Origin of the sequence: Hoeflea sp. IMCC20628, assembly GCF_001011155.1 — a bacterium.
In the GTDB taxonomy this organism is placed as follows: domain Bacteria; phylum Pseudomonadota; class Alphaproteobacteria; order Rhizobiales; family Rhizobiaceae; genus Hoeflea.
Genome location: NZ_CP011479.1, coordinates 4,149,851 through 4,207,521 on the forward strand (window position 1 = coordinate 4,149,851; position 57,671 = coordinate 4,207,521).

Genomic DNA, 57,671 nt, shown 5'->3' on the forward strand with positions numbered 1-57,671 from the left:
TGTTTTTACATCCGGATCTGCACTTCACCAGATCGAGACGAGATCGCCGGACTATCGGTTGGACGCTGCCCGCTCGCGAATCTCCGCCAGGGTCCAGTCGACCAGCAGTTCGCCATCCTGCCAGACCGGCTGCAGCAGGTTTTGGCGCTCGCCGATATCCTTGAGCGCTACGGCCAGCGGCCGTCCACCCTCCATCACCACCGCCTGGCGAAAACGCTTGGAGGCCTTGCCGGGATCGGTCTTGGGGTTCTTGTTGATGCCGTGCCAGGCATCATCCTTGTCCTGCCGGGCATTGGCCTTCATGGCGAAGCGCAGCGTGTCGCGATTGACCTTCTGCAGCAGGCCCGCCCCCATGCCGAAAGCGATGTTTTCCGCCGACCAGCCCTTGTCCTCGAGACGGCCGAGAATGATCTTGATCGTCTCAGGGGTGACACCGTCGCCCTGGATCACCCGAACTGCCGGATTGAGCACCTTGTAGCCCTTGGCGTTGACTGAGAAACCGAAGATCTCGCCCAACATTTGCACCGTGTCGACCGGCACCCGGGTGGCGTCGCCGGAATCGGGCCGCACCACCAGCGTGCCACCAGATGCCTCGACCTCGGCCTTGAGTTCTTCGCCCCAGATGTTCTTGACGGCGCGATACAGATCGTAGGAATCGGAGACCACGGCGACGAGCTTGCCGGGCCCGGCGAATTGCTTGAGCATGTTGCGATAGGCCTCGGTCTCGCGGTCCTCGCCCCAGCTGGTCATGGTCGAATGCTCGGCGGCGGGAATGGAGAAACCCGCCATCTGCTCGTGATAGAAGCGCCGCGCGGTGACCAGCGCGCTGACCGTGTCGGTGCCAAGGAAATTGACCAGATGGGCGACGCCGCCGATACCTGCCTGTTCAAGTGATGTGGTGCCGCGGGCGCCAAAATCATGCAGCCGGAACGGCAGCACCTCATCGGGCGTATCGCAGGTACGTTCGAGCGAGGCGGCGATGATCTGGCGAGCGCCGTGCGAGACCGTGGCGACGGTGGACGGATACCAGACAGCGCGCAAGAGTGCTGTCTCGATGAAGGTCGGCAGCCAGAAGAAATCCGGATCGGTGTTTCTGACCTGCACCAGCGGGGTGCCGGTAGGCGCCACCATGCCTTCAGGCAGCGCCTCGATCAGCAGCGGGAAATAGCCGTTGTGGCGGGTGACGATCTTCTCGAAACCCTCGCGGTGAAACGGCAGACCGTGGGCGGTGATCATCTCCTCGGCCTCGTCGACATTGGCCATGGTGATCTTGCGGGAGAGATAATCCTTGAGAAACATCTGCAGGCCGAAGAACAGCACATGGTCGTGCTTGCCGCCGGGACGCGCCTCGATATAGGCCGAAATCGCCGCGGTTTCGGGCGGATACTGGGCGAAATGCGAGTATTTGTAGCTGTCGGAATTGAGAATGGGGTTCATGATACGCATTACGCTCCGGCGCTTGATCTCATCGGCGCGCAGCATGCAATTGCAGAGACCACTTCGGCAAGAGCGCCGGAGCAATTGATCTGCCAAGACCCGGATTTTGTCGGAATCGTGACCTGATCGATTTCAACCGGTCGGAGCGGCCGGCTGATGGCCGCCCCGTTTGAACATCAACCTCGCAGCACGCCGCCCGAGGATTTTTCGACATTGGCGATGACCGCCTTGGCCAGCTTGTCGAGATCTTCATCCGTCAGCGTGCGGTCACGCGGCTGGATGGTGATCTCGATGGCCAGCGACTTCTTGCCTTCGCCCAGCGACGGGCCTTCGAACAGGTCGAAGACATTGACGCCGGTGACCAGCACCTTGTCGGCACCCTGGGCTGCGCGGACCAGCGTCGCAGCGGGCACATCGCTATCGACCACGAAGGCGAAGTCGCGGCGCACGGCCTGGAAGGTCGAGAGCGACAGAACCGGCTTGGTGCGGGCGGCCTTGCGCTTGGCTTCCGGAATGGCGTCGAGGAACACCTCGAAGCCGCACAGCGGACCGGAGACATCCAGTGCCGAAAGCGTATTGGGGTGGAATTCGCCGAAATGGCCAAGCACGGTTTTCGGACCGAGCTTGATCAGGCCCGAGCGGCCGGGGTGATACCAGTCCGGAGCACCCAGTTCGAAGGACAGCCGGTCGACCGGCGCGCCGCAGGCTTCAAGCACTGCAATCGCATCGGCCTTGGCATCAAACACGCCTACCGGCTTGGCCGCGCCATCCCAGTGACGGCCCGAACCGGTCATGCCTGCGGTGCCGCGGCGGATGCCGCCGGCAACACGGCGCTGGCCTTCGGGCGTGTCGTTTTCATAGGTGCCGGAGACTTCGAACAGCGCCACATCACCAAAACCGCGGTCGGCATTGCGCTGGGCCGCCAGCAGCAGGCCCGGCAGCAGCGACGGCCGCATGTCGGACATGTCGGCGGCAATCGGGTTGACTAGCTTCAGTGCCCGCGATCCGCCGCCAAACAGCTTGGCTTGCTCTGCCGAGATGAACGACCAGGTGACGGCCTCGAGCATGCCGCGCGACGCAAGCGCGCGCTTGGCCGACCGGGTGCGGATCTGGATCGTGGTCAGGATCTTGCCATTGACCGAGCCAGTCGGCGCCAGCGGCTCGGGGGCAATCTTGTCGACGCCGAAGACGCGCATCACCTCTTCGACCAGATCGGCCTTGCCGTCGATATCCGGACGCCAGGACGGAACAGCGACCTTGACCGTTTCGCCGCTGCCTGTGACCTCGAAGCCGAGACCGGTGAGAATCGCCCGAGATTCTTCATCGGAGACGGTCAGGCCGGTCAGCCGCTTGACTTCGGCGAAGGGGAAATCGACGATTTTCTTCTCGTGGCCGGCATAGCCGGTCACCCGGGCTTCTGCAGCGGTGCCACCGCACATGTCGAGCACCAGTTCGGTGGTGCGTTCAAGACCCGGCACCATGTACTCAGGATCAACACCGCGCTCGAAGCGGTAGCGGGCATCGGTGATGATGCCGTGGCTGCGGCCGGTCTTGGCGATGTTGATCGGATCCCAGAGCGCGGATTCGATCAGCACATTAGTGGTGTTGTCGTCGCAGCCGGAATGTTCGCCACCCATGATGCCGCCGATCGATTCGGGACCATTGTCATCGGCAATCACCACATTGGCCGGATTGAGCTTGTAGGTACGAGCGTCGAGCGCGAGGATCTCCTCGCCTTCCTGGGCGCGACGCACCACCAGTTCGCCCTTGACCTTGTCAGCATCGAAGACATGCATCGGCCGGCCCTGGTCAAAGGTCATGTAGTTGGTGACATCGACCAGCGCTGAGATCGGGCGAAGTCCGATGGCCAGCAGCCGGGCCTGCATCCATTTCGGGCTCGGGCCGTTCTTGACGCCGCGCACCAGCCGCCAGGAAAACCCGGGGCACAGGGACTCATCGTCGAGGATGATCCGCACATTCTGGGCCGTCTCGCCGTCCACCGCAAAGCTCGGGGCCTGCGGCTGCTTCAGCGTGCCAAGACCGGAAGCGGCCAGATCGCGGGCGATGCCGTAGATCGAGGTGCAATCGGGACGGTTCGGCGTCAGGTTGATCTCGATGACCGGATCATCAAGGCCGGCATACGATGCGAACGGCGTGCCGATCGGTGCATCTTCGGGCAGGTCGATAATGCCGTCATGGCTGTCGGACATGTCGAGCTCTTTTTCCGAGCACATCATGCCGTGGCTTTCGACGCCGCGGATATTGCCGACGGACAAGGTCACGTCGATGCCCGGGACATAGGTGCCCGGCTCGGCCAGCGCGCCGATCAGGCCGGCGCGGGCATTGGGCGCACCGCAGACGATCTGCACCGGCTTGCCGTCGCCCTTGTCGACCATCAGCACGCGCAGCTTGTCGGCGTTCGGATGCGGCTCGGCAGAGACGACTTTCGCGATGGTGAAGGGCCTGTAGGCCGCCTTGTCGTCGACGTCCTCGACTTCGAGACCGATGGCCGTCAGCCGCTCGACAATGGCATCCAGCGAAGCGTCGGTTTCAAGGTGATCCTTGAGCCAGGAGAGTGTGAATTTCATAGATCTGTTCTCCTTACGCGCTCAGGCCGCCGAACAAGGTCGGCATGTCGAGGGGGCGGAAACCGTAATGGCTGGTCCAGCGGACATCTGCGTTGAAAAAGTCACGCAGGTCGGGCATGCCGTATTTCAGCATGGCGATGCGGTCGAGCCCCATGCCCCAGGCAAAGCCCTGATACTCGTCGGGATCGAGCCCGCCGGCACGGAGCACATTGGGGTGCACCATGCCGCAGCCCAGAATTTCCATCCAGTCGGAGCCCTCGCCGAACTTGACGATCGGACCCGAGGTGCGGTCGCACTGGATATCGACCTCGAAAGAGGGCTCGGTGAACGGGAAGAACGACGGGCGGAAGCGCATCACCACATTGTCGACTTCGAAGAAGGTCTTGCAGAATTCTTCCAGCACCCAGCGCAGATGACCTACATTGGCGGTCTTGTCGATCACCAGCCCCTCGACCTGATGAAACATCGGCGAATGGGTGGCGTCGGAATCCTGCCGGTAGGTCTTGCCCGGAATGACGATGCGGATCGGCGGCTTTTGCGCCTCCATGGTGCGGATCTGCACCGGCGAAGTGTGGGTGCGCAGAACCTTGCGTTCGCCATTGTCATCGGGCTCAAGGAAGAACGTGTCATGCATTTCCCGGGCCGGATGGCCGTCGGGGAAATTCAGCGCGGTGAAATTGTAGTGGTCGGTCTCGATGTCCGGACCTTCGGCAATGGCAAAGCCCATGTCGGCGAAGATCGCGGTGATCTCGTCGGTGATCTGGCTGATGGGATGGATGCGGCCGCGCTCGGCAGGTGAGGACCGAACCGGCAAGCTGACATCAACTGTTTCGCGCGCCAGACGCTCGGTGATGGCTGCGTCGCGGAGCTCGCTCTTGCGGGCCGCAATGGCGTCAGCGACGCGGGCCTTGAGACCGTTGATCGCCGGACCTGCTTCCTGGCGTTCCTCGGCGGACATCTTTCCCAGACCCTTGAGCAGTTCGGAGACAGAGCCCTTCTTGCCGAGGGCCGACACCCGCACGGCCTCAATGGTCGCCTCATCGGCGCTTGCGGCGATCTCGGCCATGATGGAGGTTTCAAGTGTCTGGTACTGGCTCATGATCTTTGACTGTCCGTATCTGGCTGGGCGGTTGCCCGTGCTTAAACGAATTGGCACTTTCACGAAACAGGGGAATGCCTGATCCTGAAACGAAAAATCCCGCGCCAGCCGTGCCAGCGCGGGATCCCAAAATTCAAATTCTGCTTCGGGAAAACGCTGGCTTAGGCGACAGCGCTTTCAAATTCGTTCGGCGTGGAATCCTTGAGGTACACAAGCGCTTCCTTGGAAGCGGCGATGAGTACGCCAAAGGCTTCCGCATCATGGATCGCCATGTCGGAAAGAACCTTGCGGTCAACCTCGATGCCCGACTTGGTCAGACCATCGATGAAGCGGCCATAGGTCAGGCCGTGCTCGCGGACAGCGGCGTTGATGCGCTGGATCCAGAGAGCGCGGAAATTCCGCTTGCGGACCTTGCGGTCGCGATAGGCGTACTGCATCGACTTGTCGACGGCGGCCTTCGCTGCGCGGATGGTATTTTTGCGGCGTCCGTAAAAGCCCTTGGCTTTCTTCAGGACTTTCTTGTGCTTTGCATGGGCGGGTACGCCCCGTTTTACGCGTGCCATTTCATGATCTCCTTAAATTCGGTGGTCCCGGCGCTTATGAAAGGCCGTTGGGAAGAAACTTCTTGACGATCTTGGCGTCAGGATCCGAGAGGACCATTGTGCCGCGCGCGTCGCGAATGAACTTGTTGGACCGTTTGATCATGCCATGACGTTTGCCAGCGGCGGCAGCCATAACCTTGCCGGTTGCCGTGATCTTGAACCGCTTCTTGGCAGACGATTTCGTCTTCATCTTGGGCATTTCGCTACTCCTTATGAGGCTTTTGCGCACCGTGTCGGCGCCACGCAGCCATCTTCTTGTTGGGTGAGATGCAAAGGGAGAAGTCCCCATTTGCATCAAGCGTTGACAACCGCCTCGGCATGCCCTGCCGGCCGGTTTGAACGCGCGCTTTATAGCCATAGCCTGACAAAAGCGCAACGGGCGTTCGAGTGATTCCGTCTGATAAAAACAAAAACCGGCCCTGACAGTCACCGGGCCGGCTTCAACAGTCGGAATTTGGCGTTATTTCGGCGCCAGAACCATCATCATCTGACGGCCTTCAAGCTTCGGCTCGGCTTCAACCTTGGCAATCAAGAACGTGTCGTCCTTGACCTTCTGGAGCAATTTCATGCCGAGTTCCATATGGGCCATTTCACGGCCACGGAACCTGAGCGTGACCTTGACCTTGTCGCCTTCGTCAAAAAAGCGATTCATGGCGCGCATCTTCACATCATAATCATGTGTGTCGATGTTGGGGCGCATCTTGATTTCCTTGACCTCAACGGTCTTCTGCTTCTTGCGCGCTTCCGAGGCTTTCTTCTGCGATGCGTATTTCAGCTTGCCCAGATCAACGATCTTGCAAACGGGCACGTCACCTGCGGAATTGATCTCGACAAGATCGAGGCCAACTTCTTCAGCCATGCCCAACGCCTGTTCGGTTGGCACGACTCCGTGGTTGTGGCCTTCGGAATCAATGAGCTGGACCGTCGGGGTCCGGATATTCTGGTTTGCGCGGGGGCCTTCGTTGGCGGTTGGCGGCGCTCTGAATGGTCTGCGAATGGTTTTGGTCTCCTGATTAACTCGTCGGTTCTGCCTGTGGCGACGTGCGAGCAAACTTGTTTACGCGCAATGTCGTCATCGGCAGGCCGGTGTCAATAGCATGGCTTTGCGAAAAAATCACCACGGGTACGGTCGAACGCCCGCGAATCTTGTAAAAGGGGTCCGAACTCAGCAAACGGAGCGTGACGAACATGATGCAACCAGAGGCCACTACGCTCGATGTAGGCACCGGCAGCGAGGCACGTTCGATCGCTGCGCTGACCCGCAAGGCGACCGAGGCCGGGGCGGGTTTGCCAGGCTTCGTCTGGCTTGGCGGGTACCGCTCCGACATGACCGGTTCCAAGGCCGAAGCGCTGTGCCAACTGGCCGGAACACAGGGGCGAGCCTCGCTGCGCTTCGATTACTCGGGACATGGGGCGTCGGGCGGCAGCTTTCGCGACGGCACGATATCGCGGTGGCTGGAGGAGAGCCTTGCGGCGTTCGAGCAATGCACGTCCGGGCCGCAGATCCTTGTCGGGTCTTCGATGGGCGGATGGATTGCGCTGCGCATGGTGCAGGAACTCAGGGCCCGTGGAGAGGGTGACCGGGTGGCGGGTCTGGTGCTGATTGCGCCGGCGCCGGACTTCACGCTGGAACTGATGGAGCCGGAACTGACGGACGCGCAGCGCCAGGCGCTTGAGCGGGACGGCTTCTACGAGGAGCCGACGCCTTACGGACCTGATCCGAACATCTTTACCCGGGCGCTGTTCGATGATGGCCGCAAGAACCGGGTTCTGCAGGGCCTGATCGACACCGGCGCCCCGGTCCACATCATTCAGGGCATGGCCGATCCGGATGTGCCCTGGCGCCACGCACTCAGGCTTATCGAGCACTTGCCGTCGGAAAACGTCACATTGACGTTGATCCGTGATGGCGACCACCGGCTTTCGCGCGACGAAGACATCGCCCGCATTCTTGCGGCGGCGGACGGGATCGCAGCGCGCGCCTGACTCTACAGCAGTGTGGTTGACCAGCCGGCACCCAGGCGAAGCTTTGGGTGTGGCGCGAAAGCCGCGGCTGGTAACCATGTCGCCAGAAGAACCTGGCCTCGCAATTGACTCTTCACGCTATCGGCTCTTAACTCTTTGTTAACGAACTTTGGATGGCGTGGAGTAGACCGGCAATGTTTTTCGGCCCGGGACAAAAGAGACTGACGTTGATCGCGCTGATGGCGTTGATCGCGGTACCTGCCGGGGGCATGGCCGCGGGCCGGTCCATGGAGACTGGCAGAGTGACGTCGCAGCCCATCGGACACTATGAATTCTGCAAAAAGTTCTCATCCGAGTGCAAGCCGGTCAAGGGCTCGACCGCAGCACCCAAGGTCACCGATTACGGCTGGGATGTGGTCAATGAAATCAACAAGGCCGTCAACTTCTCGGTGATGCCGAAAACTGATTTCGAAATGTTTGGCAAGGAAGAAGTCTGGGCCTATCCGGACGTCGCCGGCGATTGCGAAGATTATGTGCTGCTCAAGCGGCATATGCTGATCGAACGCGGGTTTTCCGCCGCCGACACGCTGATTACCGTTGTGCGCAAGCCGGATGGCGAAGGTCATGCCGTGCTGACGCTGAGAACAGCCGAGGGCGATTTCGTGCTCGACAATCTGGTTGACGACGTCAAGAACTGGCGTGACACTCCGTACAGCTATCTCAAGCGTCAGGCCTCGAACAATGCAGGCCGCTGGGTCACCATCGAGAATGGCTCGGATGTGCTGGTCGGGGCGCTGAAGTAAACCTGACAAAGTCCGCACGAAACATTGCTCAGTCGGCGCTGGCACCGCCCATAAGGTCGGCCTGTGCCGCGGCCGCCCTTTTTTCAATGATCTGAAGCCCGCAAGCGGCCAGAACCCCGATGACTGCCATCAGCCCGAACAGCGTGAATGTCGCGCCGATTCCTGCATGGGTGATGGCAAGCGCGGAGCAGATGGGTGCGCCGGCCATGGCGAAAAGCCGGATCGTAGCAAGATTGCCGGTCAGCGCCCCATAGCCCACTGTGCCGAACAGACGCGCCGGCAGGATCGCCCGGGCGATGAAGTTCAAGCCCTGGCCGATTCCGAAACTGACCGCAAACACGATCACGATGAGATCTCCGTCAAACCAGAGCGCCGCCGCCAGGAAGGCAACACCCAGAAGCAGCGCAGCACTGGAGATCACACCGACGACCGATGATGAAACACGCTCCCCGGTCAACATTTCGATCATTCGGGCGGCAACCTGCATCGGACCGATGACTGCACCAGCCAGCGCCGCAAGCGCGGCCTCGCGCCCCATTTCCTGCAGGATCAGGAAGAAGGACGTGTGCACTGCGGACATCAGAAAGCTGCTGCCGGAAAAGGCAACGGCCATCAAGACGAACCCAGCGGTGCGGCCGCCGGGACGCAACAGACCGGGATCTGCTAGCACCGGCTCGGACGGAGCCAGATCAATTCCGCGGCCCGGCCGGCGTGGAATCATGGCGTGGATCGGCAAGGCGACGAGCAGATTGATCGCAGCCAGAATCAGGCAGACCCCACGCCAGTCCATGAAGCCGAGCAACCAGTGGATCAGCGGCCAGAACACGGTGGACGCAAACCCGGCAATCAAGGTGACATGGGCGATCGGCCGCCGTGCTTTCCGCCCGTGCAGGGCGGTGAGTGCGGCAAATCCAGTTTCGTATTGAACCATGCGGGCAGAAAATTCGATCAACAGCATGGCAATTGCGAAACCTGCCATCGACTGGACATGCGACAGATTGAAAAGCGTCAGCGCCGCCAGACAGGAACCGACAACCATCACCGGACGGGCACCGAACCGGTCCATCGCCCGTCCGACCAGAGACGCCGTGACGGCACTCGTCAGCAAGGCTGCGGAAAACACGCCGAAAACGAAACTGTTGCTCCATCCCTCGGCCCGGGCAATTTCCGGCCCAAGAATGGCAAAAGGATAGTACAGCGTGCCATACCCGATGGTCATCGAAATGCCGATGAGCAACGTCAGCGGCTCAACCCGGCGGGCGCGAAGGCTCACTGATCCCGCCAGCAGTCGAACACAGCCTCAGATGCCACTGTGATTTTTTGATCATGGGTTACTGGCAATCCGGTGGTCCCGAGCAAGTGAAACCAGTGACGTGTATCAGCAATTTCCTCAGTCTGTCGTGATCCTGCAAGGCGATGATCTCCTCGAGCTCATCGTACAATTGACCAAAGTCCAGACCTTCCGGATGGGGTTCGTCGGCGACGGAAATCTTTGGGTGCTGGGTCGGACTGGCCATCTCAATGGAAATCCGCAAGACCTCGTGAAGCTTTTCGCCTTTCCGCAAGCCGGTCACCTTAATGGCAATGTCGCCATCCGGATTGTCCTGATCGCTGACCGTCAGATTGGAGAGCTGGATCATTTTCAAAGCCAGGTCCTTGATCCGAACCGGCTTGCCCATATCCAGAATGAAAATGCTCCCGCGCTGCGCTTCCTGCCTGTTGCCAAAGCGCGCCATGCTGCCTGCCTGAATGACCAGTTGCGAGGCTTCAACGATCGACATGAAGTAGCGGGTGACTTCCGGGTCGGTCAGGGTAATCGGCCCCCCGCTCTTGATCTGTTGGCTGAACAAGGGAACCACCGATCCGCTGGAGCCGATGACATTACCGAAACGGACGGCGCAGAATGTTTTTTCCGGCTTGTGCTCCCTGGCCCTTGCGGCGAAATCCTGGATGACAAGTTCAGTAATCCGTTTCGAGGCGCCCATTACGCTTGACGGCCAAACCGCTTTGTCAGTGGAGATAAGCACCAGCACTTCAACGTCCGTCTCATAGGCCGCCGAGGCCACACACAGCGTGCCCAAAGCGTTGTTCCTGACGCCTTCGAATTCGTTCGCCTCGACCAGCGGAACATGTTTATAGGCTGCGGTGTGGTAGACGGTCCTGACATCGTGCTCGCGGATGACGCGCCGCACAAGATCGCGGTCGCAGACCGAACCGAGAACCGCTACTATTTCCAGATTGGACTGGCGTTCCAGTTGATTGACGATCTGATACAGCGCAAATTCGCTGGTATCGATCAAGACCAGCTTGGCGGCGCCCAACGTGGCAGTCTGGCGGCACAGTTCAGATCCGATGGATCCGCCTGCACCGGTCACCATCACCACCTTGCCGCGAATATTTGCCTCCATCAACTGCTTGTCCGGGCTGACCATCTCGCGGCCCAGAAGATCGCCGATCTCGACTTCACGCACCATATTGACGATGTGCTTGCCATCGGCGATGTCGGCAAAAGCCGGCAATATGCGAACCTTGATACCTTGCTTGCGCAGGGATTCAACCACGCTCATCCGTGCGTTGCCGCTGGCGGTGCGCAATGTGACAATTGCATCCTTGATGCCATACCGCTCGATAATACCCGGCACTTCGCGGGGAAGATGGATCGGGTTGCCGTCCATCAGCCGACCTTGCAGATTGGCATCATCGGATATGTGGAATATCGACAAGCGCGAATTGTCACTTTGCAGCGAAGCCGCAATCTGTCGCGCGGCTTCGCCGGCGCCGTAGATGAGGATATGGCGTTTCGGCGCGGGAACACTGCTCAACGACAACAGAACCGACCGGGCCAGAAATCGCAAGCTGATGAGCATCGTCAACGCAAGCAGCCAGGATATGACAAGAACGGTGCGGGGAACACCTTCGGCTCCATAGGCCCGGGTCATGAATGCAAGCAGGCTCCAGACGAGTCCGGCCAGCCCGACCGCCTTGACTGCCGACCAGATTGCGTCTTCTCCAACATAACGGATCAGTGAACGGTATAGTCCGAACCCGTAGAGAAGCGGAATCGCAATCACCGGGGCCACCAAGATCAGCAGCAACTGCGCATTGTTAGGGGTGTAGAATTCGTTGAAACGGACGCTGTAGGCAAACCAAACGGAAAAAACGACAATTGCCGTATCACAAACCATCAGGAAAAGTTGCTTTACCCTCCGGTTGCGAGCCAACATCCAACCAAGTGAATTCCGCAACATCGTCAATATTATACTTCCCACCAGTTCCGGCTGCGATGAACTCCATCGCCCGCGTCACCGCGATCATATCATTCACAATGCATCAATAAGCAAGGGTGCGCGACCGGTTTGATCGTCGAGGTTTCAATGCCGCGACGCGCGGTCACCAACGGCATGGATCTATGCTCAGAGGAAAAGCCCCTGGTGACGCTCCGACCCTGCCGGTTCAGAGCGCTCGCCGAGCTGAAACCGTGTCAGGCGTTGCCGATCAGGAGTCCTGCCGCAAACACCAATGCGCCACCCAGGACCACCTGAAAAATCGCCCTGCTCCAGGGTGTGTTCATCCAATGGTTCTGAATCCATGCGATGACCCAAAGCTCGACAAACACCACACCTATGGCGACGCTGGTGGCGACAGTGAAGTCGGGGATCAGATAGGGAAGCGCGTGACCGAGGCCGCCGATCGCGGTCATGATCCCAGAGGCCAGGCCTCGCTTGACCGGTGAACCACGGCCGGAGATGACCCCGTCATCATGCGCGGCTTCGGTGAAGCCCATCGATATGCCTGCACCGACAGACGCCGACAATCCGACCAGGAAGGTTGTCCAGGTGTCGCCGGTGGCGAAAGCCGTTGCGAAGATCGGCGCCAAGGTGGAAACCGAGCCATCCATCAAGCCCGCCAGTCCCGGCTGCACATAGGTCAGGATGAATTTGCGGCGGTCGGTTTCCGCCTCCTCTGCCTTCACGTCTTCCGGCGTGTGTTCATGACCGAGCCGGCGCGCCAGCGACTCATGACTCTTCTCCGCCAGAGCCAGGTCCCCGAGCAATTTTCGTGTGTCGGCGTCTGACGTGCGCCGCGCCGCAGCGAGATAGAAATTATGGGCCTGGGCTTCCATGTCTTCTGCGGTCTGGCGAATCTGCTCGACCGGCTGGTTCTTGACCAACCAGTCCGGTTTGCGCTCGTAATATCCGCGCACATGCTCGCGCCGTATCAGCGGAATGCGATCGCCGAAACGCTGCTTGTGGCGATCAATCAACCGGGCCCGGTGCTCGCCTTCCTCAGCAGCCATTTCCTCAAACACCTTGGCTGACTGCGGATAATCCTCCCGCAAATGATCCGCATAGGCGAGATAGATGCGCGCATCGTCCTCTTCCGAGGAGATGGCGAGCGCCAGCACCTCCTGTTCGCTCAGCGAATCAAAAGATCTGCGGTTGAAGCCTATGACGCGAGACAGCATGGGGCACCCTCGGTTAGAATAGTTCTAAACTACTCAACGGCGATTTCGTTTTCAAGTCCCGTAACCGGAAAGTTACAGACTGACGGGTTGATCCCGAAGGATGTCCGGGCCAAGTGTTACGCATGACCGAAGCACGGGAAATGACAGACACCTTACTGGATCGGCTGGGACGCTTTCTGGCGCAGCGGTTGCATTCGCCCAATCCGGGGTACGAGCCCTACACACCATCGGACCCGGAAACGCTTTCCCGCGTGCTTCGACCCGGCGACATTTTGCTGGTCGAAGGAAACCAGAAAATTTCGGCGGCAATCAAGTATCTCACACAATCCACCTGGTCCCATGCCGCACTTTATATCGGCGATGCTCTCAAGCCGGAAGATGCAGGCTCCGAGCCCTCTCCGCAGCTCATTGAAGTCAATCTCGGAGAAGGCTGTGTCGCAGTGCCGTTGTCCAAGTATCGCCGCTTCAACACCCGTATCTGCCGGCCGGTGGGACTGACGCCCGAAGACCGGGACGCAATCGTCGCCTACATGATCGAAAGGCTCGGCGTTCGTTACGATCTGAAGAACATCTTCGACATGCTGCGCTATTTCTTTCCCACGCCTCCGGTCCCGGTGCGATGGCGCCGCCGCATGATCGCGTTCGGATCGGGAGATCCGACACGCGCCATCTGTTCGTCGATGATCGCCCAGTCGTTTCAGTCTGTTCAATATCCGATACTGCCCGAAGTGACGCTCGCGCCCGGTCGTCAACACGCCGACTCGGACTATTCCCGCCGCGAAATCCTGCACATCCGGCATCATTCACTGTTCGCGCCGCGGGATTTTGATCTTTCACCCTATTTCCGCGTGGTCAAGCCGACGCTCGAGCATGGATTTGACTACAAGCGGCTTGAATGGGGGCCGAAGAAACCAGCCCAGGCTGACCCGCCGACAGAAAACCCCTTGCCGACTGATTGACTTGTGCCGTTTGCAGACCGGGAAGTATTTCCCACCTCACCTGTTCCATTCAAATGAGCCGGCATGCGAGGCTGACACGCATCGAATTGTCGGGTTCGCATCGACGCTGGATTGACGCGATGCGGCTCAAAATGCCGAAGCCCGAGCCAAAGACCCAGGCTGCAACAACATTCGAAGATAAGCGCAGCCCCGCCTTTGGCTGCTCCCCGCATCACATCCAGAAATCAGATGTGAAGGAAGCCGTCGTCAAAGCCGAGGAACTCGATATTGGTGAGCGTGTCGGTACCATCACCGCTGCCGGGGCCGATCCATTCGACCGTGGTCACACCGCCGGCAGAGGTGGAAATATTATACTGGTTCTGATTTCCCGAGTAGAACGCGTAATCATTCGGGTCGCTGCCGCCGTCGATGCGGTCATTGCCGCGTCCGCCAGTGATCAGGTCACGCCCCAGATCGCCCTTGATGTTGTCATCGCCGGAGCCGCCATTGATCCAGTCGGCGCCGGAACGGCCGACGATGGTGTTGTTGCCGGCTGTGCCGGTGATGTCGTCATCTTCAGAGGTGGCGAAGATGTTTTCGATGCCGGTAAATGTCGTCACCTGGGTGCCGTCACCAAGTCGTGCATAGCCGGCCGTGCCCCTTATGGTCAGGCCTTCCCCATAATTGCCAAACGAGACCGTATCGCTGCCATTGCCGCCATGGAATTCGTCAACGCCGCCACGGGCGTAGAAGATGTCGGCGAAGTAGCTGCCGGTGGCTTTTTCATTGCCGCTGGTGCCGATAAAGGTCATGGAGTTGCGCGGACCGATCACCGACTCGATACCCTCGAAATCGGATGAGTGGACGTTGCCGGTGGCTGTCGTCAGTTCCGCCGTGCCGGCGCCCAGATCGACCCGCCATTTGGAGTTCCCCCCCGACAGATCGACCGTGTCAAAGCCGGCGCCGCCATAATAATCGTCGATACCGCCACCGCCGATCAACATGTCATCGCCGCCGCCGCCATCAAGATCATTGCGGTAAGCCGTGCCGGTGAGCGTGTCATTGCCGTTCGAACCGATGACGTTTTCGATAGAGGTGAGTCTCTCGGTGGTGCCGCCGGTCAGTGTAACGGCGGTTCCGGCAGCGAGATCTATGTTCCAACCGGCTGCTCCAGCGAAGCTGACGGTATCTGACCCTGCCCCGCCATCATAGCTGTCGATCCCGGAGCCGCCAACCAGCGTATCGTTGCCGGAGCCGCCAATCAGGCGGTCATTTCCGCCATTGCCCCTGATCGTATCGCTGCCCCCCAATCCGTCGAGGACTTCGCTGTCATTCGTGCCGTTCAGAATGTCGGCACTCGCAGTCCCCTTTGCGAAATAGGTGAAGTCGGGGCCTGTCGCGGAGTCGCCAGCCGTTCCGGTTCCATCATTGTCACGAATAAGCACGGTTGCGTCCATCGTCATCTGCCCGTTCGCGAAAGTCGCACCAGACAGGTTAGACAAACGCAAAGCAAAGGACTCATCACCCTCGATGGCGGTGTCGCCTCTTACCGAAATACTGAACCAGGAACTTTCGGTGCCAGCAGGGAAAGTGGCGGTTCCGCTCTTCGAATAGTAGTCTTCACCCGACGTCGCAGTACCGCCAACCGTTTCATAATGCACAGTTACGGGAGCCGTGAGCGGCTGCGAGAAAAGCACGTAAACATATACAGAATTATAGCTGCTGTTTCCCTCCGCTATGCTCACATCGACGACATCCATAACCACACCTGATGTGGCCAGCGGCGCAGCAATCTGGCGGCCCGGGTCGCCGACCCCGCCGGCACCGGAAATTGGTCCTGAATCATTGTCTATAATCGTAGCCGTCGCCTCTAGGGCCGGAGCGCCGCCTTCAAACACCGCGTTCTCAATGTCGGCCAGAACAATCGTAAACTGTTCGTCGCCTTCGATCGCTGTGTCACCGTAGACCTCCGTCGAGATCCATGTGCTACTTGTTCCAGCGGCGATCGTTACCTGGCGAGAATCCTGATCGAAGTCACCCAAAGCGTCCGACGCGGTGCCATCATTGATGGAATACCAGAAACTCACAGTAGCGGTAGCAGGTCGGTCGAGGGTTACCAGAAAACGGGCATATTCGTAACTGCTGTTTCCCTCAACGACACTCACATCGTGAATGCGCAGTGTCGGAAGCGAACCGGATTCCGCTGATGCCGGCAGAACGGGCTCCGAATAGTCGCCGATACCACCCGGCGTTGGCGTTCCACCGCCATCGTCGTCAGCAATGGTCGCAGTGGCGACCAGTGCCGCGCCCTCACCTGCGAAGACCGCGTTGGACAGGCCGGTAAGCACAAGGTCGAAAGTCTCATCACCTTCATTGCCGATGTCGCCATAGACTTCGGTGGCAATCCAGGTCGTTTGTTGACCAGCAGCAAAGGAAAAGCTGCCTGAATCCGCATCGTAGTCACCCAGGGCGCTGCTCGCATTCCCATCCTGGAAATAGTAACTGCCGCTGACAGCTGCAGTTGCCGGCCGATCCAGCACGAGAAGAAAACGCGCGTATTCGTAGCTGCTGTTCCCTTCGATGACGGTGACGTCCCTTACATCGAGTGTGGGCAGTGAACCCGACTCGGAGGATGGCGCGGCAACGGCGACCGCTTCAGCACCTATGCCGGCCGTCGTGGACAAGGCGCCGCCATCGTCATCAAGTATGGTGGCGGTGGCAGTCAGGGCCGCGGCGTTGCCGCTGAAAACAGCGTTGGTTGCACTCCATAAAACGAGTTGAAAAGTCTCGTCAGCCTCAATAGCGCTGTCGCCATAAATTTCTGTCGAGATCCAGGTCGACTGCTGGCCTGCCGCAATTGTGAAACTTCCGGAATCGGAATCGTAATCGCCGCGCCTGGCCGACGCAGAGCCATCCTGAAAATAGTAGTTTATTGTCACCGTCGCCGTCGCCGGTTCATCGAGCATCACCAGAAACCGGGCATACTCGTAACTGCTGTTCCCTTCCGCCTGTACCACCCCGTAAGCGGTAATCGTAGGCAGTGACAGCGAAGCCGAGTCCGGCCCCATGATCCGGTCGGCCAGTCCGCCGACACCAGGTGCGGGATCGCCTATGCCGTCATCATTGTCATAAATCGTCGCTGTGGCGACCAAAGCTGCGGCACCATCGGGCAGAGTTGCATTTGTGCTGGCGAGAACGATCAGATCAAAGGTTTCATTTCCTTCGATTGATACATCGCCGTAGACTTCGGTTTGTATTGTGACGGACGATTGTCCCGTCGGAATTGTAATGGAACGAGCGTCAGAATCATAATCGCCAAATGTCGCGGTTGCCGATCGATCCTGACAGGCGCAGGAACAACAGACCAAGCACTGGTCGGGCATATTCAGCCGGAAGGATGCCGGAGTTGGCTCGAAGCTTCTCAGCCGTAGACCAGAGCTTGTCGGAAATCGTCTTGAGGTCGTCGGCCATTCGCGGTCTTTCCTGATCCTAGGGTGTATTGACCGGACCTTGAAGTCATCCAAGCCACCTCGTCAACCTCCGAAAGCCCGCAGCAACCTTGAAATTGTATCGATTATTTGCCGCTGACGCCTAGGTTGCCGTTCCGGGGAGGTCGGCTAGGTGCGGAGCTTGGAGAGATCCAGCCCCTTGAATTCCACCTGATTGATCATTTCTCCATAGTCCCGGACGCCGTAACTGCGGTTGCTCGTCTTGCCTTTGCCGTAGTAGTGGCCTTGTATCCAGTCCCGCTCCTCTTCGCGCACCCCGGAGGCGGAAGCTGCAGTCGTCCATGTGCCCCGGAAGTCGCGCAATGGCTTGTTGCCGCTGTCAGGTATGGCGTTGTGGTCTCGTAGGTATTGTCCCCACCAAGTCGCAAACCCGGCGTGAAGGTAGTTCCGCCTGCCCTTCGTCGTCAGCAGCGGAAACAAGGCCTCTTCCCCGGATCGCCGTAACTGATCAACGTACTCGATAAAGCCCAAGTCCAGCATTCGTTTGGCCACAGGAAGTGTGCGCCGGATCAGCGGGTTGCCATCAGCCTTCAGGTGGCGTGCCCCCTTCACGGGGTGCAGTCCTTCATCGGTGATCTTGAGGCACCACAAGCCGTCTTCCTCGCTCTGATGAATATCGCTGACCAGGAGCTGGCACATTTCCTCGGGCCGCGTTCCGTAAATCAGGAGGAGCAGAGGTATCCAGAATGCCGCCTCCCCACGGCCACCTTTAGGGCGCTCTCCCTGTGTGAAGACCGGCAGATCGAAGATCGCTTGTAGCTGCGTGGAGGTGAAGCCGGGATCCGCCTGTCGCGCGGTTTCATCCACCCTCTGTTCGCTGAACGGGTTGTCCAGTGACCGGTCGATGAAGCCGCGTTGCCGGGACCATGCCCAGATCGAATTAAGGTGGCTGACGTGCCCGTTGACGCTCTTGCCAGTCAGTCGGGGGACGTCCGGTCGGTCTTTGTAGGCTGCAACAAGATCACGCAGCGGGAGCGTCCGATGGGCCTTCTCGGGCAATCTTGGCTTCTGCTGGAGCAGGAAGATCCATTCCGCCACCTCGCGCCGGGTGATGCCGGACATTTCCCGATCCCCGTAGACGCTCTCAAAGAGCCTCAGCGCCGTCTCTGTGGCCTCCGTCGTCGCGTGGCTCTTCTTCTTCATGGCGAGCTTCTTCTCGCCCATCTCGCGGAGCCTTGAGCCTTTCACGGACGGCTCCCGGGTCGCGGCTGCTACGGGTTCGGCGGGAGCCTCGGGCGTGGCTATGGCCTTACCTCTTTGCCGCTTGAGCATCGCTTTTGTGACTTCGATCTGTAGCACGAGATAAGCCTTCGCCAGTCGGCGGAAACTTAGCCCCGCCGGATCAAGGTAATATCCATGGGACGCAGCAAGGTCCGTCACCTCTTCCCGTATAAACGGGCTGATGATGCCACGGGAGTATTCGTGCTTCCACACTTTGAGTGCCTCTTCGAGGGTTTCCTGTCGCTTATCGAACCGCAGGACTTCGTCCGGTTTAACGAATGCGCCGGGCATTGCCTCGACCTGCTTGCGTACGCTGTCAAACAGAACGTCAGCTTCATCATCGAAGCGGTCTTCCTCGTCTTCGGCTAGTAGATGGCTTCTCGCGATGGCGATGATGTGGGGAAGCTGTTGATCGGAGAGCTCATCGAAACTGCCATTGGACCGTTTCGACGCCAAAGCAAACAGTTCCTCGCACTCAGCGGACGCCTTGGCGTAAGCGCTCATGACCTCCGGACTGGTCTCAGGACCTTGACCGAGCCAGCGCACAAACTCCGTGATGGAACCGTCGATGTGGGATCTGAGCCGGACAGGAACGACTTTACGGAACTTCCAGCGACCATCGACGTGATAAAGATTACGCACCAGTGCACCCATTGCGAACATGCCTTTGTACCAAGGATTTGTACCAAGCGCAGCGCATAAGTCTCTGATTTTGCTGATTTATCAATCTATCCAAGCACTTAAGAAAGTGATGGTGCCAGAAGAGGCATCGCATACAGCTGTTATGATATTAACAAATATAGATAATAATAATGAAGATAGGAAAAGTACCAACAAAACTACCAACAATTGGAAAATTCTAGCAACCTAAATGCTCCCGAACCAATCCTTGTTGATAGTCACTTCCTCAATCATCTGGGTTTTCACGCCGAGATCATACTGCTTCAGCAGATCGCAGAGGCGGTCGCCGTCAATCAGGTCGATGGCAATAGCGCCGTCGCGGGTGGCTTCTTCGGATGCTTGGCTTGTGAATGTTCCGGTGGTGATAAAGAGACCCTTGTCAGCCCTCCCCTGTAGTGCTCCGCGAAAATCACGGATCTCCTTGGAGCCAACGCTGCCTTTCCAGCGCTTGCACTGGAAGTAGACTTGAAACGAGACAAGATTTACGCGCAGCACGCCTACGCCATCAATGCCGCCATCGCCCGTCTTGCCCCGCACTTCAACTTTGATGAAACCGGCTTCACGCAACAACCGCTGGGACAAGCGTTCAAAAGCTGACGGGTCCATACCACGCAGCGTATCGATCAGTAGGAGCTTCCAGTCCGTAGGACCGCCGTCGCCGTCCTCAGACTCAAGGTCGATCTGTTCCGGAGTATCCAGACGCTTTGCTTTGCGGACGGTTTCCTTGGCCAGCTTTTCCTTGCGCTTGGCTTTCGCCCGTTCGCGTTCTTCTTCATTCACTTGCCTGTGGATGGCCTGTGTTTGTTCAAGAGTTGAAATCTTTTCGCCATCGTCTGTCAGGGCCCATACGCCGCGAGCCGAGTTTTCTAATGCCCCACCACGCCTCAGAAAAGTGCGAGCCCAAGACAGGAAATAGGCAACGCGCGTACGTGGATCATCGCCGGGCTGAGTGTAGGACTGCTCTTCTTCAGACAGACCTTCGATCTCGATAACCTTCTCTTCCAACTCCTGAATGGAAGCAGAGCCACCAATTTGTTTCAGCGCCTCAACTGTTGCCAACATCATGCCCGGCAGATCAGGCATTCCCGTCTTCTCAATTGTAAACCGGCGTGACATTCAGTTTCCTCCCCTACGCAGCATAGCGACCATCTTCAATTAACTGGGCCTGTCCGAGAGCCGCCAAGCTGGCGAGAAGCGGTTCGACGGAAGCTGTACGAGCACGCTGGAAGCGACGGGCGACCTGTTCCGGTGTCGCCTCGCCCATCTCTTCCAGAACTTCGCGCACGGCTGCAATCTGCTCCGGCAGCGCCTTGGGCCAAGGCTCCTTGTCGACCTTGACCGCAGTGCCGACATCCAGCTCGTTTTGCTTGCCTTTTGCTTCGGCCTGCTTGCCTTCGCTGTTCTGGTAGTTCGGACGCAGCCAGCGGATATGGCCCGCCGTTTCTTCCGCCGCACGGGCCTTGTTGAGGTCCACAAGACGGAACAGTATGTCCTTGTCGGGGAGACCCAACGGCCATCCATACGCCTCGGCCACAGCGGCATCGACCCGGTCGTGAATGTCCTTCAGGATGCCGATCAGGCCCTGATCATAAATGTCTCTGTCCTTGCCCTCTATGGTCTCGCCATCCTTGAGCTTTTCCAGCACGTTGTAAACCTGCGTCAGCGTCAGCTTCGGATGCGCCTCCTGCTGGCGCTTGCGGTGGTCGTCGAGATCTTCACCAAGTTGGCGGAGATTTGATCTTTGCGCGTTGGTTAAGTCCGGGAAGGGGAACTTGTAGAAGCAATCCGCATGATTATAAGTTGGATCATTACCTACACCCAGCCAGCCGCCGGACGCTAACGACCATACGTTGTGAAATCTCGACGAAAGTATTGCGAGCTGATCACCGTCTTCACTAGCAATCGCCACAACTTTGCTTTCATGCAAAACGTCATTTTCGACAAATTGAAACAGACGGTGCTTTGCCGTTCTTGTGGTTGCAATGTAGCGGTTCAGACCTTCAAAAGCTGGCCGGAAAGTGCTGATTGTCTCTCCAAATAACCACCAATTTTTCTTTCTACTTTCTCGCTTGTTCTCTTCTCTTTCTGGCTTCACGGTATCAACAACATGTTGATACGCTTCAGGAAAATCCCGTTTAGCTTCGTCGGAAGTCAGTCCGAAGAAATCAATCACATAGCTCCCCCGGCCAGATTGAACTAAGTCCCTGCCGTTTATAAAAGGCCTGATGTGGTTCAGAGCCAATGCCGTGGCGTTTCGTGAAAACACCTCAGCTTTTTCTGGCGAAATTATGAAGCCAGCTCCGTGAAGCTTTACACCCATGCCCGCTATTTTCAGATTGGCTTTAAGCCTTACTGATCCTTGTAAGTTTGCCCCAATCTGAAGGTTTGCAAATACCTTCCCGATTTGGTGATCAAAGGTCACAATTCGTCCGTCTACATCATCCCGATCTTTGCTTTCGGTCGCCACCGTCAGGAGCTGTCCAGCACGGTTGCCCGTTGCGCCAACCGTCATGGCAATGCGCACCGCCGCACCATAAAGCGTATCGACCCAAGGATGGTCTGGGATTGCAAAAAGCAGAGAGAGCGGCTTCTTTGGATCATTCAGATGCGGCTCCAGCACCCGGCGATTAAACGTCTGGCGCAGGGAATTGGTGGTGATCAGGCCAAATCGGCGGGTGCCCTTGCCCGTCTTGGCGGACCACGTCCGTGCCGCCAGCGCCGCCTTGTCCCACCAGAACATGACCAGATCCGCGCTTTGCGGCATCTTGGGATAGGCTTTCCAGAGCGCCTCGACATAACCCTCGCCGAGGCTCTCACGCAAACGGCTGGCGCCAATGAAAGGCGGATTGCCAACGATAAACTCTGCCTCCGGCCATTTGGTAGCGTTCGGCTTGGCATAGTCATAGACTTGAACACGCGCCTCCGGGTCCGGCACTTCCTCGCCCGTCACGTTGTGGCGCATTGTGGTCACCCCATCCCAGCGGGTGACCGGCTGGCCCTGATCATCCATGCGTGGCGTGCGTTCGCTCCATTCGAGCACCGCATCCCGATTGACGATGTTTTTGAAATCCTTCAGCACCGGTTCGCTCGGGGCCGCTGTACCATGAGTGCGGAAGTGCCATTGCAGGTAGCCAATCCACAGCACAAGTTCGGCCACAGCCGCCGCCCAAGGGTTCAACTCAATTCCAAGAAACTGGTGCGGATCAACCGTGTGGCCGGAAAGACCAAGTGAGGACTGATCCTCGCCCAGCTCTTGTAGCAACGCCGTCACTTCGCCTTCCAGGCGCTTCATCATTTCCAGCGCCACATAAAGAAAGTTGCCCGAGCCGCAGGCTGGGTCCAGTACCGTCGTTCCGCAAAGTTTGCGGTGGAAATCATGCACCGCCGCGCGGGCGGCTTCTTCCTTGCCATCAGACATCAGCCGCTGCACTGCGGTCTGAACGTCTTTCCAATCAGCGCGAAGGGGCTCCATGATTGTTGGCGTAACCAGCCGCTCTACATAGGAACGCGGTGTATAGTGAGCTCCAAGCTTGTGACGTTGGCGCTTATCCAGCGCCCGCTCCAGCAATGTGCCGAAAATGGCGGGCTCCACCAGCTTCCAATCAGCAACGGCGGCCTCAATCAGAAGGCCGAGTTGAAGACGGTTGAGCGGCAGGGCGTCAGCATCTTTGAACAGGCCGCCATTGAATTTTTTCAAGTCGGTGGTCAGGACGGCGGAAAAGCCACCGGTGTTCATTGTTTCCCATAAGGCTTTGAGCGTTGGTGCAGCGTGTTCTGGATGTCCGCGCAGTTCCTTCAGCTTGTTGGTGAAGCTATCTTTCGGGATCAATTCAACGTCTTCAGCGAACATCGAGAACAGGCACCGCATCAGGAAGTTGGCAACAATTTCGCTGTCATGCCCCTGACCTTCGAAGCTCTTGCCAAGTTCCGCCAGATGAGTGGCAATATCTCGCGTGACTTTTGCCGCGACCAGAGAGGGGTCCAGTGATTGGGGTTCGGTCCAAATGCTGCGCAGAAGGATACGGGTCTCTTCCTTGCGTAGATCCTCCAGCTTGATGCGATAACGGTTACCATCCGGAAACTGGGTGTACCCCTGTCCGGCGCATGAAAAATCGGCGTAGAGCTCAATCAAATGGCCAACATCGACAATCATCAGGAAAGGTGGCCAGCCATCTTCCTTGGATACGGCGCGGGCGTAGCCATCGGCCTGATTCCGCGCCTTCAGCATGGTGTCGTCCCACTTGGCCGTACCACGCGGGCCATGACCCAGTCGCACCTTGGGCACATCGTCTTGCGTCAGAAGGGCTAGCTGGTCCTGCTCTTCAAGCTTGACCCGGTCGCCGCCCTGCTTCGCCTCCAGCACAAAACAACCGGTTTTATAGAGATCGATACGGCCACGGCTCTTCCGTCCGGTATGGGTAAAAGTGACAGGTCGCTCAAAGCGGTAATCGTTATTTTCGCCATCGCTGGTCGCAGGCTTTGGCCGATCCACACCCAGCAAGTCCGTCAACTCATTTGCAAAGCTTTGGAAGTTCGCCATTTCACTGCCGCTGGACGGTTTCCAGCGAGTGATAAAAGCTTCAACGGAATCGGACATCACCAACAAACTGCCCTATGAATAATTTGGCGAACCATGGTTCGTATAGGGGAACTATGTCGCGCGATTTTGCAAGAATGTCACTACCTTTGCGATTGTTTCGGGATCTGGCTCAGGGCCGGATGGCACTTCGACTCCGGTGCTATCGCCAATTGCCGACAAAAGTTCTCCCTGCCGCTTTGTCGCAACGGCCCCATAGCTGGTGAAGGTTGTAAGCACCTGTTCATGGCCCAGGTTCTGGCTCCAAGCCTTGAATGCTTCGGGTGTCTGACATTGGACTTCACCCAGTTGAGCAAGCGTATCCCGGAAGCTGTGAGGATTTGCATAAGGCAAGCCAGCGGCCTCAAATGCTGACTTGAAGATCCGCCTGATCGCCGTCGCGTTTTTCCAATGGCTGCGAGAGAGCCCAAGAGCTCCAAAAAGCCCACGGTTGGTAAGCCCGACCTTCGTTGCCGGAAACAGCGGATCATCCGGACCAAACAAAAGCGGTCCCTTCAGATGTTCCACCCAGTCGCGCACGATTTCCTCGACATCGTCACCGACGCGGAAAAAGAACGTGGTGAATGTCTTGCGGTTTTTCGTCCGCACGTCTCGGGCATCCTGAAACACCTGCCTGTCTGCCAGATCGATATGCTTCAGACTAAAGGAAGCGATTGCATTATCCCGCGCACCGGTCAGCAAAGTGAAGGCAATGATTGCCCGGTCGCGTTTTTCGATGTCGCTGCCGGTCGGCATTTTTGAGAGAACCAGTTTTATCTGTTCAATCGTCGGAACCTTCTTTTCCCGGCGAGCCGTGGCGATGCGGCTGTCATTGGCCGATGGATTGAAATAATCCGCATCGGCATAGGATATCCGCGATTTGTAGCCAGCCTGACCAGCGAGCCAAAGCACAAAGGCCTTGAGCGCTATAAGCCGGGAATGGATCGTCGCCTTGGAGAGCGGCTTGCCGGTTTTAGCATTCGCCGCTTTTGAAAGATGGCTCTTATAACCCTTGGCATGTTCGACGTGGAATTTCGCAAAATCGCGATAGTTTGACCAATGTTCAAAGCTGGCAATCGCCGCCGCTGCCATATCAACGCTGCTTACATCCATGCGCTTTGCCTCCTTGAGATAATCGAAATAGCGGCGCTTGATCCGCTCGTTTTTCGGGTGGTGTTTTTTCATGCCTGAAGCTCCTTGTTAAAGTGATCATTTCCACGGGGTTTGCCCGTATCGCTTAGGCATGGCTGACCTTGGGGAAATGAAACGTCCGCTTGCCGCTCCAGGAGGGGGAGTTTCGTAGCGCTGAAGGCTTTATGCATGATCGTCCCGCAATCCTCACAGATGGCGCTGATCTGGCCACTGAGAGCTGTTCGGGGGATGTAGTCGACCATTCCACCTGCCGCTGCCTTTGGCTCCTGACAGCGAAAGCAGAAGCACTGGTGAAGCTCGCATCGTTGCTTCGGCTTTGTGCGCTTACTCAAAAATTCGCGCAGGTCGTCGCCAAGGATCAGATAGGGGCGTTGGTCAGTAAGATGAGGCAAGCCGTCCTTAAGCCATCGCCGGACAGAGCCTTTGGAGACACCAAGCATCATCGCCGCCTCTTCCGAGGTGTAGCTGTAGTGCAGCTTGATCGCCCGCCTGTTCGGACGACGCCGGGCCATCTATCGGCCTCCGGTTTCAATCAGGGTCCGGATGTCTTCAACCCGCCAAGCGGTAATGCGCGGTCCAAGCTTTACCGGCTTGGGAAATCGTCCGTCCTTGATGCCAGCCCACCATGTAGATTTGCTGACTGGAATAGGTCCGTTCGGGGCGATGATTGCAGGTAATCGGACAAAGCCGGTAGTTGGCAGTTCAGTGTGGTTCGGCACGGTGTCACTCCATCCATTTGCAGATGGAGCGGTTCTAGGTCGGCCAACAACGGCATAGGCCGAACTCGGTTAAGGCCAAACCGAATTCGGTTTCGGCTATTCGGGCAATTCGCCAGGCAGCAGGTCTTTGGCTTCCTGCAGGTAAGCGCGAATCGTGTCGTCGCTTAGCTGAAGGTCCAGTCGAAGAAGGTGGTCGGATAGTTCGCGCGCCGTTGGGCTTCGGCTTGCCTTGGGATCAAAGCCGTAACCGTCCATTGCCATACCAATGACGAGCTTCAGAAGGCTTTCACGTTCACGAACGCTCAACGACTTAGGTGAAAGGTCTGTGCTTTTTTCGGCGGCCTCCTGCTCCAATCGTTGTACTTGCTCGCGCAGCTCTGCAATCGTCGCCTTCAGTGCCGCCTGCTCTTGCGTCCATTCGTCTATCTGGAACCCTCGTACGGCAAGAGCGTCCAGAAGGTCTTGAGGGATTGCCATTCCAATGTTCAGCGCCCAATGGACGTATTCGCTAGGCGCAATAATTCGCGTTTTCCAAATATGTTGAAAGCCACGCGATACAAGTTGGTAAGATTGCAAATAATGCGCGCCAATCTTGGATGCTATCCGAGTCTTCCTCACCTTCTCTCCGGAGATGTGTTTAGGGTCTCGGCCAATCAACAGGGCGGTGGCTTCGCTCATGCTCCAGTAGCGCGCTTTGCACCAATAGGAATATGTTTCAGCGGTAGCTAACGCCTCAGGCTGGTTGAAGGAAAGCGCGGCTTCAGCTGCGAGCTGTTCCGCCTCCCGCCTTTTAACAAGGATTAACTCCAGCTCTTCGTCTGAAAGCGTGTCCAAATTCTCATAAAATGCGAGGGCCTCTTCCGCTTCTCCCTTGGGAGATTCGCCCAGTCGAGGCTGAACAAAAAAGGTCCCTTCTTTCTGTTTGCTGTAAAGCCCGATACAATATGCAGGGTAGGCTTCCCCAAAAATCTCATAAATTAGCTCGCGTCGATGCGGATCTGTCATTGGCAAATCAAAACATATCGATTTCTATTTGTCGCCAATCAAAGCATGGATTTCCCCAGCCCACCATTCTGCCATTTTAACCCTATCATCCCAATAGAGCGCGCGGTGATAAGCCCGGCGCACTTCATCACCGCTGACATGTCCTAGCTCCGCTTCAATGGCATCGGCGGGCCATAGACCACTTTCATTCAGCAAAGTTGAAGCGCTGGCGCGGAAGCCGTGCGAGGTGGCTTGATCCTTGCCAAAGCCCATACGCCTTAGCGCCAAATTCATGGTGTTTTCGCTTAGCGGCCTTTCGGCAGATTGCGTTGAAGGGAAGGCCAGCCGTCTATTGCCCGTGTGCTGCTGAAGTTTGCGAAGTGCTTCGATGGCTATGCCAGACAAGGGCTTCTGGTGAGCGCGTCGCATCTTTGTGCGTTTCGCTGGGATGGTCCAGACGCCCTTATCCAGATCGAACTCCTGCCATTCCGCTTGGCGAAGTTCGCCGGGGCGGGAGTAAAGCAGCGCCATGAGCTTCAGCGCGATGCGGGTTTCGATGCTGCCGGAATAGGACCAGAGAGTTCGGATCAGTTTCGCGAAACCCTCCCAGTCCGTGAATGCGGCGCGGTGGGTAACTTTTGGTGCAGTCAAAGCGCCCTTAAGTCCGAATGTTGGATCGTTTTTTGCCTTTGCCGTGGCAATCGCATAACGGAAGACTTGGCTAATCACTGCGCGCAAACGTCTCGCGGTTTCATAGTTACCTTGCGCTTCAACCTTTCGCAAAGGAACCAGGACCTCTGAGGCCGTGATGTCCGAGATCGGCCTGTGTCCAAGATCCGGCAGGGCCAAGCTGACGAGCCAACGCTTCTTGGACATGGTCGCGGTTGATTTGCCTTCGCGTTCATTCTTGGCGAGGAATTCGTTCGCAAGCCCTTCAAACGTGTTCGCGTTGGAAGCGGCCTTCGATTGCCTTTCCAGCTTCTGCCAATGCGCAGGATCAACGTCACTCGCCAGCAGCTTCTTAGCCGCTTCGCGTTTGGCGCGCGCATCGGTCAGCCCAACTGCAGGATAGGAACCGAAAGATAGAAGCTTCTGCTTGCCATCATAGCGGTATGACAACCGCCACAACTTGCCGCCGCTTGGTGAGATATAGAGGTGCAGGCCGCCGCCATCGCTGATCTTGCGTGGCTTCTCGGCGGCTTTCAGGCTCAGGATCTGCCTGTCTGTTAGTGCCATGTGTTGGTATCCACAGCTGCAAATGTGTTGGTACTGTGCCAGATACCAACGAAAATACCAACAAATGATCTGGATGCCAGCAACCACTATCGGACGCCATAGACCGTAAAACCAACAAAAAAGCCCGCTTTCGCGGGCTTTTGAGTGTGTTTCTGGACTACATCGGACAGTCTGAAACTTGAAATTGGTGCCCAGAAGAGGACTCGAACCTCCACTCCCTTGCGAGAACTACGACCTGAACGTAGCGCGTCTACCAATTCCGCCATCTGGGCATTGGCGCGGATTTAGGGGGTCTGCGCGGCCGTGTCAACGCTTGAATGCATCGCCACCGAAATTATCCGGTCTTTGCGGGAAATTACCGGCAAGCCGATAATATTTTTGCGGATCATCGGTGGCCGAGGCCGGGCGCCAGACCGGGGGCGGCGCATCTAAGCGGAGTACTTTGGCCGTGCGGCCTGATTGCGTCTGCAAATGTCGCGTCCCCCCGCTTCTCAAAGCCAGATCCGAGGAATATGGATTCGTCATGCAATCCGAATCCGCAATCGCAGATGCAAATCCGATGTCCGCTCCACTCCCGCCGGCTGTCTCTGCAGCCGGGGATACGAAGCGCGGCATGCTGCTGGTGTTTGGCGCGGCGCTGGTCTGGAGTTTTGGCGGTGCCATCGCCCGCGGGCTCGACGTCAGCGATCCATGGACGATCATTGCCTGGCGGGCCTTTTTCGCGGTCGTGTTTCTGGTTGCATTCATGCTTTGGCGTGACGGCCTTGCGGGCACGCTCCGCCTGTTCCGGACCATGGGATTTCCGGGATTGGGCGTCGCCCTGTGCGTGGCCGCAGCAACGACCTCTTTCGTGGTGGCGCTCGGCTACACAAGCGTTGCCAACATCTTGCTGATGCAGGCGGGGGTGCCGCTGATCGCCGCCCTGCTCGGGGTGGTGTTCCTGCGTGAAGCGGTGGATCTGGTCACCTGGGCTGCGATCCTGGCGGTGATTGCCGGCATCGGCGTGATGGTGTCCGATTCCTTCGCCGCCAGCGTATCCTTCATTGGCGACGGACTGGCGCTGCTGATCGCGGTGGTGTTTGCCGCAGCCACCGTGATCACCCGGCGTTATTCAGGCGTGCGGATGACACCTGCCGCATGTCTCGGTATCATGGCCAGCGGTGCGGTGGCATGGCTGCTGTCCTCGGGCATGCGGGTCAGCGTCACCGATCTTGGGCTGCTGGTATTGTTTGGCGCCTTCACGCTGGGCTTCGGGATGGCCATGTTCGTCACCGGCGCGCGGCTGATACCATCGGCACTGGCTGCGCTGATCTCGACCATGGAGCCCGTGCTCGGGCCGATCTGGGTCTGGCTGATTCACGCCGAAGTGCCGGCGCCCAGAACGCTGATGGGCGGCGGCGTGGTGTTTCTGGCGCTGATCGGCCACATCCTCTGGCAATGGCGCCTGAGCCGCCGCACAGCGCTGCCGCTACCCAACTGAACCGGTGCAGCGTCGGCATGAGCCGGCGCTTGGCTTGTCAGTCGCCGATCTTCAGCGCTTCGATGAAGGCTTCCTGCGGAATATCGACCTTGCCGAATTGGCGCATGCGCTTCTTGCCGGCCTTCTGCTTGTCCAGCAGCTTGCGCTTACGGGTGGCGTCGCCGCCATAGCATTTGGCGGTCACGTCCTTGCGCATCGCCGAGATCGTCTCGCGCGCCACCACCTTGCCGCCAATGGCGGCCTGGATCGGAATCTTGAACATGTGCCGCGGAATCAGGTCCTTGAGCTTCTCGCACATCACCCGACCGCGTTTTTCGGCCGCCGAGCGGTGCACCAGCATCGACAGCGCATCCACAGGCTCGTCATTGACCAGGATCGACATCCTTACCAGATCGCCTTCCTCATGGCCGGTGATCTGGTAGTCGAAGCTGGCATAGCCCTTGGAGATGGATTTCAGCCGGTCGTAGAAGTCGAACACCACTTCGTTGAGCGGCAACTGATAGGTCACCATCGCCCGCTTGCCCACATAGCTGAGGTCGGTCTGGATGCCGCGGCGGTCCTGGCACAGTTTCAGGATCGCGCCGAGATATTCGTCCGGCGTCAGGATCGTCGCCTTGATCCACGGCTCCTCGATGCTCTTGATCTTGACCACGTCAGGCATGTCGGCCGGGTTGTGCAGCTCGATAACATCGCCATTTGTCATGTTGAGCCGGTAGACCACCGACGGTGCCGTGGCGATGAGGTCGAGATTGAACTCGCGCTCCAGACGCTCCTGGATGATTTCCAGATGCAGCAGTCCGAGGAAGCCGCAGCGGAAACCAAAACCGAGTGCGGCCGAGGTTTCCATTTCGAACGAGAATGACGCGTCGTTGAGCCTGAGCTTGCCCATGGCGGCGCGCAGTTCTTCAAAATCTGCCGCATCGACCGGGAACAGGCCACAGAACACCACCGGCTGCGCCGGTTTGAATCCGGGCAGTGCTTTCGCCGTCGGCCGCTTGTCCTCGGTGATGGTATCACCGACACGGGTGTCGGCCACTTCCTTGATCGAGGCGGTGATGAATCCGATCTCACCGGGTCCGAGCGAGTCCATGGCCACCAGCTTGGGGGTGATCACGCCGATCCGCTCCACCGTGTAGCGGGCGTCGGTACCCATCAGCCGGATCTGTTGACCCTTTTTCATTTCACCATCGATGACCCGCACCAGCACGACGACGCCGAGATAGGTGTCATACCAGCTGTCAACCAGCATCGCTTTCAGCGGATCCTTGACCGTGCCGCCCTTTGGTGGAGGCAGGCGCTTGACGATGGCCTCGAGCACGTCGGGTATGCCGATGCCGGACTTGGCGGAGATCATCACCGCATCGGAAGCATCAAGACCGATGACTTCTTCGATCTGTTCCTTGATCCGCTCCGGCTCGGCCGCCGGCAGATCGATCTTGTTGAGCACCGGCACGATCTCGTGGTCGGCATCGAGTGCTGCATAGACATTGGCCAGCGTCTGCGCCTCGACGCCCTGGGACGCATCAACCACCAGCAGCGAGCCTTCGCAGGCGCGCAGCGAGCGCGACACTTCATAGGCGAAATCGACATGGCCGGGCGTGTCGATCAGGTTGAGCACATACAACTCGCCGTCGTTGGCGGTGTAGTGCAGCCGCACCGTCTGCGCCTTGATGGTGATGCCCCGCTCTTTCTCGATATCCATCGAGTCGAGAACCTGCTTGCTCATCTCGCGTTCGGCCAGGCCGCCACAGGTCTGGATCAGCCTGTCAGCGAGCGTTGATTTGCCGTGGTCGATGTGCGCGACGATGGAAAAATTGCGAATGTGGGAGAGAGGCGTGTTTGTCATATCCCGCGATTTAGCAGGACCGCAGGAAAACGCAATCGCGGAAAGCAAAAGCCAGTTGTCCGAATGTGCATGAAGGCGCATGGATTTGCCGCCAGCCTGCATGAGCCCGAAAGCCCCGGCTTGCGAATGGCGACATCTGAGAACACCAGCCATCTGGAAGCTTGAGGTATTCCCCGGTGATCGTTATAATCCACTGGATGTCCAAGTGGATTCAATCGAAACCAGACATTGGTTGCTCCCGAAAAGCTGACCGTGGTTGCCGACGTGAGAGTGGATTGCAGTGACTGACCCTCAAAATGCAGATCAGTGTCAACCGGACCTTTTCCGGTTTTATGCAGTGGTCAAGAAATTCCGATGACCAGGAAAATCATAGATTTTTTATTCAAGCCCGACTTTCGGAACTATGATTGGATCAATCTGAGTTTTTATGGTGTCAACCTTTGCCTGGGGGCATTTCTCGGCAGTTTCGTATCCGTCTACGTCATCTCCACCGGCGTGTTCGCAACGCTCCATTTCGCCACCGGGAGATTGAAGTGGGCGCTTCCCCGACCCGTAAATCTTGTATTCTATGCGTTCTGCGGGTTGTTTTTGGTCGATCTTATTGCCGCGGCCTTCCACCCCTCCAAGATAGCATTGAACGAAATTGCGGAGAATCTGCCATTCCTGGGTTTCGCGGGTATCTACTCGATCACCTTTATTGATCGCGTAAAACTGCACAAGACAATGGAAACCCTGGCGGCGGCGGCCTCATTCCTGGGAGCGCTGCTCATCATACTGGATATTGGCAATATACTGGGTTTTGGCGACACGTTTCGGCCTGAGCTTGCAACCGGCAATTCGAGCGTACTCGCACTGCTCGGCGGCATTCTGTATGTCTTCAACGTCGGCGCCGCGGTTCGGCGGCGCGATTTCGGCTTTTGGATGCACTTTGCAGCAGCAGCATGTTCCCTGTATCTGGTGATCGCCACCGGTACGCGCGCCATGTGGCCGGTTTTGCTCATAATCCCGTTGCTAGGCCTGTTCTTTTTCCGTTCATTTAGGAAACCGGCCTGGGAACTGCCGATTGTCGCTCTTGTTCTCGCTGGTTCGGTCGCTCTTGTTTCCATGTATTCCGAATCGATCAGAGTTCGCTTCGACGCGGCACAGACCGATATCCAGAATGTCTATTCCGGCGATCTCTCAGGCTCTATCGGCAAACGTGTTCAAATCTACAAAGCCGGGCTTGAACTGTTTCTTGAAAAACCACTCCTTGGGTACGGCCCTGGAAACGAACGCGAGGAAATAGCGAAAAAAACTCTTGAAGCTGAAGGAGTCGCTATCACTTTCTCCCATGCTCACAATGCTTTTTTGAATGCGGCGCTGCGCGCCGGCGTTTTGGGGCTTCTGGCGCTTTGCGGAGTTGTCATTGTACCATTTGTCATGGCTTGGCGGGCAGAGAGAGATGACGTCGGACAGGCGGGATTTTTTACCCTCTGCGGAATTCTGGCCGTCTATATGTGTTCCGGCCTTACCGGCCTCATGCTCGGCCACGACATTCATGACGCTGTCTACATTGCAGCAGTTTGTTATTCGCTCTACCTGGTGTTCGGTCGCGAGGAAAAGGGAAGTGCTTCCGCCGTCAAAATTTGAAATGATAGTTCACCATCATCGGCAGTTTCCTTGACTTGGCCTTTTGCGCAAGTTCATGGTCTGCTGATGATTGGTCTGGAAACAATATGAGAATAGTGATTACCGGCGGATCGGGCTTTGTGGGGCAAAACCTGGTGCCGCTTCTCGCCAAACCAGGGGTGCAATTGTTGCTGGTTGGACGTGACCCGGCGAGACTGGCAAGACTGTTCCCCGATATTGAAACCTGCGGTTATGACAATCTTGAGCAGCGCGCCAAGGGTTGGGATCTATTGGTCCATCTTGCCGTCGCCAACACGGACGCGAAGCTGGACAGGCATGAATTCATGCGCGTCAACGTCGCCTTCCTGATTGAAATTGCCAACAAGGCCAGACGGGCCGGCATCGAACGGCTGGTCAACATATCCTCCACTCATGCACTTGATGAAACCAATCATGGAGCTTACGCGGCAAGCAAGCGACAGGCGGTCAAGCAATTGGCTGCAATGGAAGGTTTGAAGGTCAGCACCATCTATCTGCCTGTGGTCTACGGTGATCGTTGGGGCGGACGACTGGCGAAACTCAACCGCCTGCCCAATTGGCTGGCGCGCGCCCTGTTTTCCGCCTTGGCGGCGCTCAAGCCCACCGTCCATGTGTCTCGGCTTGCAGATCGAATCCTATCCGCGCAATTTCCCGAGCCCGAAACGGAACTGATCCTGGCTGACAATCAGCAGGCCAACGCATGGTTTACCGCCATAAAAAGAACCATCGATCTGGCCGCGGCACTCAGCGTTTTATTGTTCTTTTGGTGGGCACTAGCGCTGATTTGGGTGATTATCCGCCTCCAGTCGCCTGGTCCCGGTATTTTCGCCCAGAAGCGCGTTGGAAAGGATGGCCGGCAGTTTGTTTGCTACAAATTCCGGACAATGAAGCTCGGAACCCCTCAAGCCGGAACGCATGAAGTGTCAGCAGGGGCCATCACGTCCTTTGGGCGGTATCTCAGGGCGAAAAAAATCGATGAGTTACCACAGATACTGAACATATTGCGCAACGAGATGAGCCTGATCGGACCGCGCCCCTGTCTTCCGACACAGACAGCGTTGATTGAAGCCCGCCGTCTGCTTGGCGTTCTTGAGGTGAAGCCAGGCATCAGCGGTCTTGCTCAAATCAACGGAATCGACATGAGCGACCCGGAACGTTTGGCAAAGTGGGACGCCAGATATCTGGCGTTGCAGTCATTGCGTCTGGATTTAGCCATTGGTTTGTCGACGATTGCCGGAAAAGGGCGGGGCGACAAGGTCGCACAATGAATGGCTGCAATGCCGGAACCCAGAGTGTCCGCTTCAAGGGTGACACTGGCTTCCGACAAAACCAAAAAGCCGCGAGACCGCCAACCGCATCACAATGCTGCTGCCAAATTCCTATTGCGCCGAACCCACCGCGCCATTGTTAAATCCAGCTTCAATGAGGTCCGGCTTGTCGATCCGGCACGCTCGGCGTGTGGCCCCCAGTTTCATCAGCCGATTGCTCTGTCATTCTCACTTGACGGGCAGGAAGGCGACCGATATTTACCGCAGAGCAAGCTTTCCCCCTCCAGCGTTGCCCTATCTTGTGCCAAGTGCTTGTAAAGTATTGATGTAGATTGACCAAAAATATGCCCAAAACAGCGATGATCGTGTGGAATACCATGGTCCATGACGCTCGGGTTACCAAGGAAGCACAGACCTTGGCTCGTCACGGACACAGTGTCCGCGTCTTTTGCTTTGCCAGCGACGGACGTACTCCCGCTGACGAAACCATCGAACCCGGCTTCTCCATTTGCCGCGTGAACCGCACACCCATGCGGTTCCTCAGAAAGCTGTTTTCCCGAGCGGAACCTGCTGAGGCACACAGTTCATCCGGTGCGGCTGATCGGCAGGCATCCGCCGGGGCGCCCGGTGGTCCGCTCGTCTGGAGCTACCGGTTCCTGAATTTTGCGAGTGTCCACTTCAAACTGCTTGTCCGTATAGTGAAGTACCGTCCCGACACTGTGCACGCTCATGATGTAAACACGTTGCCCACCGCCTGGTTGGCGGCCCGATTATCCGGAGCAAGACTGATCTACGACGCGCATGAGATCAGCACGGATCGGGAAGGCTACAAGAAGCTGCGCAGCGCTGTCTTCATCACGGAGAAATTGTTGATGCCTGCCGCGGTTGCGGTCATCACCACCACGGACATGCGGGCCAAATACCTGGCGCGCGCCTACAAGCGCAAAAGACCCGCCGTGCTTCAAAACCGGCCCCGCCGCTCCCCGCAAAAATCAAAAGACAACACCTGGCTGCGACAACATTTCGGAATTGATGAGCGGCTTCCAATCGTGCTGTATCAAGGTGGACTGCAGCAGGGACGCGGGCTTGTGTCCGTCGTCAGATAAAATGGGACATCAGAGCGGCTTGAGTATTGGAGGCTCTGGTTCGTTTGTGTGACTGATTATGCCGCTTGTTTTTGATGGTGCAAGCGACGTTGGCGGATTGTCAGCTTCTTGATCTCTTTCCTTTCTCTCAAGATGGCTTTGTCGCGCCCAAAGTAGACGTCGGCGGGTGTGACGTTCTTCAAGCTCTCGTGGTAGCGCCTGTTGTTATAGTAGTCGACGAAGGCCTCGATCTGGCGTTCAAGATCGCCTGGCAGATAGTAATTTTCCAGCAGGACCCGGTTCTTCATCGTCTGATGCCATCGCTCGATCTTTCCCTGGGTTTGCGGGTGGAACGGGGCTCCACGAACGTGATCCATCTTCTTGTCCTCCAGCCATTCAGCCAAATCGCCAGAGATGTAACATGACCCGTTATCGCTGAGCAGGCGCGGTTTGTGGCGCACGACGGCCTGGTCGCAGCCCGATGCCTGAAGCGCCAGTTCAATGGTGTCTGTCACGTCCTCGGCCCGCATGTTTGTGCAAAGCTTCCAGGCGATGATGTAGCGGCTGTAATCGTCCAGGATCGTGCTGAGGTAATACCAGCCCCACCCGATGATCTTGAAGTAGGTGAAGTCGGTCTGCCACATCTCATTGATGGCGATAGTTTTGTCTTTGAACTCATTGGCTGCCTTGATCACCACATAGGCCGGTGCGGTGATTAAATCGGCTTCCTTCAGGATACGATAAGCCGATGATTCAGAGACAAAATACCGCTTCTCATCAGTGTATTTGACTGCCAGCTCCCGGGTCGTCAGCGCCTCGTGTTCCAGCGCGAACTCAATCAGGTCATCACGCCGGTCTTGGGGGATACGGTTCCAGACCGACTTCGGCCGTGGAGACCGATCATCCAAGGCAACAACCCCACCGTCGAGGTAAAGATCATACCATCTGTAAAAAGTGGTGCGCGGTATGCCCAGCATATCGAGGGTCTGCTTGGTTGGCAGGTGCGATCCTTCGACCGTGCGAATGATCTCAAGCTTCTCGGTCGCAGGGTATCTCATGCCTCGTCCTCCCCAGCACCTGTCATGCTTTTTTTGAGCAGGCGGTTCTCCAGGGTCAGATCGGCGACGCATTCCTTCAACGCCAAGGCTTCAGAGCGAAGGTCCTTTACTTCCGGCGACGTCGCTTGCCGTGCTGTGTCACCCGAGAGCCGGCGCTTGCCTGCTTCCAGGAACTCCTTCGACCAGCTGTAATACAGGCTTTCGGCGATACCTTCGCGGCGGCACAGCACCGAGATGCTTTCCTCTCCACGCAAACCCGCCAAAACGATACGGATTTTTTCCTCCGCTGAATAGGTCTGGCGGGTCTTGCGGCGGATGTTCTTGACCAGCTTGTCAGCTGCGTTCTTCGATGTTTCAGGCTTCTGTCTCATCTCGATCTCCCAATCGGTAAGATGAACCAGAAATCCTCCGTTGTTCAAATCCTCAAATCTGTCCCACGGGCGCTGACGTCAGACAGATGGTGCAAGCGACGTTGGCGGATTGTCAGCTTCTTGATCTCTTTCCTTTCTCTCAAGATGGCTTTGTCGCGCCCAAAGTAGACGTCGGCGGGTGTGACGTTCTTCAAGCTCTCGTGGTAGCGCCTGTTGTTATAGTAGTCGACGAAGGCCTCGATCTGGCGTTCAAGATCGCCTGGCAGATAGTAATTTTCCAGCAGGACCCGGTTCTTCATCGTCTGATGCCATCGCTCGATCTTTCCCTGGGTTTGCGGGTGGAACGGGGCTCCACGAACGTGATCCATCTTCTTGTCCTCCAGCCATTCAGCCAAATCGCCAGAGATGTAACATGACCCGTTATCGCTGAGCAGGCGCGGTTTGTGGCGCACGACGGCCTGGTCGCAGCCCGATGCCTGAAGCGCCAGTTCAATGGTGTCTGTCACGTCCTCGGCCCGCATGTTTGTGCAAAGCTTCCAGGCGATGATGTAGCGGCTGTAATCGTCCAGGATCGTGCTGAGGTAATACCAGCCCCACCCGATGATCTTGAAGTAGGTGAAGTCGGTCTGCCACATCTCATTGATGGCGATAGTTTTGTCTTTGAACTCATTGGCTGCCTTGATCACCACATAGGCCGGTGCGGTGATTAAATCGGCTTCCTTCAGGATACGATAAGCCGATGATTCAGAGACAAAATACCGCTTCTCATCAGTGTATTTGACTGCCAGCTCCCGGGTCGTCAGCGCCTCGTGTTCCAGCGCGAACTCAATCAGGTCATCACGCCGGTCTTGGGGGATACGGTTCCAGACCGACTTCGGCCGTGGAGACCGATCATCCAAGGCAACAACCCCACCGTCGAGGTAAAGATCATACCATCTGTAAAAAGTGGTGCGCGGTATGCCCAGCATATCGAGGGTCTGCTTGGTTGGCAGGTGCGATCCTTCGACCGTGCGAATGATCTCAAGCTTCTCGGTCGCAGGGTATCTCATGCCTCGTCCTCCCCAGCACCTGTCATGCTTTTTTTGAGCAGGCGGTTCTCCAGGGTCAGATCGGCGACGCATTCCTTCAACGCCAAGGCTTCAGAGCGAAGGTCCTTTACTTCCGGCGACGTCGCTTGCCGTGCTGTGTCACCCGAGAGCCGGCGCTTGCCTGCTTCCAGGAACTCCTTCGACCAGCTGTAATACAGGCTTTCGGCGATACCTTCGCGGCGGCACAGCACCGAGATGCTTTCCTCTCCACGCAAACCCGCCAAAACGATACGGATTTTTTCCTCCGCTGAATAGGTCTGGCGGGTCTTGCGGCGGATGTTCTTGACCAGCTTGTCAGCTGCGTTCTTCGATGTTTCAGGCTTCTGTCTCATCTCGATCTCCCAATCGGTAAGATGAACCAGAAATCCTCCGTTGTTCAAATCCTCAAATCTGTCCCACGGGCGCTGACGTCAGACACTTTCACCGGGATCGAGAACATCTTTGCCACGTCTGACAATGACGACATCACGGGCACGGCCGGCAACAACACCATCGTCGGACGTTCCGGGGCCGACCGGATCAATGGCGGCTCCGGCGATGACATCATCCAGGGAGGCCTCGGACGCGATCTGCTGACCGGCGGTCGCGGCAATGATCGCATCGACGGTGGCAGCGACACCAACGACTACGCCTTCTTCAGCGGCAATCAGGACCAGTACAACATCTCCACCACAGCAGGCGGTGTCACCACGGTCGAGTGGATTGGCCCTGGCAGCGGCGATGGCACCGACACGCTGACGGGCATCGAGTTCCTCGGCTTCGATGACGGGTTTTTCTACGTCTGAGTTCCGGGCCGCTTGAAGTGACGGGAAAAATTTGCCGTGCGGCGTTGAACGAACGCTCGATCCAGGTCAGCCCGGACCTCAACCGCGAAGTGTTTCAGTGCAGCCCTTACAGGCGCGTGCCGTCCGGAGTAAACAAAAAGCAATTCCCTGGATCGATCGATGCCGACACGATGTCGCCCGCCTTGACACTTGTCGCGCCGCGCAACTCCATGGTCACGGCATGGTCACGGCCGGGATCTGTGTAGACATAGGACACGCCACCAAGCCGTTCGATTATGCTGCATTCCAGCCTCACCTCGTGCCCGCCCGGCTCGGCGCTGAAGTGTTCCGGGCGAATGCCCAGAATGACATCTTGAGGAAGCTCCGCACCCGCGTCCCGCGGCATGACTTCAAGCCCCGACAATCCCAGTTGCGGCACATCCAGACTGACCGCCCCCTGCTCCGTCCGACCTGTGACACGAGCCGGCACCAGATTTATCTTCGGCGATCCGATAAAGCCCGCGACGAACATGTTGTCGGGATCGGAATATAGCTCATCCGGTGTTCCAAATTGCTCGATGCGGCCGTCGCGCAGCACCACAATACGCTTTGCCAGCGTCATCGCCTCGACCTGGTCGTGGGTCACGTAAATCATCGTCGCCCCCAACTCGCTATGAAGCTTGGCAATCTCGAGCCGCATCTGTACCCGCAGTTCGGCGTCAAGATTTGACAGCGGTTCATCAAACAGGAAGATCTTCGGATCACGCACGATTGCCCGGCCGATCGCCACGCGCTGGCGCTGGCCGCCCGAAAGCGCCTTCGGCTTGCGTTCGAGATAAGGCACCAGTTGAAGCATTTCGGCAGCCTTGCGGACGGTTTCAAGGCGCTGCTGTTTCGGCATTCCCGCCATCTCAAGACCGAACGCCATGTTTTCCTCGACACTCATGTGCGGATAGAGCGCATAAGTCTGGAACACCATTGCAATCCCGCGCTTGCTGGGCTCCGCACGCGTCACCTCAATGCCGTCTATGGAAACGGTGCCTGAGGTGACTTCCTCCAGACCTGCAATCATCCGCAACAGAGTCGACTTGCCACACCCCGACGGGCCGACGAACACGATGAATTCACCGCTCTCGATCTTCAGATCAATCGAACGGATCACCTCGACTGGTCCGAATTTCTTCTGCAGGGCGGAAAGTTGGATATTGGCCATGTGTGGCTCCGGTCGCTGTCTGGTCGCTTTACTTCACCGCGCCCTCAGTCAGGCCGGAGACGAACCAGCGACCGATCAGAGCGAAAAGCAGAATAACAGGGAGGGTTGCGAGGCTGGCGCCTGCCAGCAGCAAGCCCCAATCGATTTGATATTGTCCGATAATGCCGGAAAATCCGACAGGAACGGGGCGCTTGGCGTCCGACAGAATCAGCACTGACGCAAACACATATTCAGTCCAGGACATGATGAAGGCGAAGATGCCGACACTTGCGATGCCGGGTGCGATCAGCGGAATCATCACTCGCCTGAGGATTACCAGCGGTGGCGCACCATCCATCACAGCCGCTTCCTCGATCTCCATCGGCACCGAGCCAAAGAACGAGCGCAGCATCCAGATGGCAAAAGGCAAGGCAAAGCTGACATTCACCACCACCAGCGCCGCCCGGGTGTCAATCAGTCCGAGCTTGGCAAACATCCCGAACAGCGGAATAAGGACAACAATGCTCGGAAACGCATAGGCGAGCAGGATCATCCGGTAGAGCGCTTCTCGCCCGGGAAACCTCAGGCGAAAGAAGGCATAGGCAGCAGGAACAGAGAGCACCAGCGTGATCAGGGTGGAAAGCGAGGCGACCACCAGGCTGTTGACCATATAGGTGGGGTAGTCAGAACTCGACAGCAGCTTGACATAATGCTGCAGCGTAAAGGACTGCGGAATCATCGTCGGCACCCGTGCGATGATCTCCTGCGGCAGCTTGAACGAGCCCGACATCACCCACCAGAATGGCAGGGTTATGATCGTCACAAAGAACAGCACAACGCCGCCAAGCACGATGTTCCAGCCGATGCCGCGCCTCATCGTTCATCTCCCTGCCGGGCCAGGGAGCGCGTGGCAAAGAAGGCAAAGGCCATCAGCAGAACCGAAGCCAGAACAGCCACCGTCGCTGCCTCGCTGAGGCGGTAGCCCTTGAACGCAGTCTCGTAGATCAGAATAGGCAAGGTCCGCGTGCCGCCGGCCGGACCGCCGCTGGTCAGCAGCCAGATAATGTCGAAGACGTTGAAGGACAACAGTGTGCCGACGATCACCAGAACGCCAAGCGTTGGCGCCAGCAAGGGCCAGGTGATGCGCGTAAAACGCTTGACCGCGCCGGCGCCGTCAATTCGCGCGGCTTCGTAAAGATCGGAGGGAATGCGTGTCAGTCCCGCCAGCATCATCAGCGCGATGAACGGAAACCAGCGCCAGGAATTGATGAACACCAGCGTCGCCATGGCCGACCATTTTGACGAAAAAAAGCCGATCGGCCGGTCGATGATGCCTATTTGGATCAGCAATGGATTGATCATGCCGCCGGAGGTGCTGAACAACCATCGCCAGATCATCACCACCACCACGGTCGGGACGATCCAGGTCAGGATGATCCAGGTTCGGGCGATGCGGACGCCCGGAAAGTTCTGGTTCAAAACAAGAGCGGCCGCCAGTGCCAGCACTGTCTGCAATGCCGCATTGGCCACAACCCAGACAATGCTCAGCCAGGACGCGTTCCAGAAGGCGGCATTGGAAAGAACCTTGCGATAGTTCGCGAGCCCCACCCAGCTTCCCTCGGAACCAACGGTACGGACATCCTGCAAACTCAGCAGAACGGCCGAAAGCAGTGGCCATCCGAGGATGGCCACCAGCAACAGCAATGCCGGTGCGACAAAGACAAAGGCATAAAATCGTGATTGTCGCATCCGGATCTGTCTCTCGTTACTCGGAAGCTTCGGTCATGCGGGCCTGGCCGTCAGACACTGCCTCGGCAGCGGTCTTTCCACCGACCACAACGGCCTGAAGCGTTTCGGCAAGAATATTCTGCGCCGAGATCGCTGCAATCGCCGGGAAGACGCGACCACTGGTGAAGCCGAACAGCTTGCCGTTGCCCGAATTCTCGATCACGGTTTCGATCTGCCCGCGGTACTTCTGCACGGTTTCGTCATTCCAGAAGCTTTCCGCCTTGGCACCGTCCGCGGTGACCGGCATGAACAGGCCAGGCTCCATATTGAGGAACTGACCGTAATTCTCCGGCTCCAGCAGATAGCTGACGAATTTTTCCGAAGCCTTGCGCTTTGCTTCATCCGTCGACAGCATCATCACCGCGTTGGGATAGGCGATGGTGTTGTGCTGGCTTTCGCCTTCGGCATGCGGGATGGCCGCAACGCCGAGATCATCAGCGTCACCTTCGGCCTGAGTATCATAGGACGAGATCACGGAAAACTGCAGGATCATGCCGCAGCTTTTCGAGGCAAAGCAGGATTCCGCCTCACCCCAGGTCCATGAAGTGTTGTCGGGCGGCGACAACTTCTGCAACTCGGCATAGTACTCGTAAGCCGCAATGGTTTGCGGATTGTCAAACCGCAGCTTGCCGTTTTCGTCGTAGATTTCCGTCGCCCCGCCATTGGCCATGACCGAATACACGGTCTGGTCTGTGTAAAGCTGCTTGTTGGCCGGCAATCCAATGCCGTAGGTCGAATCCGAAGAAAGCTTTTCGGCGGCAGCCTTCCAGTCAGCCCATGTGGTTGGCACGTCCAAGCCGGCTTCCGCAAAAACGCTTTTGCGATACCAGAGATTCATCGACATGTTGTACAAGGGAACCGCCCAGACGCCGCCGTCATAAGTGTAGGACTCAAGCGCGCTATCCAGAAAATCATGTTCCTTGTCGAGCTCGGTGACAAAGTCCGAAACCGAGGTCAGTGCGCCGATATTCTTGAGGATTGGCGCAAAATCCGGAATGGCAAAGAGCATGTCCGGGCCGGCGCCTGCTGACAGAGCGGCTGGTGCCTTGGCATAGATTTCGCCCCAGTTCTGCGGCTCCTGGCTCACAACAATGTCCGGGTTGGCCTCGTTGAAGGCGTCCATCAATTTCTGAATGCGTTCCACCCGGTGCGGCGGCTGTTCCATGTGCCACAGGGTGATTTCGACCGGTGCCGCCCAAGCGGAAACCGGCAGCAGCAGCGCTGCGCTTGTAAGCAGTGTCGTCAGTGATTTTCTCATGTCGTCAAACTCCCGTTTGCGGGCAAACCTGCCCTGTTCCCTTATAGATGCGGGTTGCGTGGCCGAAACCGCTCGACCAGCTTCCGGTTGATCTCCTTGGCGCCCGGCATATTGGCACTGAGGTAGATTGGCGCGTCACCATCCGCTGCAAGCCGCGCTGCGACGTCGACAAAGATTGCGTTGAGGATCGTCACCCCGATGGCGGTGGAGACCGGACCGACTTTCAACTCTGATCCCGCCACCGCCATGACGGCGTCTCCTGGAGGACTGCCGTTGTCGAGCACGATGTCGGCCAGGTCCGCGAGCCTCTGACGGCCGGCGGCCGAGGCGGTCGAATAGGCGACCGAGGTGATGCAGATAACCGTGCAGCCGATCTCACGGCCGATGCGCGCGGCTTCCAGCGGCGCTGCGTTCACACCGGAATTGGAAATGACGAACAACACATCGCCGGGGCGAATATTGTAACGATCCATGATCGGAGCCACGATGCCTTCGGTCCGCTCATAGGCAGTCCCTGCGATAGCACCCTCGTGCAGCATGATCGGGGCGGCCAGTATCGGGACCGTGATGGCAAGACCGCCGGCGCGATAGTGCATCTCCTCGGCCATCACATGCGAGTGGCCGGTTCCAAAGATATAGACCCGGTTATCAGAACGGGCGGCAGCGGTCACAGCGATCGCCGCAGCTTCCATTTGTGCCGATATATCGGTTTTCAGCGCGGTCAAGCGCTTGATCAGATTGTCAAAATATCCATCGGTCATAGAAGTCATTGGGTGGCATCGGCTCCAAGTGTAAGATTTGCCTTCATGACGAAAGAATCGCCGCGATAAACGGACCGCACAAACTCGAACGGGTTTCCGTTCACGTCGCAAGTCCTGCGGGTCAGCTCAAGAACGGGCGCATGCTCGCTGAGCTGGAGTGTTCGGCTGACAGCAGGGCTCGAAAGCGCCGCCTGCAGAGTTTGCTCAGCCGATGCCGGCATGATGCGGTAATGCTTGCGCAGGATGGCGTAGAGCGACTCCTGAGCGAAGTCGGCCACGTTAAACAGGCCCGGCGCCACATCAGCGCGAATTTCCGTAGTCTCCATCGCCACTGGTTCACCATCGACAAGACGGACACGCACCAGCCGATAGACATCGCCACCCAATGGAAGGTTCAGGGCGGTTGAACACAGCTCGTCGGCCCTGTGGGCACCAGATTCCACCACCACACTTGACGCGCGGCGACCCTGTTGCTCGATTTCTTCGGTGAAGCCAGTCAGTGTCGACAGTTTCTGCTGGATCATCGGCCGGCCGACAAAAGTACCATGCCCGGTTCGGGTTACCAGAATGCCGCGATCCGTAAGGTGCTTGAGTGCCTGGCGGGCGGTCATCCTGCTGATGCCAAGCTCTTCCGCCATCACCCGCTCCGAGGGAAGCTTATCGCCAACACTCAGCTTGCCGGAAGCTATGTCTGCTTCAAGCGCGGATGCGATCCGCCGATAGACTGGGCCAATCGGATCACTCATGACACTTCAGCAACAATCGAATTGTGGTATAGTCCATACTGATAATGGTATATACCAATTTTGGAATTGCAACCGATTTATCGCGATCCGGGCAATTTTCCAATTACAGGCTGGAAATCAGCGCGTTACGCCTTTTTGCGTAGAGCCCATAAGCCTCCCGGTAAGCGGCCGCGGTCTCGCCTGCGGGCCTGTAATGAGACACCTCTCCGGCGGCCGACATAGATGCCGCATGAACTCCGGAAAAGTCACCCAGCGCCATAGCGGCGATCAGCGCCGCACCGCGCGCCCCGAATTCGGTTCCAGTGGGTACGATCACCTCCATTTGCAACATGTCCGCGATCATCTGACACCAGACGGGGCTCTGACTGCCGCCTCCGGTCAACCTGATTTGCCGTCCTTCAAAGCCGAGAGCCGACACCAAATCGTACAACGCGAACGCCACGCCTTCATAAACAGCGCGCAGCATATGGGCGCGTCCGTGAACCGGAGACAAACCGGAGAACTGCGCCCGCGCGTCCGGCGCCACCACCGGCGCTATAATGCCGCTCTCACTGAGATAGGGCAAGAAACTGACACCTCCGGCCCCTATCGCCACGCTTTCCACCAGTGAAGTCACCTGTTGATAGCAATCCTCTTTGCCTTGCAGGTCAGACGCAAACACGCCAATCGCCCAATCCAGGTTGAGCGTGCCTGCAACGTTGACCATCGCGCGGTACCAAAAATCACCGGGCATCGAAAACAGCAGCCCCAGATCGCCTGGCTCAAACACCGGCTCATCATGGCACGTGCCAACAAGACAAGTAGTACCCAGCACCGCCGTTGCTATGTCCGTATCAAACCCGCCCGCGCCGATGACCGTGGACACAACATCCCCTGCCCCGACGGTCACCGGGGTTCCCTCAGGCAGTCCCGTCAAGATGGCTGTTTTTGGCAACAGCCCCCCGATGATTTCTTCGGAATCCCGGATGGGCGGCAACAAATGTGCGCAATCGCCAAGACCGAAAAGCTCAATCATCTCGTCGCTGCGCGATCGGGTTCTTGCGTTGCCGGGGATCACCGAGGCCTCGCTGCGATCGGTCGCGATCAGTCCGGTCAGCCGGAAGCGGAGAAAATCCTTGTAACTGACGACATGTGCTGCCCGCCGGATCAGCTCAGGCTCATGGCGTTTCAGCCATGCCAGAACCGGTAAAGTGCAGCCCTGCTGCAGCACCGAGCCGGAGGATTGGAATATCCGCGACATTACCGCAGGGTCGCGGTCCCGCATCTCGTCGAGAATTGGCTGACTGCGACTATCCTCCCAGACAATGCCGTGCCGCAACGGGTCTCCGCTTGCATCAAGAACCCAGGCGCCAACCATCGCCGCCGACAACCCGACCGCCCTGATCGAAGCGGGATCGATCCCGGCTTTTTCAACCGCTTCGCGGATAACCGTGACCGCTGCATCCCAGGATTCTTCAGGGTCCAGTTCGCTCCAGCCGGGATGCCGCCGGTGCAGCGTGGTCGGTCTGGAGGCCGTGGCAATCTCGCGTCCTTCACCGTCAAAGACTGCGGCCTTGCACCGCGACGTCCCGGCATCAACTCCGAGCAGAAAACCGGTCTTGCTCATCCTGCTTGTCCCGAAGCCGCGCCGCCCAACCAGGTCTGTCGAACGTGCAGGCCTTCGCCGAGATGAACAAGGTCTGCGCGCATTCCTGGCATCAGCCGTCCACGATCGTGCAGACGCAGAAAATCGGCAGGATAGGCCGAGGCCATCCGCAGAGCTTCCCCCAGTGACAGATCGAGGTATTGGACCCCGAACCGTACCGCAGACGCCATGTCCAGATCGGATCCGGCAAGTGTGCCGTCCTCGAGTGCCAGGCGCGAGCAATATCCGCCCTGCTTGCGCCAGATCGTCCGGCCATTGAGGGTGAAGTGATCCCGCTCCTGACCGACAAGCGACATCGCATCGGTGACGAAGTAAAGCCGTCCGGGCCCGCGCTTGGCCCGCAGCGCGACCCTGAGCGCCAGTGGATCGACGTGATGACCGTCAGCAATGATACCGCCCCAGACATCAGGATGATCGAGTGCCGCGCCAACCAGGCCCGGTTGCCTGTGGCCAAACCCGCTCATGGCATTAAACAGGTGCGTGACGCCACGTGCGCCGGCATCAAAAAGCCGCAAGGCGCTGGCCGCGTCGCTGTCAGTATGGCCAAGGCAGACAATGACGCCGGCATTGGCGAGACGGCTGACCTGAGCCGGCGTTACCTGTTCGGCAGCCAGCGTCACAACCAGCGTCGAGATCCCGGTTGCTGCGGACGTCAGGCGGTCGACATCCGAGTCCTGCAGCGGCCGCATGTATTTTGCCAGATGGGTCCCCTTGCGGGACGGCGCCAGATGCGGCCCCTCAAGGTGCAGACCAGCAACACCTCGACCCGCGGCAACCGCCACGGCGGCTGCGCTGATGGCATGTTCGACGGTTCCCTCGACATCTGTGATCAAGGTCGGCAGCAGGCTGGTCGTCCCGAAGGGACGGTGGCCTTCGGCGATCATGAACATGGACGCCGACGACGGATCATCATTGAGCATCCGGCCACTGCCGCCATTGACCTGTGCGTCGATGAAGCCGGGCGCAAGAATTCCGCCCGCCAGATCGATCTGCTCGCAATCGCTGATCGTCTCGCCGTCAGGTACTATTGCCTCGATCTTCCCGTTTGCGATCAGCAATGTGCTGTTGTCGTGAAACCGCGTACCGTCAAAAAGGCGCGCGCCGCTCAGTGCTTGTCTGGCCATCACATGGTCTCTGTTACTTTGAGAAGATTGGCGGGTTGATCCGGGTCGAACCCCTTCTGCCGGGTCACTGCCTCAATCAGCCTGTAGGCGGGGAGCAACGCGACCAGCGGATCCAGCAACCCGTGCCCGGTCGAGGGAACCAGCACCGAAAGACCTGATGCCGGTTTTGAGGAAAATGTGATTGTCCTGGCGCCAAGGTTGCTCAGTTTCTGCATTGCTTCGCAATTGTTGTCGAAAGACATGTCATCCTGGACAAAGCCTATCACCGGGAAGCCGCGTTCGACCAGCCGAAGCGGGCCATGCATGATTTCCGCAGTCGAAAACGCTTCCGCATGCAGACCGGCGGTCTCCTTGCATTTGAGCGCTGCTTCCATCGCTATGCCCAAACCGGTACCGCGGCCACAAGTGTAAAGCGAATGAGAGGCAGCAATCACCTCCTGCGAAGCTGCCATATCAATCATGCTCGTGCGCGACAGCGCCTCCGGCAAGGCATCCAACCCGCGCTTGAAACCGGTGTCCCCTGCAGCGGAACTGACGATCGCAGCGAGGGCCGCCGCCGAGGTGATGAAGCTCTTGGTCGCAGCCACGCTTTTTTCAGGCCCGGCACCAAGCAGAATGGTCAGATCGGCTTCCCGCGCCACCGGACTGTCCGCCACATTGACGATCGCCACGGTTCGCGCGCCCCCGTCTTTCGCCGCAGCCTGCAAGGCAACGATGTCCGGGCTTGCTCCCGACTGGGAAACGGTGAAATGAACGGCGGAAGGCAACCGGAGCCGTTGCTTGTAGACTGACGCCACCGATGGACCGATCGAGGCCACCGGGATGCCGGTCGACACTTCCATGAGGTACTTGAAGAAAGTTGCGGCGTGATCGGAAGATCCGCGAGCCGCCATTGTCACCAAGGCCGGCGGGTGGTCGCGCAACCAGGCTCCCACCTCGCCGATGACCCTGGCTTGGCCCCGCAACAACCGCTCCACCACCGCGGGCGATTCATTGGCCTCAGTCAACATCAGGGATGATTCAGACAAGTCTATTCTCCTATGGTCAATTCGGCGACGAAATCATAAATATCGCCGCGATAATGGGACCGGGTGCGCTCAACGACCCGATGGTCGGCGCGCCGTGAAACCCGCTCGATCAGCAGGCACGGGTCGCCTTGCTGGACGCCAAGCAGATCAGCCTCCAAGGGTTGGAAAATCATCGCTGTGAGTTTCTGCAATGCGTGCACCGGGCGGTGTCCGTGACGCGCCAAGGCGGCGTATAACGACCCCTCGCCGATCTGCTCGCCATCAATCAGGCGCTGCGGCACAACCGCACGTTCGACCGCCACAGGCATCCCGTCTGCCAGCCGCAGCCGGTCAAGTGTCAGCATCATGTCGTGCCGGTCGACACCGAACAGCAATGCCTCCTCGGACGACGGCAGGCGGACGTCAGAGCCAAGAACAGTCGCGCCCGGCTCCATGCCACGCAGTTTCATATCCTGGGAGAACGAAGACAGGTCCCAAAGCGGTTGCTCAATGTGAACCGGGTGATTGGCGACAAAGGTTCCGCTGCCCCGGCGGACCTCGAGATCGCCCGATTCGAGGAGGAGTTTGTAGGCGTTGCGCACGGTTACCCGTGCAACCGACAGGCCTTCAGCCAACTCGCGCTCCGGCGGCAACGCCTCTCCCGGCGTCAGCCATTGCGTGGTGATGAGTGTCTCAATCGCCCGGGCAAGCTTGATATATAGCGGGCCACCATCCCGGTTCTCAACGAACGGTCCGCTTCGCAGTTGTTCAATAAATGAGGTCTTGATCATAGGACCTGTTTAGAACCAAATAGGATCCAATTACAATCCTAAACACCGAAAAGCCGAAACCGGGCGGAGAACGCGTCGATCATCCGATATCACGGTCATGATCACCGAAAGCCGTCAGTGCTCATTTGGCATCGTTGCTCTAGGCGCTGATGCGGACAGGCAACTCGCTCAGGGACTTGAAGTTTTCAAAAGGCGCACCTGGAAAGAGGTGCGCCGACGCAACTACAACTCTGTTGCGGCCTGCGGCTTTCGCTGAATAGAGCGCCTGGTCGGCCCGGTTTATGGCGAGCTTCAAAGCCCTCTCATTGTCATTTATTGCCGAGACGCCAAAACTCACGGTCACCGCATGTTCAATTCCATAACGACCCCATGCGCGTTCGGAAAAGCCGACGCGAAGGATCTGGGCAAGCGCCGCAGCGTCTTCCTGTGAGATTCCAGGAAGAAAAACCACGAACTCCTCGCCGCCAAAACGGGCGGCATGTCCACATGAATTCGTCGCCTGACGTGTCTGACGTCAGCGCCCGTGGGACAGATTTGAGGATTTGAACAACGGAGGATTTCTGGTTCATCTTACCGATTGGGAGATCGAGATGAGACAGAAGCCTGAAACATCGAAGAACGCAGCTGACAAGCTGGTCAAGAACATCCGCCGCAAGACCCGCCAGACCTATTCAGCGGAGGAAAAAATCCGTATCGTTTTGGCGGGTTTGCGTGGAGAGGAAAGCATCTCGGTGCTGTGCCGCCGCGAAGGTATCGCCGAAAGCCTGTATTACAGCTGGTCGAAGGAGTTCCTGGAAGCAGGCAAGCGCCGGCTCTCGGGTGACACAGCACGGCAAGCGACGTCGCCGGAAGTAAAGGACCTTCGCTCTGAAGCCTTGGCGTTGAAGGAATGCGTCGCCGATCTGACCCTGGAGAACCGCCTGCTCAAAAAAAGCATGACAGGTGCTGGGGAGGACGAGGCATGAGATACCCTGCGACCGAGAAGCTTGAGATCATTCGCACGGTCGAAGGATCGCACCTGCCAACCAAGCAGACCCTCGATATGCTGGGCATACCGCGCACCACTTTTTACAGATGGTATGATCTTTACCTCGACGGTGGGGTTGTTGCCTTGGATGATCGGTCTCCACGGCCGAAGTCGGTCTGGAACCGTATCCCCCAAGACCGGCGTGATGACCTGATTGAGTTCGCGCTGGAACACGAGGCGCTGACGACCCGGGAGCTGGCAGTCAAATACACTGATGAGAAGCGGTATTTTGTCTCTGAATCATCGGCTTATCGTATCCTGAAGGAAGCCGATTTAATCACCGCACCGGCCTATGTGGTGATCAAGGCAGCCAATGAGTTCAAAGACAAAACTATCGCCATCAATGAGATGTGGCAGACCGACTTCACCTACTTCAAGATCATCGGGTGGGGCTGGTATTACCTCAGCACGATCCTGGACGATTACAGCCGCTACATCATCGCCTGGAAGCTTTGCACAAACATGCGGGCCGAGGACGTGACAGACACCATTGAACTGGCGCTTCAGGCATCGGGCTGCGACCAGGCCGTCGTGCGCCACAAACCGCGCCTGCTCAGCGATAACGGGTCATGTTACATCTCTGGCGATTTGGCTGAATGGCTGGAGGACAAGAAGATGGATCACGTTCGTGGAGCCCCGTTCCACCCGCAAACCCAGGGAAAGATCGAGCGATGGCATCAGACGATGAAGAACCGGGTCCTGCTGGAAAATTACTATCTGCCAGGCGATCTTGAACGCCAGATCGAGGCCTTCGTCGACTACTATAACAACAGGCGCTACCACGAGAGCTTGAAGAACGTCACACCCGCCGACGTCTACTTTGGGCGCGACAAAGCCATCTTGAGAGAAAGGAAAGAGATCAAGAAGCTGACAATCCGCCAACGTCGCTTGCACCATCAAAAACAAGCGGCATAATCAGTCACACAAACGAACCAGAGCCTCCAATACTCAAGCCGCTCTGATGTCCCATTTTATCTGACGACGGACAGTGTTGTTGGTGACATCGACTTCTCCGGGATAGTCGCAAAACGTCAGCAGCTGATCGCGGGCCCGCCCGATCTTGGCCTGGAGCTTTTGGGCCAGGTCGCATGAAGTCGGGGCGCATAGAAGCCCGGCAAGCTGTTTATCGAATTTGCGCTTCTTGCTTGCGACGGTAGACGCAGCGAATGTGCTTATGGCTCTGGCGAAATCAAACACACGGCCAAACCAAAGCTGGAAGCGAAGAGGGAGATCATCCTCGCCATGTTCCAGCGCAAAGGCTGTATCACGCGCCAAATGTGCAAGGCAGGTTTGATGTCGATGGCCGTGAGATTGCTGGGCTGAATACCGATCAGATATCCATACCTCGGGGACATGGCCGCCCATGGTCTCGTGAACGACCCGTGCTGCACGGGAGTAATCGGGCTGGTGGACAACGGCATCCTTGCAATGAAAAACCCAGTGTTGGGCATTTGTGCCCTCAATACGCACACCGGTTTCGTCGCTGGCGACAACGCGGGCGGCTCGAAGGCTGGCCTTGGCGGCCTGTGCTGTGGCCTGGAAGCTCGGACGGGAGCGGGCAAACATGTTCATGATCGCGCCCTCGCTCGCATGGAGGCCGAAGATATCCATGAACACACCGCTCAGGCGTTCGTAAGACAATGCATGGAAACTCTTGAGGTAGATCGCCAGCGCGTGAATGCCTGGCCCGAACGGCGTTGCGGTTGCCACGGCAGGTGCGGTGGCTTTTGTCGTCGTGCCGCATTGCGGGCAATGACAGGAAAAACGCCGATGCCGGGTGACATGAGGACGGATCGCAGGAATATCGATCTCGTCATAGGCCCCGGCCAGCACCATCGTATCATCACCGGAAAACGCATGGCCGCATCTCTTGCAGGCGGTCGGTTCATGATCGCGAAACATGTCGGCAAAATCCGCCAGCACCCTATTGTGGGGTTCATGCCCGGGCTTGGCTCCACCCGGTCGTGAGTTGACGCGTTTCTCTTTCTTGTCCGTAGAGGGCGGCTTGGAAGACGTCCGAGAATCCTTGGCAGGCCGTTGGAGCCGAAGCACCATCTCGATCAATTCGTCCTTGCTCAGCTGCTGCAAATCAGTCCGATCCATATCATCATGGATTCAGACATTGTGGTGCATGGCAAGGGGGTGGGTAATTACGCCACTGCCTGTTTATGCGAGAGGGAAATCAGTCCTTCTGACAATTGTCGCCAACGTTTCTCGATCTCGGCAAGCAGCTCTGCATGCACGATCTTGGCTTCGTGGGGGTCACGTGTCTTGAGGCTCCGCTTCTCTTCGCGTTTGCCAACGATCTCAATCAAGTGATCGGGCACACGCTTGCGAAGTTGATAGATACCAGTTTTGTAATGCCGAACAGGACGTGACATTTTAAGGACCATGCTGTGTGTACCGCCTTTGTGTACCAAAACAGCAGTTACAAATCCTTTAAACTCAACATGTTGAGCGTTTTCAATGTCTTCTGGGGGTGTTGGCGGAGAGGGTGGGATTCTCCCCCAAAGTCCTTAGTGTACTGACAGAATTGGCTTAATTGAGCCTAGCCACGTGTTCAGCGATACATTCAACGATACATGTAAAATATTTCGATCGCAAGGACATGAATTCCCCGCCTGCCGCTGAATGCAGCAATAAGATTATTTCATTCTTCTGAAACGAGGTGGAGAGCGACAAGATCACGTCGAACCAGCCTATGGTCGCCAGATAGGTGTTTGGCCTTCCCAAATGAGACGGCTGCAGTAAATTGCGATGGGCATATCTGTGGCTTTCAATTTGCATGTCATTCCTCGAATGCGGAAATAATTTCCGCATTCGAAAGACTGCAAACCTAGATGCATTTGCATTCTAGGTTGCAAAGGTGGATGCATTTGGATTGATTGATTGTATTGATTCTGGGGGGCAGATTGATGACCAAGCCGTTTTACGCTGAGCCTATTCTCAACTCCCCTTATATCGTGCCGACTCGCCATCATTCACTGTCTGAAAGTGGTGAGCCGCTTGATCATCCCCCAATCGAAGGACGGCGGCGATCGGAATACGTTGCGCCAGTCCCAAGAAGCAGGCGCACCAAGAACTAGCTGAAGAAGCAGACTACCCTCGACCTTGATCAACAAGATCAGGGAGCGAACAGCTACAACCTCTCCAAGCTGATCAACGAGATCAGGGGGCATGTGGCCACTTGGCGATCATTGCCTAACCCGAATGACTGGGGCGTAACGCCGACAACCCAGCGGCTGCTTGAGCACTGGAGATCAGACAATTTTTCAGGGCCGCGCCCGTTCTTCTGTCAGGTCGAAGCCGTTGAAACCGCCATTTGGCTTGCCGAAGTCGCGCGCAATCGAAAACAATATGCGCATATCTTTCGCCACCTCCAAGAGGCGAACCGGGATGCCAATCCCGATCTGTTTCGTATCGCGTTAAAGCTCGCAACCGGCGCCGGCAAAACCACTGTCATGGCAATGCTGATTGCCTGGCAAGCGATCAACGCAGCGCGCCAACCCAATTCCAGCCTGTTTTCACGGGGATTTCTGCTGATTGCCCCAGGGATCACGATCAAGGATCGCCTGCGTGTTCTCAAGCCCTCGGATACTGACAGCTATTACCGAACTAGGGAACTCGTGCCGCAGGACATGATGATCGATCTCAACAAGGCCAAAATCGAGATCACCAATTACCATGTCTTCCAGCGACGGAAGGCGCATAGCCTCAACGCAGTAGGCCTGCGGCTCATGAAAGGTTGGCAGAACGACGATATCGAGCAACTCGAAACCGAAGGGCAGATGTTGCAACGTGCCTGCGGTGATCTGCTTCAGATGAAGAATATCGTCGTCATCAACGACGAGGCCCACCATTGCTATCGCGAACGTCCAGACACTGATGAAGAAGCCGAACTCAAGGGCGACGAGAAGAGCGAGGCCAAGGAAAACAATGAGGCGGCTCGCCTCTGGATTTCGGGCATAGAGGCGCTCAAGAGGAAGGTCGGAGTTCGCGCTGTTTACGACCTTTCGGCAACGCCATTTTTCCTGCGCGGATCAGGTTACGAGGAGGGCACGCTTTTCCCCTGGGTCGTTTCCGATTTTTCACTTGTCGACGCCATCGAATGTGGAATCGTCAAATTGCCGCGTGTTCCTGTATCGGACAATTCGGTCAATTCCGCGACACCCGTCTTCCGCAACCTGTGGGACCATATCGGCAAGAAGATGCCGAAGAAGGGCGCTGGTAAATCGGGAGAGCTCGATCCGCTTGATCTCCCGAACGAGCTTCAAACTGCCCTGCATTCGCTCTATTCCCATTATGAAAAAGAGTTTGCAGCCTGGAAAGACGTTGGTATCGGCGTGCCTCCTGTCTTCATCGTCGTCTGCAACAACACGGCCAGCTCGAAACTCATCTATGAATGGATTTCCGGTTGGGAGCGTGAAGTCGACGGCGAGCGTCAGAACAAGCACAAGGGCCACCTTGAGCTCTTTCGAAACTATGACCAGTACGGCAATCGCTTATCTCGTATGAACACGCTGCTGATCGATTCCCAGCAATTGGAATCGGGAGAAGCGCTGGACTCGAAATTCCGCGATATGGCGGCTGTTGAGATCGAACAGTTCAAACGCGAAAAGGCCGAACGTGATGGCGCTGCGGATGCAGCCAACATCCCCGAAGCCGAACTCCTGCGCGAAGTCATGAACACAGTTGGCCAGAAGGGACGTCTTGGCGAGCAAATTCGATGCGTTGTGTCCGTCTCGATGCTGACGGAAGGCTGGGATGCCAACACTGTGACACACATCCTCGGCGTCCGCGCCTTTGGAACGCAGCTTCTGTGCGAGCAGGTGATCGGCCGCGGTCTTCGCCGCCAGTCCTATGAGCTGAACGACAAGGGTCTGTTCAACACTGAGTACGCCGACATTCTCGGCATTCCGTTCGACTTTGCAACAGAGCCGCAGGACGTGGTCCGCACGCCCCCCAAACCGGTAACGCGCGTTTACGCCCTGAAAGAGCGGGCGAACCTATCGATCCGTTTTCCTCGTGTCGCGGGGTATCGCACAGAACTTCCATCCGAAAACTTCACGGCTAAATTTGGCGAGGATTCTGTCCTCACGCTCACACCCGAGCTTGTCGGTCCGTGCACAGTTCGCCTTGAGGGGCTCGTTGGCGAAGGCCACGATATTTCACCAGACTCTCTGGACGAGATGCGCCCGAACAGCGTCGCGATTCATCTCACTAAAAAGCTCATCGAGCTCTATTTCCGCGAGCCTGAGCAGGACGTCCCCTACTATCTCTACAATCAACTTCAACCGATCACCCGTAACTGGATCAAGACCTGCCTGAAGCTGACGGGTGGCACCAAGGCCGGCATGCTGACCTATGCGGAACTGGCAGGAAAGGCATCGGAGCTGATCTACCAGGCCATTGTTCGAAGTGCTGGCAGCGATGGGGCTGACATCGTCAAGGCCATGCTCGATCCCTACAACCCGCATGGCTACACTGATCACGTGTCCTTCATCACGAGCAAACAGAACCTCTGGGAGACCAGGCTGTCACACGTCAACTACGTGGTCTGCGACAGCGATTGGGAAGGCGAGTTTGCCCGTGTGGTCGAGGGGCATCCGACAACCATATCCTACGTTAAAAACCAGGCACTCGGGTTCGAAGTGCCGTATCGCTCGGGCAGCACGCCGCGCCGCTATATCCCGGACTTCATCGTTCAGCTTGATGATGGACATGGTGCCGACGATCCACTCAATCTCATCATCGAGGTCAAGGGCTATCGTGGCCTGGACGAGCAGATCAAATCCGAGACCATGAAAAACCTTTGGGTGCCAGGGGTCAACAATCTCAAGGTCTATGGCCGCTGGGACTTCAGGGAGTTCCGCGATGCGTTTGCGATGGAGGAGGAATACGACCGATTGATCGATGAACTGGCAGGCAATTCCGTCGGACATGCACCGGTTGCCAGCCAATGACAATTCTTTCCACCTCTTCGGGAAGCACTGCCTCCAGCACTTCCGAAAGCCTGGTCCAATTCCTCTCTGCCTATCGCAGTGCGCGTGGAGTAGATACGCCGGAGTTGCAGATCGCGCGCCTTGCCGCCCTGTTCTCCGCGATTGGAGAGTTTCGCCGGTCAGAGGCCAAGCCAATTGCGCTCCCGCCTCGGGAGATTGATCCTGACCGGCTCGGCGGGTTCCTTGGCAAACTGCGGGAAGGCGTCGCCTCCTGTCGCCACGATGGACGTTTGCTCAATGTGTGGGCCATCTCTGGCCTGAAGCGCAACGAGGTGCGAACCTCGGCGGTGCTCGGCTGGGTTCTCGATTGCCACGGCAGCCATGGGTTTGGACCAGCAATACTCAATGAACTTCTATGTCTCCTCCGCCACAAGAATGAAAATGTACAGCTGCTGAAAGATGTCCGGCTGGGTCGCCACTACACGCTTTCGCTCGAACATTGTGCTTTCGGGGATATGGACAATCGCATCGACCTAGCGATTGAAGGGGAGAACTGCGTTCTCTTCATCGAGGTCAAGATCGATGCAGGCCTGGGCCCCGACCAGTTGAACCGGTATCTGCAAACAGCAAAGACCAAAGCACGTGCGCTCAAGAAACCCATTCCTCTGGTTCTGTTCCTGAGCGAGAATTGGCCGCTGGACCGTCCCCAAGAAATCATCTGCCTGCGCTGGGCCGATGTCGCCAAATCCATATCGAATGTTGTTTCCCGCTCGCCTGAAAACACGTTGTCTGGCGCATTGCTGCAGCAGTTTGCAGCTCACATCAAATCATTGCACTGAGGTTTCAAATGTCTTCGACTGAACAACTGGATAAAATGTTGATTGAGCATCTGGCGGACCTTGATGACGGTGCTCGACGATTGGACATTTTGCAGGACAAGATCGCGGAAGCAATCGACGATCTTGTCAAGGAATGGACGACAGCCAAGGGTTGGAAAACAGGCGATGAGACCTGGAAGGACGATTGGGGTGCCACTGTCGCCCTGCCTCGTTGGTATACCGAAGAGGAAAATTGGCTAGCCTGGTTCGCGCTTGATTTTGCCAGTGGAGATGACGGAGAATCAGGCGAAGAAAAGGACTATTTCTGGCTAACACGACTTTGCGGCGAAGGCCGGGGAAAAATGGGATTCCGTTTTGTCCAAACTGAATTCGGGAGAGCACCATGGAAGAAGTTTCTGAAAGAGATTGCTGACCGATTTGCCGACACGCAATTCATTCTGGATGACGTGCCAAGTTTCTTTCTTCCCCTGAAGGTGGACAAGGACCTGTTGGCGAAAGGTGCGGCGGAGGAAGACTTCACAGAAGCGCTGCAGCCCATCACGGAAGCACTCGACTATATCTGCAAAGTTTCGCCGCGGTTCGAGCAAATACGGCGCGAGATGCAAGAACGACAGGGATCATAACCATGGCCAAGACCCCGCGCGAAAAAGACGTCTCCACTCTCACCCATGACCAGGCGGTGCGGCTCAACAACCCGACGGCCGAGATGGCGTCGCTCTATGAGCAGCAGGAGGAGATGCTGGGCGATGTTGCCCACGAGATGAGGGTGCCGCGGGATCGGCCACTGGCTGAGGGTGAATTGCGGGACCGAGACATGGACCGCGATCCGCAGATCATCTGGAATGGCGCGAAGATCAAGATCAGCCAGGCGCAGATGCGGCAACTCGCCGAGACCGGCGAGATCGAGATCGGTGATGCCCAGCTGGTCTGGCGCGGCAAGGACCGGCAGGACTGGTCCGACCTCGTGGT

At 57.5% G+C, this 57,671-nt stretch carries 48 protein-coding genes, 1 tRNA gene and 1 pseudogene (1 of these 50 cut by a window edge); 13 read left to right on the forward strand and 37 right to left on the reverse strand.

From position 1 onward, the window contains the following. Positions 1 to 51: 51 nt before the first annotated feature. The 6 genes from IMCC20628_RS19475 to infC all read right to left on the reverse strand — a co-directional run bounded on the left by IMCC20628_RS19475 (position 52) and on the right by infC (position 6,723). Positions 52 to 1,437 carry a nicotinate phosphoribosyltransferase gene (locus IMCC20628_RS19475; RefSeq protein WP_047032791.1) on the reverse strand — a complete coding sequence of 462 codons (1,386 nt, stop codon included), beginning with the start codon at positions 1,435 to 1,437 and terminating at the stop codon, positions 52 to 54. A 176-nt stretch (positions 1,438 to 1,613) separates the two neighbouring features. After that, positions 1,614 to 4,025 carry a phenylalanine--tRNA ligase subunit beta gene (gene pheT, locus IMCC20628_RS19480; protein WP_047031580.1) on the reverse strand — a complete coding sequence of 804 codons (2,412 nt, stop codon included), beginning with the start codon at positions 4,023 to 4,025 and terminating at the stop codon, positions 1,614 to 1,616. Positions 4,026 to 4,038: 13 nt separating this feature from the next. Continuing rightward, positions 4,039 to 5,124, reverse strand: a complete 1,086-nt coding sequence (gene pheS / locus IMCC20628_RS19485) for a phenylalanine--tRNA ligase subunit alpha (RefSeq protein WP_047031581.1) — start codon at positions 5,122 to 5,124, stop codon at positions 4,039 to 4,041. 161 nt (positions 5,125 to 5,285) lie between these two features. Beyond that, positions 5,286 to 5,687, reverse strand: coding sequence for a 50S ribosomal protein L20 (gene rplT / locus IMCC20628_RS19490; RefSeq protein ID WP_047031582.1), 402 nt, complete (start codon positions 5,685 to 5,687; stop codon positions 5,286 to 5,288). A gap of 34 nt (positions 5,688 to 5,721) precedes the next feature. Further along, the gene (rpmI, locus tag IMCC20628_RS19495) at positions 5,722 to 5,925 is read right to left on the reverse strand and encodes a 50S ribosomal protein L35 (protein ID WP_047031583.1); all 204 of its coding nucleotides are present in this window, start codon (positions 5,923 to 5,925) and stop codon (positions 5,722 to 5,724) included. A gap of 261 nt (positions 5,926 to 6,186) precedes the next feature. Then, positions 6,187 to 6,723: a translation initiation factor IF-3 gene (gene infC, locus IMCC20628_RS19500; RefSeq protein WP_082128364.1), complete on the reverse strand. Its 537-nt coding sequence runs from the start codon at positions 6,721 to 6,723 to the stop codon at positions 6,187 to 6,189. Between the two features lie 191 nt (positions 6,724 to 6,914). Here infC and IMCC20628_RS19505 point away from each other — a divergent pair, with 191 nt between their 5' ends. Then, positions 6,915 to 7,712 (forward strand): alpha/beta hydrolase, encoded by a 798-nt coding sequence (locus IMCC20628_RS19505; RefSeq protein WP_047031585.1) that lies wholly within the window; start codon positions 6,915 to 6,917, stop codon positions 7,710 to 7,712. A gap of 218 nt (positions 7,713 to 7,930) precedes the next feature. Next, positions 7,931 to 8,494, forward strand: a complete 564-nt coding sequence (locus IMCC20628_RS19510) for a transglutaminase-like cysteine peptidase (RefSeq protein ID WP_245307966.1) — start codon at positions 7,931 to 7,933, stop codon at positions 8,492 to 8,494. A 28-nt stretch (positions 8,495 to 8,522) separates the two neighbouring features. Here IMCC20628_RS19510 and IMCC20628_RS19515 read toward each other — a convergent pair whose 3' ends face one another. The 4 genes from IMCC20628_RS19515 to mbfA all read right to left on the reverse strand — a co-directional run bounded on the left by IMCC20628_RS19515 (position 8,523) and on the right by mbfA (position 12,959). Next, on the reverse strand, positions 8,523 to 9,767 hold the full coding sequence (locus IMCC20628_RS19515) for an MFS transporter (protein ID WP_052766559.1): 1,245 nt from the start codon (positions 9,765 to 9,767) through the stop codon (positions 8,523 to 8,525). A gap of 58 nt (positions 9,768 to 9,825) precedes the next feature. Further along, a complete protein-coding gene (locus tag IMCC20628_RS19520) occupies positions 9,826 to 11,679 on the reverse strand; it encodes a nucleoside-diphosphate sugar epimerase/dehydratase (protein WP_052766560.1) in 1,854 nt (617 codons plus the stop codon). Next, complete coding sequence (locus tag IMCC20628_RS25480) at positions 11,669 to 11,818, reverse strand: hypothetical protein (protein WP_197078346.1); 150 nt, start codon at positions 11,816 to 11,818, stop codon at positions 11,669 to 11,671. Before IMCC20628_RS25480 ends, IMCC20628_RS19520 begins: the two co-directional genes overlap by 11 nt. Positions 11,819 to 11,975: 157 nt before the next feature. Continuing rightward, a complete protein-coding gene (gene mbfA, locus IMCC20628_RS19525) occupies positions 11,976 to 12,959 on the reverse strand; it encodes an iron exporter MbfA (protein WP_047031588.1) in 984 nt (327 codons plus the stop codon). 140 nt (positions 12,960 to 13,099) lie between these two features. Here mbfA and IMCC20628_RS19530 point away from each other — a divergent pair, with 140 nt between their 5' ends. Then, positions 13,100 to 13,918, forward strand: coding sequence for a YiiX/YebB-like N1pC/P60 family cysteine hydrolase (locus tag IMCC20628_RS19530; RefSeq protein ID WP_047032793.1), 819 nt, complete (start codon positions 13,100 to 13,102; stop codon positions 13,916 to 13,918). A gap of 224 nt (positions 13,919 to 14,142) precedes the next feature. Here the strand turns inward: IMCC20628_RS19530 and IMCC20628_RS19535 are convergent, their stop codons facing one another. The 11 genes from IMCC20628_RS19535 to IMCC20628_RS19575 form a co-directional block, all read right to left on the reverse strand. Further along, a complete protein-coding gene (locus IMCC20628_RS19535; protein WP_197078347.1) occupies positions 14,143 to 17,049 on the reverse strand; it encodes a Calx-beta domain-containing protein in 2,907 nt (968 codons plus the stop codon). 154 nt (positions 17,050 to 17,203) lie between these two features. Beyond that, positions 17,204 to 17,368: a type I restriction-modification system subunit M N-terminal domain-containing protein gene (locus IMCC20628_RS25205; RefSeq protein ID WP_245307826.1), complete on the reverse strand. Its 165-nt coding sequence runs from the start codon at positions 17,366 to 17,368 to the stop codon at positions 17,204 to 17,206. A 146-nt stretch (positions 17,369 to 17,514) separates the two neighbouring features. Next, the gene (locus tag IMCC20628_RS19540) at positions 17,515 to 19,281 is read right to left on the reverse strand and encodes a hypothetical protein (protein ID WP_047031590.1); all 1,767 of its coding nucleotides are present in this window, start codon (positions 19,279 to 19,281) and stop codon (positions 17,515 to 17,517) included. A 213-nt stretch (positions 19,282 to 19,494) separates the two neighbouring features. Continuing rightward, a complete protein-coding gene (locus IMCC20628_RS19545; RefSeq protein ID WP_052766632.1) occupies positions 19,495 to 20,391 on the reverse strand; it encodes a restriction endonuclease in 897 nt (298 codons plus the stop codon). Positions 20,392 to 20,437: 46 nt separating this feature from the next. Further along, entirely contained in the window at positions 20,438 to 23,905 is a 3,468-nt protein-coding gene (locus IMCC20628_RS19550) for a DNA methyltransferase (RefSeq protein ID WP_047031592.1), read from the reverse strand. Between the two features lie 54 nt (positions 23,906 to 23,959). After that, positions 23,960 to 24,976, reverse strand: coding sequence for a site-specific integrase (locus IMCC20628_RS19555; protein ID WP_245307827.1), 1,017 nt, complete (start codon positions 24,974 to 24,976; stop codon positions 23,960 to 23,962). 89 nt (positions 24,977 to 25,065) lie between these two features. Further along, positions 25,066 to 25,548 carry a helix-turn-helix domain-containing protein gene (locus tag IMCC20628_RS19560; RefSeq protein ID WP_052766561.1) on the reverse strand — a complete coding sequence of 161 codons (483 nt, stop codon included), beginning with the start codon at positions 25,546 to 25,548 and terminating at the stop codon, positions 25,066 to 25,068. Beyond that, positions 25,549 to 25,755, reverse strand: coding sequence for an AlpA family phage regulatory protein (locus tag IMCC20628_RS24815; protein WP_082128242.1), 207 nt, complete (start codon positions 25,753 to 25,755; stop codon positions 25,549 to 25,551). It lies immediately after the preceding gene. Between the two features lie 96 nt (positions 25,756 to 25,851). Beyond that, complete coding sequence (locus IMCC20628_RS19565) at positions 25,852 to 26,760, reverse strand: hypothetical protein (RefSeq protein WP_047031594.1); 909 nt, start codon at positions 26,758 to 26,760, stop codon at positions 25,852 to 25,854. 24 nt (positions 26,761 to 26,784) lie between these two features. After that, complete coding sequence (locus IMCC20628_RS19570; RefSeq protein ID WP_047031595.1) at positions 26,785 to 27,975, reverse strand: integrase arm-type DNA-binding domain-containing protein; 1,191 nt, start codon at positions 27,973 to 27,975, stop codon at positions 26,785 to 26,787. A 185-nt stretch (positions 27,976 to 28,160) separates the two neighbouring features. Next, positions 28,161 to 28,247: transfer RNA gene (locus IMCC20628_RS19575), tRNA-Leu, on the reverse strand. Between the two features lie 287 nt (positions 28,248 to 28,534). Between IMCC20628_RS19575 and IMCC20628_RS19580 the strand changes: the two genes are divergently transcribed. Next, positions 28,535 to 29,455, forward strand: a complete 921-nt coding sequence (locus tag IMCC20628_RS19580) for a DMT family transporter (RefSeq protein WP_047032795.1) — start codon at positions 28,535 to 28,537, stop codon at positions 29,453 to 29,455. Between the two features lie 37 nt (positions 29,456 to 29,492). Here the strand turns inward: IMCC20628_RS19580 and lepA are convergent, their stop codons facing one another. Further along, positions 29,493 to 31,301: a translation elongation factor 4 gene (lepA, locus tag IMCC20628_RS19585; protein WP_047032796.1), complete on the reverse strand. Its 1,809-nt coding sequence runs from the start codon at positions 31,299 to 31,301 to the stop codon at positions 29,493 to 29,495. Positions 31,302 to 31,655: 354 nt separating this feature from the next. Between lepA and IMCC20628_RS19590 the strand changes: the two genes are divergently transcribed. From IMCC20628_RS19590 to IMCC20628_RS19600, 3 genes are all read left to right on the forward strand, one after another. Then, positions 31,656 to 32,930 (forward strand): O-antigen ligase family protein, encoded by a 1,275-nt coding sequence (locus tag IMCC20628_RS19590; RefSeq protein WP_047031596.1) that lies wholly within the window; start codon positions 31,656 to 31,658, stop codon positions 32,928 to 32,930. A gap of 86 nt (positions 32,931 to 33,016) precedes the next feature. Then, positions 33,017 to 34,216 carry a sugar transferase gene (locus IMCC20628_RS24820; protein ID WP_082128243.1) on the forward strand — a complete coding sequence of 400 codons (1,200 nt, stop codon included), beginning with the start codon at positions 33,017 to 33,019 and terminating at the stop codon, positions 34,214 to 34,216. A 332-nt stretch (positions 34,217 to 34,548) separates the two neighbouring features. Beyond that, positions 34,549 to 35,322 carry a glycosyltransferase gene (locus IMCC20628_RS19600; RefSeq protein WP_156174588.1) on the forward strand — a complete coding sequence of 258 codons (774 nt, stop codon included), beginning with the start codon at positions 34,549 to 34,551 and terminating at the stop codon, positions 35,320 to 35,322. A 56-nt stretch (positions 35,323 to 35,378) separates the two neighbouring features. Here the strand turns inward: IMCC20628_RS19600 and IMCC20628_RS19605 are convergent. Both IMCC20628_RS19605 and IMCC20628_RS19615 read right to left on the reverse strand, forming a co-directional pair. Further along, a protein-coding gene (locus IMCC20628_RS19605; protein ID WP_156174385.1) for an IS3 family transposase occupies positions 35,379 to 36,730 on the reverse strand; the annotation gives its coding sequence in 2 pieces (ribosomal slippage) (positions 35,379 to 36,394 and positions 36,394 to 36,730; 1,353 coding nt in all). Between the two features lie 44 nt (positions 36,731 to 36,774). After that, positions 36,775 to 38,150 (reverse strand): IS3 family transposase gene (locus IMCC20628_RS19615; RefSeq protein ID WP_156174589.1). Its coding sequence is split into 2 segments (ribosomal slippage): positions 36,775 to 37,814 and positions 37,814 to 38,150, totalling 1,377 coding nucleotides; the frame shifts between segments, so codons are not numbered across the junction. 21 nt (positions 38,151 to 38,171) lie between these two features. Between IMCC20628_RS19615 and IMCC20628_RS19625 the strand changes: the two genes are divergently transcribed. After that, a complete protein-coding gene (locus IMCC20628_RS19625; RefSeq protein ID WP_047031598.1) occupies positions 38,172 to 38,603 on the forward strand; it encodes a hypothetical protein in 432 nt (143 codons plus the stop codon). A gap of 106 nt (positions 38,604 to 38,709) precedes the next feature. Here IMCC20628_RS19625 and ugpC read toward each other — a convergent pair whose 3' ends face one another. From ugpC to IMCC20628_RS19680, 11 genes and pseudogenes are all read right to left on the reverse strand, one after another. Next, positions 38,710 to 39,795: a sn-glycerol-3-phosphate ABC transporter ATP-binding protein UgpC gene (ugpC, locus tag IMCC20628_RS19630; RefSeq protein ID WP_047031599.1), complete on the reverse strand. Its 1,086-nt coding sequence runs from the start codon at positions 39,793 to 39,795 to the stop codon at positions 38,710 to 38,712. A gap of 28 nt (positions 39,796 to 39,823) precedes the next feature. After that, positions 39,824 to 40,651 carry a carbohydrate ABC transporter permease gene (locus tag IMCC20628_RS19635; protein WP_052766562.1) on the reverse strand — a complete coding sequence of 276 codons (828 nt, stop codon included), beginning with the start codon at positions 40,649 to 40,651 and terminating at the stop codon, positions 39,824 to 39,826. Beyond that, on the reverse strand, positions 40,648 to 41,523 hold the full coding sequence (locus IMCC20628_RS19640) for a sugar ABC transporter permease (protein ID WP_047031600.1): 876 nt from the start codon (positions 41,521 to 41,523) through the stop codon (positions 40,648 to 40,650). Before IMCC20628_RS19640 ends, IMCC20628_RS19635 begins: the two co-directional genes overlap by 4 nt. A gap of 16 nt (positions 41,524 to 41,539) precedes the next feature. Further along, positions 41,540 to 42,820, reverse strand: coding sequence for an extracellular solute-binding protein (locus tag IMCC20628_RS19645; RefSeq protein WP_047031601.1), 1,281 nt, complete (start codon positions 42,818 to 42,820; stop codon positions 41,540 to 41,542). A gap of 41 nt (positions 42,821 to 42,861) precedes the next feature. Beyond that, positions 42,862 to 43,590: an SIS domain-containing protein gene (locus IMCC20628_RS19650; protein ID WP_047031602.1), complete on the reverse strand. Its 729-nt coding sequence runs from the start codon at positions 43,588 to 43,590 to the stop codon at positions 42,862 to 42,864. Further along, positions 43,587 to 44,327, reverse strand: coding sequence for a GntR family transcriptional regulator (locus IMCC20628_RS19655; RefSeq protein WP_047031603.1), 741 nt, complete (start codon positions 44,325 to 44,327; stop codon positions 43,587 to 43,589). Before IMCC20628_RS19655 ends, IMCC20628_RS19650 begins: the two co-directional genes overlap by 4 nt. A gap of 103 nt (positions 44,328 to 44,430) precedes the next feature. Beyond that, a complete protein-coding gene (locus IMCC20628_RS19660; RefSeq protein ID WP_052766563.1) occupies positions 44,431 to 45,933 on the reverse strand; it encodes an FGGY-family carbohydrate kinase in 1,503 nt (500 codons plus the stop codon). Then, the gene (gene nagA / locus IMCC20628_RS19665; RefSeq protein WP_047031604.1) at positions 45,930 to 47,096 is read right to left on the reverse strand and encodes an N-acetylglucosamine-6-phosphate deacetylase; all 1,167 of its coding nucleotides are present in this window, start codon (positions 47,094 to 47,096) and stop codon (positions 45,930 to 45,932) included. Before nagA ends, IMCC20628_RS19660 begins: the two co-directional genes overlap by 4 nt. Beyond that, positions 47,096 to 48,106, reverse strand: coding sequence for an SIS domain-containing protein (locus IMCC20628_RS19670; RefSeq protein ID WP_197078497.1), 1,011 nt, complete (start codon positions 48,104 to 48,106; stop codon positions 47,096 to 47,098). The genes nagA and IMCC20628_RS19670 overlap by 1 nt, the downstream gene beginning before the upstream one ends. Before the next feature lie 20 nt (positions 48,107 to 48,126). Further along, entirely contained in the window at positions 48,127 to 48,894 is a 768-nt protein-coding gene (locus IMCC20628_RS19675; protein ID WP_047031606.1) for a GntR family transcriptional regulator, read from the reverse strand. Positions 48,895 to 49,033: 139 nt separating this feature from the next. Then, positions 49,034 to 49,381 (reverse strand): annotated as a pseudogene (locus IMCC20628_RS19680) (GGDEF domain-containing protein); the annotation flags it as partial. Between the two features lie 103 nt (positions 49,382 to 49,484). Here IMCC20628_RS19680 and IMCC20628_RS19690 point away from each other — a divergent pair. Continuing rightward, positions 49,485 to 50,836 (forward strand): IS3 family transposase gene (locus IMCC20628_RS19690; protein WP_156174385.1). Its coding sequence is split into 2 segments (ribosomal slippage): positions 49,485 to 49,821 and positions 49,821 to 50,836, totalling 1,353 coding nucleotides; the frame shifts between segments, so codons are not numbered across the junction. Positions 50,837 to 50,869: 33 nt separating this feature from the next. On the opposite strand, the gene IMCC20628_RS19695 is transcribed toward IMCC20628_RS19690, so the two are convergent. Both IMCC20628_RS19695 and IMCC20628_RS19700 read right to left on the reverse strand, forming a co-directional pair. Beyond that, positions 50,870 to 52,024: an IS66 family transposase gene (locus tag IMCC20628_RS19695; RefSeq protein ID WP_047031608.1), complete on the reverse strand. Its 1,155-nt coding sequence runs from the start codon at positions 52,022 to 52,024 to the stop codon at positions 50,870 to 50,872. 47 nt (positions 52,025 to 52,071) lie between these two features. Next, entirely contained in the window at positions 52,072 to 52,302 is a 231-nt protein-coding gene (locus tag IMCC20628_RS19700; protein ID WP_047031609.1) for a DUF6538 domain-containing protein, read from the reverse strand. 816 nt (positions 52,303 to 53,118) lie between these two features. Between IMCC20628_RS19700 and IMCC20628_RS19710 the strand changes: the two genes are divergently transcribed. The 4 genes in view from IMCC20628_RS19710 to IMCC20628_RS19725 are tightly spaced (at most 8 nt apart) and all read left to right on the forward strand, a layout consistent with a single transcriptional unit that may run on beyond the window. Further along, complete coding sequence (locus IMCC20628_RS19710; protein WP_245307829.1) at positions 53,119 to 55,884, forward strand: DEAD/DEAH box helicase family protein; 2,766 nt, start codon at positions 53,119 to 53,121, stop codon at positions 55,882 to 55,884. Beyond that, a complete protein-coding gene (locus IMCC20628_RS24405; protein WP_052766564.1) occupies positions 55,881 to 56,702 on the forward strand; it encodes a PD-(D/E)XK nuclease family protein in 822 nt (273 codons plus the stop codon). The genes IMCC20628_RS19710 and IMCC20628_RS24405 overlap by 4 nt, the downstream gene beginning before the upstream one ends. Positions 56,703 to 56,710: 8 nt before the next feature. Then, positions 56,711 to 57,325, forward strand: a complete 615-nt coding sequence (locus IMCC20628_RS19720) for a hypothetical protein (RefSeq protein WP_047031611.1) — start codon at positions 56,711 to 56,713, stop codon at positions 57,323 to 57,325. Positions 57,326 to 57,327: 2 nt separating this feature from the next. Continuing rightward, positions 57,328 to 57,671, forward strand: partial view of a site-specific DNA-methyltransferase gene (locus IMCC20628_RS19725; protein ID WP_047031612.1) — the 5' portion only. The gene runs 2,626 nt beyond the window's last position; only the first 344 of its 2,970 coding nucleotides appear in the window; the start codon lies at positions 57,328 to 57,330; its stop codon lies beyond the right edge, outside the window.

What these genes read in the sequence shown, in the direction of transcription:
- IMCC20628_RS19475 (WP_047032791.1), bottom strand. Translation starts at nt 1,437, where the DNA reads ATGAACCCCATTCTCAATTCCGACAGCTACAAATACTCGCATTTCGCC.
- pheT (WP_047031580.1), bottom strand. Translation starts at nt 4,025, where the DNA reads ATGAAATTCACACTCTCCTGGCTCAAGGATCACCTTGAAACCGACGCT.
- pheS (WP_047031581.1), bottom strand. Translation starts at nt 5,124, where the DNA reads ATGAGCCAGTACCAGACACTTGAAACCTCCATCATGGCCGAGATCGCC.
- rplT (WP_047031582.1), bottom strand. Translation starts at nt 5,687, where the DNA reads ATGGCACGCGTAAAACGGGGCGTACCCGCCCATGCAAAGCACAAGAAA.
- rpmI (WP_047031583.1), bottom strand. Translation starts at nt 5,925, where the DNA reads ATGCCCAAGATGAAGACGAAATCGTCTGCCAAGAAGCGGTTCAAGATC.
- IMCC20628_RS19505 (WP_047031585.1), top strand. Translation starts at nt 6,915, where the DNA reads ATGATGCAACCAGAGGCCACTACGCTCGATGTAGGCACCGGCAGCGAG.
- IMCC20628_RS19510 (WP_245307966.1), top strand. Translation starts at nt 7,931, where the DNA reads ATGGCGTTGATCGCGGTACCTGCCGGGGGCATGGCCGCGGGCCGGTCC.
- IMCC20628_RS19520 (WP_052766560.1), bottom strand. Translation starts at nt 11,679, where the DNA reads ATGGTTTGTGATACGGCAATTGTCGTTTTTTCCGTTTGGTTTGCCTAC.
- mbfA (WP_047031588.1), bottom strand. Translation starts at nt 12,959, where the DNA reads ATGCTGTCTCGCGTCATAGGCTTCAACCGCAGATCTTTTGATTCGCTG.
- IMCC20628_RS19530 (WP_047032793.1), top strand. Translation starts at nt 13,100, where the DNA reads ATGACAGACACCTTACTGGATCGGCTGGGACGCTTTCTGGCGCAGCGG.
- IMCC20628_RS25205 (WP_245307826.1), bottom strand. Translation starts at nt 17,368, where the DNA reads ATGGCCGACGACCTCAAGACGATTTCCGACAAGCTCTGGTCTACGGCT.
- IMCC20628_RS19540 (WP_047031590.1), bottom strand. Translation starts at nt 19,281, where the DNA reads ATGGGTGCACTGGTGCGTAATCTTTATCACGTCGATGGTCGCTGGAAG.
- IMCC20628_RS19545 (WP_052766632.1), bottom strand. Translation starts at nt 20,391, where the DNA reads ATGCCTGATCTGCCGGGCATGATGTTGGCAACAGTTGAGGCGCTGAAA.
- IMCC20628_RS19550 (WP_047031592.1), bottom strand. Translation starts at nt 23,905, where the DNA reads ATGTCCGATTCCGTTGAAGCTTTTATCACTCGCTGGAAACCGTCCAGC.
- IMCC20628_RS19555 (WP_245307827.1), bottom strand. Translation starts at nt 24,976, where the DNA reads ATGGCAGCGGCGGCGATTGCCAGCTTTGAACATTGGTCAAACTATCGC.
- IMCC20628_RS19560 (WP_052766561.1), bottom strand. Translation starts at nt 25,548, where the DNA reads ATGGCCCGGCGTCGTCCGAACAGGCGGGCGATCAAGCTGCACTACAGC.
- IMCC20628_RS19565 (WP_047031594.1), bottom strand. Translation starts at nt 26,760, where the DNA reads ATGACAGATCCGCATCGACGCGAGCTAATTTATGAGATTTTTGGGGAA.
- IMCC20628_RS19570 (WP_047031595.1), bottom strand. Translation starts at nt 27,975, where the DNA reads ATGGCACTAACAGACAGGCAGATCCTGAGCCTGAAAGCCGCCGAGAAG.
- IMCC20628_RS19580 (WP_047032795.1), top strand. Translation starts at nt 28,535, where the DNA reads ATGTCCGCTCCACTCCCGCCGGCTGTCTCTGCAGCCGGGGATACGAAG.
- lepA (WP_047032796.1), bottom strand. Translation starts at nt 31,301, where the DNA reads ATGACAAACACGCCTCTCTCCCACATTCGCAATTTTTCCATCGTCGCG.
- IMCC20628_RS19590 (WP_047031596.1), top strand. Translation starts at nt 31,656, where the DNA reads ATGACCAGGAAAATCATAGATTTTTTATTCAAGCCCGACTTTCGGAAC.
- IMCC20628_RS24820 (WP_082128243.1), top strand. Translation starts at nt 33,017, where the DNA reads ATGAGAATAGTGATTACCGGCGGATCGGGCTTTGTGGGGCAAAACCTG.
- IMCC20628_RS19625 (WP_047031598.1), top strand. Translation starts at nt 38,172, where the DNA reads ATGAACCAGAAATCCTCCGTTGTTCAAATCCTCAAATCTGTCCCACGG.
- ugpC (WP_047031599.1), bottom strand. Translation starts at nt 39,795, where the DNA reads ATGGCCAATATCCAACTTTCCGCCCTGCAGAAGAAATTCGGACCAGTC.
- IMCC20628_RS19635 (WP_052766562.1), bottom strand. Translation starts at nt 40,651, where the DNA reads ATGAGGCGCGGCATCGGCTGGAACATCGTGCTTGGCGGCGTTGTGCTG.
- IMCC20628_RS19640 (WP_047031600.1), bottom strand. Translation starts at nt 41,523, where the DNA reads ATGCGACAATCACGATTTTATGCCTTTGTCTTTGTCGCACCGGCATTG.
- IMCC20628_RS19645 (WP_047031601.1), bottom strand. Translation starts at nt 42,820, where the DNA reads ATGAGAAAATCACTGACGACACTGCTTACAAGCGCAGCGCTGCTGCTG.
- IMCC20628_RS19650 (WP_047031602.1), bottom strand. Translation starts at nt 43,590, where the DNA reads ATGACTTCTATGACCGATGGATATTTTGACAATCTGATCAAGCGCTTG.
- IMCC20628_RS19655 (WP_047031603.1), bottom strand. Translation starts at nt 44,327, where the DNA reads ATGAGTGATCCGATTGGCCCAGTCTATCGGCGGATCGCATCCGCGCTT.
- IMCC20628_RS19660 (WP_052766563.1), bottom strand. Translation starts at nt 45,933, where the DNA reads ATGAGCAAGACCGGTTTTCTGCTCGGAGTTGATGCCGGGACGTCGCGG.
- nagA (WP_047031604.1), bottom strand. Translation starts at nt 47,096, where the DNA reads ATGGCCAGACAAGCACTGAGCGGCGCGCGCCTTTTTGACGGTACGCGG.
- IMCC20628_RS19670 (WP_197078497.1), bottom strand. Translation starts at nt 48,106, where the DNA reads ATGTTGACTGAGGCCAATGAATCGCCCGCGGTGGTGGAGCGGTTGTTG.
- IMCC20628_RS19675 (WP_047031606.1), bottom strand. Translation starts at nt 48,894, where the DNA reads ATGATCAAGACCTCATTTATTGAACAACTGCGAAGCGGACCGTTCGTT.
- IMCC20628_RS19695 (WP_047031608.1), bottom strand. Translation starts at nt 52,024, where the DNA reads ATGGATCGGACTGATTTGCAGCAGCTGAGCAAGGACGAATTGATCGAG.
- IMCC20628_RS19700 (WP_047031609.1), bottom strand. Translation starts at nt 52,302, where the DNA reads ATGTCACGTCCTGTTCGGCATTACAAAACTGGTATCTATCAACTTCGC.
- IMCC20628_RS24405 (WP_052766564.1), top strand. Translation starts at nt 55,881, where the DNA reads ATGACAATTCTTTCCACCTCTTCGGGAAGCACTGCCTCCAGCACTTCC.
- IMCC20628_RS19720 (WP_047031611.1), top strand. Translation starts at nt 56,711, where the DNA reads ATGTCTTCGACTGAACAACTGGATAAAATGTTGATTGAGCATCTGGCG.